This window comes from Vibrio hangzhouensis, from assembly GCF_900107935.1.
Lineage (GTDB): Bacteria > Pseudomonadota > Gammaproteobacteria > Enterobacterales > Vibrionaceae > Vibrio > Vibrio hangzhouensis.
This window is the reverse complement of the sequence record NZ_FNVG01000009.1, coordinates 113,969-171,639: the sequence shown is the minus strand read 5'-3', so window position 1 is coordinate 171,639 and position 57,671 is coordinate 113,969. Positions and strand designations below refer to the sequence as shown.

54 protein-coding genes (2 of these 54 running past the window's edge) are annotated in these 57,671 nt (G+C 44.4%); 29 read left to right on the top strand and 25 right to left on the bottom strand.

Translation table 11 applies throughout. The features are described from left to right. On the top strand, positions 1 to 11 hold the 3' end of the coding sequence (locus tag C4S60_RS11350; RefSeq protein WP_103880460.1) for a cysteine desulfurase-like protein. 1,213 nt of this gene lie to the left of the window's left edge; only the last 11 of its 1,224 coding nucleotides appear in the window; its start codon lies off the left edge, out of view; it ends in the stop codon at positions 9 to 11. 64 nt (positions 12 to 75) lie between these two features. On the opposite strand, the gene C4S60_RS11345 is transcribed toward C4S60_RS11350, so the two are convergent. The 6 genes from C4S60_RS11345 to C4S60_RS11320 all read right to left on the bottom strand — a co-directional run bounded on the left by C4S60_RS11345 (position 76) and on the right by C4S60_RS11320 (position 6,897). Then, on the bottom strand, positions 76 to 900 hold the full coding sequence (locus C4S60_RS11345) for a DUF2797 domain-containing protein (protein WP_103880459.1): 825 nt from the start codon (positions 898 to 900) through the stop codon (positions 76 to 78). A 64-nt stretch (positions 901 to 964) separates the two neighbouring features. Continuing rightward, complete coding sequence (locus C4S60_RS11340) at positions 965 to 2,656, bottom strand: GGDEF domain-containing protein (protein ID WP_103880458.1); 1,692 nt, start codon at positions 2,654 to 2,656, stop codon at positions 965 to 967. 2 nt (positions 2,657 to 2,658) lie between these two features. Further along, positions 2,659 to 3,594: an extracellular solute-binding protein gene (locus C4S60_RS11335; protein ID WP_160111357.1), complete on the bottom strand. Its 936-nt coding sequence runs from the start codon at positions 3,592 to 3,594 to the stop codon at positions 2,659 to 2,661. 459 nt (positions 3,595 to 4,053) lie between these two features. Continuing rightward, entirely contained in the window at positions 4,054 to 4,761 is a 708-nt protein-coding gene (locus tag C4S60_RS11330) for a SanA/YdcF family protein (protein ID WP_425275124.1), read from the bottom strand. Positions 4,762 to 4,787: 26 nt separating this feature from the next. Further along, complete coding sequence (locus C4S60_RS11325; RefSeq protein WP_103880456.1) at positions 4,788 to 5,111, bottom strand: DUF3392 domain-containing protein; 324 nt, start codon at positions 5,109 to 5,111, stop codon at positions 4,788 to 4,790. Positions 5,112 to 5,208: 97 nt separating this feature from the next. Continuing rightward, the gene (locus tag C4S60_RS11320) at positions 5,209 to 6,897 is read right to left on the bottom strand and encodes an NAD-dependent malic enzyme (RefSeq protein ID WP_103880455.1); all 1,689 of its coding nucleotides are present in this window, start codon (positions 6,895 to 6,897) and stop codon (positions 5,209 to 5,211) included. A 202-nt stretch (positions 6,898 to 7,099) separates the two neighbouring features. Here C4S60_RS11320 and C4S60_RS11315 point away from each other — a divergent pair, with 202 nt between their 5' ends. Next, positions 7,100 to 9,454: a helicase-related protein gene (locus C4S60_RS11315; protein ID WP_103880454.1), complete on the top strand. Its 2,355-nt coding sequence runs from the start codon at positions 7,100 to 7,102 to the stop codon at positions 9,452 to 9,454. A gap of 224 nt (positions 9,455 to 9,678) precedes the next feature. Continuing rightward, on the top strand, positions 9,679 to 10,062 hold the full coding sequence (locus C4S60_RS11310) for a transporter (RefSeq protein WP_103880453.1): 384 nt from the start codon (positions 9,679 to 9,681) through the stop codon (positions 10,060 to 10,062). 63 nt (positions 10,063 to 10,125) lie between these two features. Here the strand turns inward: C4S60_RS11310 and C4S60_RS11305 are convergent, their stop codons facing one another. The 6 genes from C4S60_RS11305 to C4S60_RS11280 all read right to left on the bottom strand — a co-directional run bounded on the left by C4S60_RS11305 (position 10,126) and on the right by C4S60_RS11280 (position 15,062). Beyond that, positions 10,126 to 11,232 (bottom strand): phosphoribosylaminoimidazolesuccinocarboxamide synthase, encoded by a 1,107-nt coding sequence (locus tag C4S60_RS11305; protein WP_103880452.1) that lies wholly within the window; start codon positions 11,230 to 11,232, stop codon positions 10,126 to 10,128. A gap of 239 nt (positions 11,233 to 11,471) precedes the next feature. Continuing rightward, entirely contained in the window at positions 11,472 to 11,882 is a 411-nt protein-coding gene (locus tag C4S60_RS11300) for a hypothetical protein (RefSeq protein ID WP_103880451.1), read from the bottom strand. 275 nt (positions 11,883 to 12,157) lie between these two features. After that, positions 12,158 to 12,346 (bottom strand): hypothetical protein, encoded by a 189-nt coding sequence (locus C4S60_RS23665; protein ID WP_103880450.1) that lies wholly within the window; start codon positions 12,344 to 12,346, stop codon positions 12,158 to 12,160. A gap of 141 nt (positions 12,347 to 12,487) precedes the next feature. Next, positions 12,488 to 13,516 (bottom strand): tetratricopeptide repeat protein, encoded by a 1,029-nt coding sequence (locus C4S60_RS11290; protein ID WP_103880449.1) that lies wholly within the window; start codon positions 13,514 to 13,516, stop codon positions 12,488 to 12,490. Between the two features lie 36 nt (positions 13,517 to 13,552). Continuing rightward, a complete protein-coding gene (locus C4S60_RS11285) occupies positions 13,553 to 14,236 on the bottom strand; it encodes a DUF2786 domain-containing protein (RefSeq protein WP_103880448.1) in 684 nt (227 codons plus the stop codon). A gap of 145 nt (positions 14,237 to 14,381) precedes the next feature. Next, complete coding sequence (locus C4S60_RS11280; RefSeq protein WP_103880447.1) at positions 14,382 to 15,062, bottom strand: DUF3334 family protein; 681 nt, start codon at positions 15,060 to 15,062, stop codon at positions 14,382 to 14,384. A 318-nt stretch (positions 15,063 to 15,380) separates the two neighbouring features. On the opposite strand from C4S60_RS11280, the gene ydiJ reads away from it, so the two are divergent. Next, entirely contained in the window at positions 15,381 to 18,419 is a 3,039-nt protein-coding gene (gene ydiJ, locus C4S60_RS11275; RefSeq protein ID WP_103880446.1) for a D-2-hydroxyglutarate dehydrogenase YdiJ, read from the top strand. Between the two features lie 65 nt (positions 18,420 to 18,484). Then, entirely contained in the window at positions 18,485 to 18,949 is a 465-nt protein-coding gene (locus tag C4S60_RS11270) for a methyltransferase family protein (RefSeq protein ID WP_103880445.1), read from the top strand. A 54-nt stretch (positions 18,950 to 19,003) separates the two neighbouring features. On the opposite strand, the gene C4S60_RS11265 is transcribed toward C4S60_RS11270, so the two are convergent. Next, entirely contained in the window at positions 19,004 to 19,729 is a 726-nt protein-coding gene (locus tag C4S60_RS11265) for a DUF3581 domain-containing protein (protein ID WP_103880444.1), read from the bottom strand. A gap of 219 nt (positions 19,730 to 19,948) precedes the next feature. After that, complete coding sequence (locus tag C4S60_RS11260) at positions 19,949 to 21,157, bottom strand: MFS transporter (RefSeq protein WP_103880443.1); 1,209 nt, start codon at positions 21,155 to 21,157, stop codon at positions 19,949 to 19,951. A gap of 240 nt (positions 21,158 to 21,397) precedes the next feature. Between C4S60_RS11260 and C4S60_RS23445 the strand changes: the two genes are divergently transcribed. The 6 genes from C4S60_RS23445 to C4S60_RS11230 all read left to right on the top strand — a co-directional run bounded on the left by C4S60_RS23445 (position 21,398) and on the right by C4S60_RS11230 (position 26,769). Further along, on the top strand, positions 21,398 to 21,766 hold the full coding sequence (locus C4S60_RS23445) for a putative hemolysin (protein ID WP_160111356.1): 369 nt from the start codon (positions 21,398 to 21,400) through the stop codon (positions 21,764 to 21,766). A 9-nt stretch (positions 21,767 to 21,775) separates the two neighbouring features. Next, positions 21,776 to 22,969 carry an alpha/beta fold hydrolase gene (locus tag C4S60_RS11250; protein WP_103880442.1) on the top strand — a complete coding sequence of 398 codons (1,194 nt, stop codon included), beginning with the start codon at positions 21,776 to 21,778 and terminating at the stop codon, positions 22,967 to 22,969. 238 nt (positions 22,970 to 23,207) lie between these two features. After that, positions 23,208 to 23,282, top strand: a complete 75-nt coding sequence (gene tnaC, locus C4S60_RS23955; RefSeq protein ID WP_222301464.1) for a tryptophanase leader peptide — start codon at positions 23,208 to 23,210, stop codon at positions 23,280 to 23,282. 224 nt (positions 23,283 to 23,506) lie between these two features. Further along, positions 23,507 to 24,967 (top strand): tryptophanase, encoded by a 1,461-nt coding sequence (tnaA, locus tag C4S60_RS11240; RefSeq protein WP_103880440.1) that lies wholly within the window; start codon positions 23,507 to 23,509, stop codon positions 24,965 to 24,967. 121 nt (positions 24,968 to 25,088) lie between these two features. Continuing rightward, entirely contained in the window at positions 25,089 to 26,303 is a 1,215-nt protein-coding gene (locus C4S60_RS11235) for an aromatic amino acid transporter (RefSeq protein ID WP_103880475.1), read from the top strand. Between the two features lie 79 nt (positions 26,304 to 26,382). Then, positions 26,383 to 26,769: a RidA family protein gene (locus C4S60_RS11230; protein WP_103880439.1), complete on the top strand. Its 387-nt coding sequence runs from the start codon at positions 26,383 to 26,385 to the stop codon at positions 26,767 to 26,769. A gap of 105 nt (positions 26,770 to 26,874) precedes the next feature. Here the strand turns inward: C4S60_RS11230 and C4S60_RS11225 are convergent, their stop codons facing one another. Further along, a complete protein-coding gene (locus tag C4S60_RS11225; protein WP_103880438.1) occupies positions 26,875 to 27,096 on the bottom strand; it encodes a hypothetical protein in 222 nt (73 codons plus the stop codon). A 214-nt stretch (positions 27,097 to 27,310) separates the two neighbouring features. On the opposite strand from C4S60_RS11225, the gene C4S60_RS11220 reads away from it, so the two are divergent. The 3 genes from C4S60_RS11220 to C4S60_RS11210 all read left to right on the top strand — a co-directional run bounded on the left by C4S60_RS11220 (position 27,311) and on the right by C4S60_RS11210 (position 31,658). Next, on the top strand, positions 27,311 to 28,084 hold the full coding sequence (locus C4S60_RS11220) for a siderophore-interacting protein (RefSeq protein ID WP_103880437.1): 774 nt from the start codon (positions 27,311 to 27,313) through the stop codon (positions 28,082 to 28,084). Between the two features lie 314 nt (positions 28,085 to 28,398). After that, a complete protein-coding gene (locus C4S60_RS11215) occupies positions 28,399 to 29,856 on the top strand; it encodes a glyceraldehyde-3-phosphate dehydrogenase (protein WP_103880436.1) in 1,458 nt (485 codons plus the stop codon). A gap of 251 nt (positions 29,857 to 30,107) precedes the next feature. Beyond that, the gene (locus tag C4S60_RS11210; RefSeq protein WP_103880435.1) at positions 30,108 to 31,658 is read left to right on the top strand and encodes a hypothetical protein; all 1,551 of its coding nucleotides are present in this window, start codon (positions 30,108 to 30,110) and stop codon (positions 31,656 to 31,658) included. A gap of 42 nt (positions 31,659 to 31,700) precedes the next feature. On the opposite strand, the gene C4S60_RS11205 is transcribed toward C4S60_RS11210, so the two are convergent. After that, positions 31,701 to 33,719, bottom strand: coding sequence for an alpha-amylase family glycosyl hydrolase (locus tag C4S60_RS11205; protein ID WP_103880434.1), 2,019 nt, complete (start codon positions 33,717 to 33,719; stop codon positions 31,701 to 31,703). Positions 33,720 to 33,918: 199 nt separating this feature from the next. Next, positions 33,919 to 34,692, bottom strand: a complete 774-nt coding sequence (locus C4S60_RS11200) for a helix-turn-helix domain-containing protein (RefSeq protein ID WP_103880433.1) — start codon at positions 34,690 to 34,692, stop codon at positions 33,919 to 33,921. Between the two features lie 442 nt (positions 34,693 to 35,134). On the opposite strand from C4S60_RS11200, the gene C4S60_RS11195 reads away from it, so the two are divergent. The 13 genes from C4S60_RS11195 to C4S60_RS11130 all read left to right on the top strand — a co-directional run bounded on the left by C4S60_RS11195 (position 35,135) and on the right by C4S60_RS11130 (position 47,687). After that, entirely contained in the window at positions 35,135 to 35,323 is a 189-nt protein-coding gene (locus tag C4S60_RS11195; protein WP_103880432.1) for a Flp family type IVb pilin, read from the top strand. 76 nt (positions 35,324 to 35,399) lie between these two features. After that, positions 35,400 to 35,897 (top strand): prepilin peptidase, encoded by a 498-nt coding sequence (locus C4S60_RS11190; RefSeq protein ID WP_103880431.1) that lies wholly within the window; start codon positions 35,400 to 35,402, stop codon positions 35,895 to 35,897. Positions 35,898 to 35,915: 18 nt separating this feature from the next. Next, positions 35,916 to 37,262 carry an AAA family ATPase gene (locus C4S60_RS11185; protein ID WP_103880430.1) on the top strand — a complete coding sequence of 449 codons (1,347 nt, stop codon included), beginning with the start codon at positions 35,916 to 35,918 and terminating at the stop codon, positions 37,260 to 37,262. A 4-nt stretch (positions 37,263 to 37,266) separates the two neighbouring features. Further along, the gene (cpaB, locus tag C4S60_RS11180; RefSeq protein ID WP_103880474.1) at positions 37,267 to 38,022 is read left to right on the top strand and encodes a Flp pilus assembly protein CpaB; all 756 of its coding nucleotides are present in this window, start codon (positions 37,267 to 37,269) and stop codon (positions 38,020 to 38,022) included. A 15-nt stretch (positions 38,023 to 38,037) separates the two neighbouring features. Next, the gene (locus C4S60_RS11175) at positions 38,038 to 39,498 is read left to right on the top strand and encodes a type II and III secretion system protein family protein (protein ID WP_103880473.1); all 1,461 of its coding nucleotides are present in this window, start codon (positions 38,038 to 38,040) and stop codon (positions 39,496 to 39,498) included. 360 nt (positions 39,499 to 39,858) lie between these two features. Further along, the gene (locus C4S60_RS11165; RefSeq protein ID WP_244183087.1) at positions 39,859 to 41,046 is read left to right on the top strand and encodes a pilus assembly protein TadG-related protein; all 1,188 of its coding nucleotides are present in this window, start codon (positions 39,859 to 39,861) and stop codon (positions 41,044 to 41,046) included. A gap of 1 nt (position 41,047) precedes the next feature. Next, positions 41,048 to 41,488 carry a TadE/TadG family type IV pilus assembly protein gene (locus tag C4S60_RS11160; protein WP_103880428.1) on the top strand — a complete coding sequence of 147 codons (441 nt, stop codon included), beginning with the start codon at positions 41,048 to 41,050 and terminating at the stop codon, positions 41,486 to 41,488. Then, positions 41,485 to 42,021 carry a TadE/TadG family type IV pilus assembly protein gene (locus tag C4S60_RS11155; protein ID WP_103880427.1) on the top strand — a complete coding sequence of 179 codons (537 nt, stop codon included), beginning with the start codon at positions 41,485 to 41,487 and terminating at the stop codon, positions 42,019 to 42,021. Before C4S60_RS11160 ends, C4S60_RS11155 begins: the two co-directional genes overlap by 4 nt. Before the next feature lie 11 nt (positions 42,022 to 42,032). Further along, positions 42,033 to 43,253, top strand: coding sequence for a CpaE/TadZ family protein (locus C4S60_RS11150; RefSeq protein ID WP_103880426.1), 1,221 nt, complete (start codon positions 42,033 to 42,035; stop codon positions 43,251 to 43,253). A 23-nt stretch (positions 43,254 to 43,276) separates the two neighbouring features. Further along, the gene (locus C4S60_RS11145) at positions 43,277 to 44,740 is read left to right on the top strand and encodes a TadA family conjugal transfer-associated ATPase (protein ID WP_103880425.1); all 1,464 of its coding nucleotides are present in this window, start codon (positions 43,277 to 43,279) and stop codon (positions 44,738 to 44,740) included. A 20-nt stretch (positions 44,741 to 44,760) separates the two neighbouring features. Further along, the gene (locus tag C4S60_RS11140; protein ID WP_103880424.1) at positions 44,761 to 45,729 is read left to right on the top strand and encodes a type II secretion system F family protein; all 969 of its coding nucleotides are present in this window, start codon (positions 44,761 to 44,763) and stop codon (positions 45,727 to 45,729) included. 1 nt (position 45,730) lies between these two features. Beyond that, positions 45,731 to 46,663, top strand: coding sequence for a type II secretion system F family protein (locus tag C4S60_RS11135; protein ID WP_103880423.1), 933 nt, complete (start codon positions 45,731 to 45,733; stop codon positions 46,661 to 46,663). A 10-nt stretch (positions 46,664 to 46,673) separates the two neighbouring features. Next, positions 46,674 to 47,687 (top strand): tetratricopeptide repeat protein, encoded by a 1,014-nt coding sequence (locus C4S60_RS11130; protein WP_103880422.1) that lies wholly within the window; start codon positions 46,674 to 46,676, stop codon positions 47,685 to 47,687. A 64-nt stretch (positions 47,688 to 47,751) separates the two neighbouring features. On the opposite strand, the gene C4S60_RS11125 is transcribed toward C4S60_RS11130, so the two are convergent. From C4S60_RS11125 to C4S60_RS11095, 7 genes are all read right to left on the bottom strand, one after another. After that, positions 47,752 to 48,792: a DUF4382 domain-containing protein gene (locus tag C4S60_RS11125; RefSeq protein WP_103880421.1), complete on the bottom strand. Its 1,041-nt coding sequence runs from the start codon at positions 48,790 to 48,792 to the stop codon at positions 47,752 to 47,754. A 38-nt stretch (positions 48,793 to 48,830) separates the two neighbouring features. Further along, positions 48,831 to 49,097, bottom strand: coding sequence for a CG2 omega domain protein (locus tag C4S60_RS11120; protein WP_103880420.1), 267 nt, complete (start codon positions 49,095 to 49,097; stop codon positions 48,831 to 48,833). A 211-nt stretch (positions 49,098 to 49,308) separates the two neighbouring features. Then, on the bottom strand, positions 49,309 to 50,061 hold the full coding sequence (gene cobA / locus C4S60_RS11115) for a uroporphyrinogen-III C-methyltransferase (protein ID WP_103880419.1): 753 nt from the start codon (positions 50,059 to 50,061) through the stop codon (positions 49,309 to 49,311). A gap of 112 nt (positions 50,062 to 50,173) precedes the next feature. After that, positions 50,174 to 51,034: a formate/nitrite transporter family protein gene (locus tag C4S60_RS11110; protein WP_103880418.1), complete on the bottom strand. Its 861-nt coding sequence runs from the start codon at positions 51,032 to 51,034 to the stop codon at positions 50,174 to 50,176. 143 nt (positions 51,035 to 51,177) lie between these two features. Further along, positions 51,178 to 51,501, bottom strand: coding sequence for a nitrite reductase small subunit NirD (gene nirD, locus C4S60_RS11105; RefSeq protein WP_103880417.1), 324 nt, complete (start codon positions 51,499 to 51,501; stop codon positions 51,178 to 51,180). A gap of 2 nt (positions 51,502 to 51,503) precedes the next feature. Next, positions 51,504 to 54,077 (bottom strand): nitrite reductase large subunit NirB, encoded by a 2,574-nt coding sequence (gene nirB, locus C4S60_RS11100; protein WP_103880416.1) that lies wholly within the window; start codon positions 54,075 to 54,077, stop codon positions 51,504 to 51,506. A 475-nt stretch (positions 54,078 to 54,552) separates the two neighbouring features. Then, positions 54,553 to 55,173 carry a LysE family translocator gene (locus C4S60_RS11095; RefSeq protein WP_103880415.1) on the bottom strand — a complete coding sequence of 207 codons (621 nt, stop codon included), beginning with the start codon at positions 55,171 to 55,173 and terminating at the stop codon, positions 54,553 to 54,555. Positions 55,174 to 55,455: 282 nt separating this feature from the next. Here C4S60_RS11095 and C4S60_RS11090 point away from each other — a divergent pair, with 282 nt between their 5' ends. Further along, entirely contained in the window at positions 55,456 to 56,538 is a 1,083-nt protein-coding gene (locus C4S60_RS11090; RefSeq protein ID WP_103880414.1) for a TRAP transporter substrate-binding protein, read from the top strand. Positions 56,539 to 56,604: 66 nt separating this feature from the next. Here C4S60_RS11090 and C4S60_RS11085 read toward each other — a convergent pair whose 3' ends face one another. Beyond that, positions 56,605 to 57,147 carry a DUF3124 domain-containing protein gene (locus C4S60_RS11085; RefSeq protein WP_103880413.1) on the bottom strand — a complete coding sequence of 181 codons (543 nt, stop codon included), beginning with the start codon at positions 57,145 to 57,147 and terminating at the stop codon, positions 56,605 to 56,607. 312 nt (positions 57,148 to 57,459) lie between these two features. Here C4S60_RS11085 and C4S60_RS11080 point away from each other — a divergent pair, with 312 nt between their 5' ends. Continuing rightward, positions 57,460 to 57,671, top strand: partial view of a methyl-accepting chemotaxis protein gene (locus C4S60_RS11080; protein ID WP_103880412.1) — the start only. It continues 1,897 nt past the right edge of the window; 212 of the gene's 2,109 nt are visible here — the first part of the coding sequence; the start codon lies at positions 57,460 to 57,462; the stop codon falls past the right edge of the window.

Here is a 57,671-nt window from a genome sequence, read left to right as displayed (position 1 = left end):
GAAAAATCTAGAGCCTAATTATACTTGAGTATATTCAGCCCGCAGTATGCGGGCTGAATGGTGTTGGTCATCGCGTTAAGCGGACACTTCGACTTCGTAAGAGGTGAACTTGCGTATGTTAATCACGCCAGAGTCGAAGATTAAATACTGGCCTTTAATACCCTGCAAAATGCCACTCACTACAGGCTCTTTATCGAAGTTATGGGACTTGATTTTGGTTGGGTAGACTTGTACCGGATAGCTCAGAGGGGTAATTGCTTCACAAAGTAGTTCGATGGCGTCCTCACCATACTGCGCTTTGATTTCTTCGATTTTATCGGCAACCAACGGCAATAACTCTTTTGCACTTTCCGCCAAATCCATTGGCTCACCGTCTTGTTTAAGTAAGGTGCGCCAGTTGGTTTTGTCTGCGATATGCTTAGCAAGTTCTACTTCGATGAGTCCAGAGATCTGTCGTGTTTTCACTTTGAGGATAGGTAAGCCTTGAGTGGCTCCTTGATCTATCCAACGCGTGGGGATTTGAGTGTGACGGGTAATGCCTACCTTCAAGCTGGACGTGTTAGAAAGATATACGAAGTGGTCTACCATACAGTTTGCCTCTCCCCATTCTGGCTCACGACATGTCCCCTGATCGTAGTGACAAGTCTCAGGTTTCATAATACACATGTCGCAACTGGCGAGTTTTTTCATACAGACAAAGCAATGTCCTTGAGAGTAGCTTTTTTTGGTTTTTTTTCCGCACGAGCAACAGTAGATGTTACCGGTATGAGTAAGGGTGAGTGTTTTTCCTAGATAGGAAGAAAGCTCGACTTCTTGGTCGCCAACAGGAAGACGATATTGAACGGTTGAGTCGAGGGAGGCGCGCATTTTTGAAAGCGTACCTGAGGCTAATAGTGACATGACATTTCTCATTTTTCGTTGTTTTGCTTAGTGTAACAAATACGGGAGAGAGGTGTGCTAAATTCTAATGGTCAGACGGACTCCAACACGTTTGAGGCCCACCTTTTTTCTTTGCTGAATACATGGCTTTGTCGGCCTGTCGCATCAGTTTTTCAGCGTTGACTGCGGTGGATGGGTAAATTGCGACACCAATGCTCAGTGAAGCCATAAAGTTTGGTAAATCCAAATCATCGTTCAGTTGGGCAACGGAATTATGCAATTTGTCACATATGGAATGCACGGTATCCAGGCTCGCCAGATTGGTAATTAACACGACAAATTCATCTCCACCGTAACGGCAGACGACGTCACTGCTTCTCAAACTGCCAGCCAGAGTGTTGGCGATGCTTTTAAGCAATAAATCGCCATTGTGATGACCTAAATGGTCGTTAACCTGCTTAAAGTTATTCACATCGATGAACATCAAAGCCATATGCATTTGATGTATTTGATGCTGTTCAATTTCTTGCTGAAGTGTTTCAGTAAAGCTATGCCGATTGCTCAACCCTGTCAGGTGGTCGGTGCGGGCTAAGTGCTGAAATTTCTCTTCTGACTGCTTTAGTTGGGTATATTTTAAGTTGAGCTTTTGCTGCAGGTAGTTCAATGCATTGGCTAAATCACCGATCTCGTCTCGATGTTCATACTTATAACACGCTGTTTTTTCGCCTAATGTTATGCGATTAGCAAACTGTGCTATTTGCGACAAAGGTTGCGTAATAAGCTTGAATAATGAGTAGGAGAGAACCAGAGCAGTGGTCACCAACATAAGTACTGTAATCGCGTAACCTTCGAGAGCGTTGGACATCCATAGATGAGCGATTGATTCATTGCGATACTGGCCAAAAATATAATGCTTCACGGTATTATGGAGCGCAAATTCGGCAGAAAGAAAATAAGCATAAACGTTTGATTCGGAACTGGTATCGGATGTGGTTTTGAAAAATGAAGGAATTTTTTCGCTTACCGTACGTGCGGCTTGTGGGTGGTCTATCTGTACTCTTTCGACTTTTCCCCGAGTGAAACCAAACTGCTTATCTTCGTTTGGGTGTAATAAATAGTCACCTTGAGTATTGGCGATGATATACATAGATGGTTCATCCATGATTGATGTAGCATCCAGCATAAGTTTTTTTATATCGATCGTAACGACAAGAGAGCAGTCATTTTTTGATGAGATGCTAATCGGATAAATAATGAAAACATAGGGCGACAATGTGGGGTGGCTTAGCCGGTCATAATGACTTGTTACCGGCGATACGAATATTTTATCGTCGCTACCTTTGTTAGCGATCGCGAATATCTGAACGTGACCAAGGCTCGTATTAGAATTAATTGTTGTCCGTAATCTCTGCGTTTGATTGTGGCGCTCAACTTTAAACAGCTCAGTTTGTGCCCTGGTGTTGTCCACAACTGAAATACTTTGATAGCTCGGGTTATTTTCAATCACGGAACTGATGACACTGGTGATTTGATATAACTCGGTCCCCGCTGCAATTTTCTCTGTTATGACCTTTGCAAGCATGTCATTAGTTCTTTCAATATCAAATAGTCTTTGTTGCAATGCATTCGCAGCAATTTCTGACGTTTGCTTGGCTTTTAATTCACTGTCTTGCACTAGCAAAGCTATTGACCTGTCATAGGTATACCAAGCGATGCAAGTAAATGTCGCCAATATTGACAGCGTAAAGATCAGGGAAATTTTTCGAGACAGTGTCATTGTCAGAATGACTCCAGATGCTTGATAACACCGGGAAGTGATCTACCACTGTATATCGCGTTCCACATCGCCTCGCGTTTTTCAGGATTTTCTACTGGAGCCAGCCAGATCAGACCTTGATGCACTGTCTTAGGTGAAAACTGTAGTAGTGGACTTTGTAAACCATGCCGGTCGACCATCAACTTCTGAACCCATGGCTCGAGAGAGAAATTGAGCCATTTGTATGCAAGCTCAGACTGTTGCGATGAAACAGGAATAGCCCAACAGTCTAACCATGCGAGTGCACCTTCTTCAGGTATAACATATTCGACATCGGCCCCAGTATTCTGCAAAGAGTTAAGTTGCTGATAGCCGAAGTTAGCAAACATCATTGACAACTCATAGTCGTTAAATAGCCTAGTTGCTTCTTCTATCGAGCTGTAAAAGGTAAAGGCATTTTCTCTAAATTTAATAAGTTGGTTTGCTACGACCTGCTCTTTGTCAGAAGGAATTGAAAACGGGTTTGGCATCTGAAGATACAATGCTGCAAGGCTGACATTATGCGTACCTCCGTCGTAACCGAGAATTTTGTGTTTATTTTCTGAGCTCCAGAATTCAGCCCATGAAGTGGGCGGGCTATTGACCCTTTCTTTGTGATAGATGATGCCCATTGAGGAGTAGGTGAAAGGGATCCCATAGGTTAATTTGTTTACGGCGATTTCAGGATAGTCTTCTATAGGGGTAAACCTATTGGCCAACCATTTAATATTGGTTATCTTTTTGATGTCTAGCGGTCTGATGGCTTTTAGAGAGATGTATCTTTGAAGTTCTGACGTATTTAAAGCGACTAAATCAAACTCAGAATCAGAGCTCTCAATATATTGCCTGAGTTGTTGATCATTGTTCACGTATGTAATGTTGACATCGATAAGGTGTTTTTGTTCGAATATCTTTACCACATCCCGATCTGTATACCCACTCCAAGACAAGATGTTTAATTGTTCTTTTGAACTTGATTCGTGTGGCCAGAAAAACGCCATCAAAGAAAATATGGCTGTTGTGTAAAATCTCATTGCTATAACCAAAACTAAAAGTGCTTTGTTATTATAGAGTGATGGTAGTGTTAATGTGCACTTTATTTCTTAACAATGCCGCATGCTATTGACACAAGTATCAAACTGAGATTGTGGTCACAACTTGTATATCATAATAATCATGACGCTTCGGTTCGTGTTGCGATCTTTATGGTGTCAGTTTTAATGTTAACCTTACAGAATATGTGGACTAATAATACGATAGCGATTAATGGGGACAATTATCCAAGCCTATTATCTTTACCTTGGTCTCTTTAAATCGCCAACGCGCCTGTAAATCAATCATGCTCACTGGCCCAAGCTTCTCGAAATTACTTGGGTATTCTATGGGTTGTCGAAATCGAATGGTGTGGACGAAGGCTCAACAACCGGTTCGATAATGGGCTCTTTAGGGCCTAAAAATTTCGGTTGAGTATTCATAATATAAAGATCTAAGAACGCTTTAGAACGAGCAAAAACTTCTCTTAGTCGTATCGAAAATCCAGACTTAGATACTGGCCCGGAAACCGCGAGACAAGTCGCGTTGATATCATAGGAATGGGCGATAAACAGTGCTCTTTCACAGTGAAATTTCTGAGTAATGATCAGAAAATCATCGGTGTCGAATATCTTTTTCGCTCTAACAATTGAATCTAAGGTTCTAAAGCCTGCATAGTCTAGATGTATGGCCGGTTCGGGAACTTCTGCTCGCAGTAGATCCCGTTTCATGGTCCATGGTTCGTTGTACGATCTATGGGCATTATCACCGCTGAGCAAGAAGTAAGATACTTTACCTTCGTTGTAGAGGTCGATGGCCGCTTCAATACGGTGAGAGTAATATTCGTTGAGTGTTCGTCCAAGATACTTACTGGTACCGAGAACGACAGCGACCTGAACGTTATCGACTTCCTTGATGGAAGTGACAATACGATCCTTTGCTTGCCAAGTAACCCACTGGTCGATAGAAAAGACAATGGCAGTAAGTGCCATCGCTGTATAAAAGACGATACGAACTGCTCTCTTTGCAAAAGAGAGTAGGGACTTTGACAGCAGTGTTTCTCTGTTAAATCTGAAGGTCACTAAATCTGACGATTCCTCTGAGCCCAAATGCCTATACTCACAAAGCTTAGAACCACGATGGCGAACATCAAGCCTGGTTCGGTACTGTTTAACAAATCTTTCAGGTAAGGTGTTGCTTTAATAATGATTAATCCATACCCAAATGCATTGAGTAGTATAAAGCAGACTGTACGAATCACGAAATTTGTGTCTCTGAGTGCATTTCGCAACAAACGATTTATGTCTGCGCCTAATACGACAAGCGAGCAGGCAATTAGTGCCGTTGCAACTTCAAAAAGATAAGGTGAAATCAATCGGCCACCTGGCGCGAAAATGTCCAGCATATGGTGTGTCCTTGCGTGGTTATAGCGAATGAGGGTCGTTCATTAAACAAAAAAAAGGCCCTTGTAAACAAGAGCCTTTATGTGACTTCGATTCAGATTAAAACGCTGAGCGTTTATATTTGCGATACACAGGTTGCCAGAAGTTATCTTCGATGGCTTTGCGCAGAGTATCGTCTGAACATTCTTTAGCTACGCCTTGCTCAATCGCTTTCTTCGCTACTGCAAAGGCTATACGCTTAGAGACCAGATGAATTTCTTCTAAAGGTGGCAGTAGCTGACCGGTTCCTTTCTGGGCTAGTGGAGAACATTCTGCCAGTGCTCGGCTTGACTCCATTAACATTTCGTCGGTGACGCGCGATGCTTGCGCAGCGAGTACGCCTAATCCGATGCCCGGAAATATATAACTGTTATTGCATTGAGCGATTGGATAGGTTTTTCCCTCTACGACCACAGGATCGAACGGACTGCCTGTAGCCACCAGAGCTTGACCATTGGTCCAGCGCAAGATGTCGTTAGGCGTTGCTTCTACACGGCTGGTTGGATTTGATAGAGGGAACACAATTGGACGTTCGCAATGTTGATGCATTTCCTGAATGATCTCTTTACTGAACAAACCCGGCGCACCAGAAACCCCGATAAGAACCGTTGGTTTACCATTGCGAATAACATCGTGCAGGGAAAATCCGGACTGTTCTGAAGTCCAGTCTTGAGTATTCGCGTGTTTTTGTACCAGCCTTTGCTGAAAGTCGAGCAGATTGGGCATGCCCTCTTGCAGCAGACCCCAGCGATCAACCATGAATACCTGAGAACGTGCTTGTTCGTCACTAATACCTTCAGACACCATTTGAGCAATGATTGCCTCGGCGATACCACAACCTGCAGACCCCGCTCCCAGGAACGTGACTCGCTGCTCAGAGAGTTTACTGCCTGCAGCTTTACACGCTGCCAGTAATGAGCCGACAGTGACGGCTGCTGTGCCCTGAATGTCATCATTGAAGCAGCAGATGCGATCTTTGTAACGCTCTAACAGGGGCATCGCGTTTTTCTGGGCAAAGTCTTCAAACTGCACCAGAGCGTCTGGCCAGCGACGTTGTACCGCTTGGATAAAGTCTTCTACGAACGCGCGATATTCGTCACCGGTGATGCGTGGATGACGCCAACCCATATACATTGGATCCGCCAGGCGCTGAGGATTGTTTGTACCTACGTCGAGAACAATTGGTAGCGTATATGCCGGACTGATACCTCCACAGGCGGTATACAGCGCCAATTTACCAATAGGAATACCCATACCACCAATCCCTTGGTCGCCTAAACCTAGAATGCGTTCACCATCGGTAACAACGATCACTTTCACGTTGTGGTTACGTGCGTTATTTAGCAAGTCATCAATGCGATCCCGGTTCGGGTAAGAGATGAACAGACCACGACCACGACGATAAATATTTGAAAAGTTCTCACAAGCTGCGCCCACAGTCGGGGTATAAATGATGGGCATCATTTCTGAGATGTGATTCTGGACAAGGCGGTAAAACAGAGTTTCGTTTGTATCCTGGATGTTACGCAGGTAAATGTGCTTATCCATATCATTTTCAAAGCTTGTGTATTGCTTGTAGGCACGATCCACTTGCTCTTGAATTGTTTCGGTTGTTTCTGGAAGAAGTCCTTCAAGGTTAAAAGACATTCTTTCTTCAGCAGTAAAGGCACTGCCTTTGTTGAGTAGGGGCGTGCTAAGTAATGCAGGACCCGCATAGGGGATGTAGAGCGGTCGTTTGTTGTTGTTCATTAGGTTACCTGTAAGGGAACAGTCATTGGGGATTGGGAACAATTTGGGCTGCTAATTTAACACAATTGTTCTCATTTCGCGATGATGAAATGTTAACTAGTTGTATTCGAAATTGATGGTTGTCATTGGGAATTGATAGTCTGAGCAAAGCGCGTCGAATCTTAGTATACTCAGAGCAAGTTTGCATAATTCACTGTTCAACATGACCACCTTACCAATCGAATCCATCAAGACAGATTTTCAACATCAATTAAAAATCAAGCACCTTATCGTAGAAGCTGAGACAGGCTCGGGAAAATCAACGCAGCTCCCTATATGGGCGATGACTCAAGGGCGCGTAATGGTTGTGGAGCCAAGACGTATTGCCTGTACTTCGCTGGCAGGGTTTGTTGCGGAATCGCTGGGTGAGTCAATTGGAAAAACGGTGGGGTATGCTATCAAGCTTGAAAACCGTTATCAGGAAAGCTCTCAAATCGTTTTTGTAACGCCAGGCGTCGCACTGAACTGGTTTGCGGAAGATGGATTGCGTACTTTTGATATCGTGATGGTTGATGAATTTCATGAGCGGCGTTGGGATACTGATTTACTCGTCGCCATGTTAAAGCAAACTCAGACGCACAAAACCGTTATTACTTCTGCAACCCTTGAAGGAGAAAAACTCGCTCGTTACTTTGATGCGAATCGCCTGGTAGCAACGGGTCGTAACTTCGACGTTAAGATTGAGCACAGGAGAACAGACAGCAGGCAACTTCCTGACTCGAGACACCTCGAACAACGAATAAAAGAGGAGGTTGAGGCGCAGCTAGAGACTTTGTCGGGGGATATTCTGGTATTTCTGCCGGGACGAAAGGAAATACAGCAAGTATCGAGTGTACTGAAAGGATTGCAAGGCGAGTATGATCTATTGATAGCGCCGCTGCATGCTTCGGTCACAGAGCAAGAGAGGCAAATCGCAATGACCATTCAGCCTCACCGGAAAGTCGTGCTGGCGACCAATGTCGCGGAAACATCACTTACCATTCCCAATGTGGAACTGGTGATTGACTCGGGTTTGGAGCGCCGTAACGTGCAACGAAACGGACAAACTACATTGATGTTGACACACATATCAAAGGCCAGCGCCGCTCAGCGGGCAGGTCGAGCAGGGCGTGTCATGAATGGGACCTGTATACGTTTGTATGGAGAACATGCGGCATTAGAGTCTGTTACCCCTCCAGAGCTTCAAAGAGAATCTATCGTCGAGCCAATGCTGGCGTCTGCACTGTGCGGATTTAGTATCGGCGAACTGGCGTTTATTGATTCGATTCCCGAGAAATCGCTGCGGAGTGCAAGTGAACAATTGAGCGCGTTGGGGGCCTTGGATGACAGTGGTATTACCGAACATGGTAAGCGCTTAGCTCCTTTGCCTATTGACGCCGTGTATGCAGACTTGGTTTCCAAGATGCCAACCAAACCGTTAAAAGAGGTCATGATTGACCTGACTGCGGCTATTTGCGCTACCGGAAAACTGTACCAGCTCACAAGCAATGAAGAGTTACTCGAAAAACTTGAACGCGAGGAGCCGATAGGCTGTGATGCAGAAATCATGGTGGGTCTGGTGCGAAGCAAGCAGTTTTCTGGGGTGACAGTAGAACCCGACTGTCTGCGCGAAGCTAAGGGGCTATCTAATCAAATGAGAGCGGCGTTTGAGTTGCCTTCGCTGGAAGTGGCGTCTCGTTATGACCGACGAGAGTGGCTCAGACAGATGGTGATTGCCAATGCGTCGTTACTGTTTATTCGCAGAGAGCGTCGTAAAGAGGCGATGAGTAACGGTCATTTGGAGGTCATCTTAGGAAGGCAAACCCGCCTTAAGTCAAAATATGAGGCTGGCTTAGTGTTGTCCACACACAGTTTGCCAGGGCGTGGTATCAAACAGACGATGACGCTGGCTACACTTGTGATGCCAGTCGACCTGTCGTTGGTGATAGAGGCAGAAGTCGGGCATTGGGTTAGCGGAGATACAGTGGACACTGAGCAGGGTATTCAAACCCGTCAAACACTAAATTATGCTGGTCGTGTCATCACTGAGCGCTTGACAGAACCTAAAGGGGATATCGCCGTCCCAGTGATGGCAAAGGCGATTGTTGAACAGCAACTCTTTGAGGGACTGGCGCCGCGTATACGACAACAGTTGGAACATTGGAAGTTGTATGTAGACCTCGGCTTATCTGCTAATGGCACTTGCGGGGAAGCAGTATCGCTCGTTGACTGGTTTACAACGAAATTAATTGAACTTGGTGTAGAGAGTTTTGATGATCTTGAGCTGATTGATGAAGGTGACTTTATTTTTGAAGGCATCCCCGATTGGGAGTATTCAGATTTTGCTGCCAAGTATCCGTTGGAAGTGCAATTGAGTGGCATGAAGTTGACGATAGAATATCTGGGTAAAGGGAAACTAGTTCAGGTGCACCATCATTCAGGCTCTCGTAAGGAAGACCCAAAGCGCAAAGAGTTACCCGCATGGTCAGGTTGGCGCGTGCGCTATAAAAAGGCCAGCCGTGTTATCGATTTGAAGTAGTTATGACTCTCTTATTTATAAAACCGAAGGAAAGTGAGTGAATGCGAGTTAAACGTCGGGCAAGCTATTGATATCAATTTGTTCTTAGGATGTTGCTGACTAGGTTTTTATATCACCTTTTCATGTCCTTTTGGGGTATAAAAGATGATTTTCATATATCCTATTGCTATATAAGGAAGTTTGCATAATAGTAGTTGCATAGCATTCTGTTATCGGGAGTGGTCATGAGTGACAAGAAATTACCGCAAGTAGAATTTGATTATACGAGCTTTCTTGGTGCGTCCTGTAAGAAGAAATGGACCTTTCTAGAAGCACTTTCATCTGTTGCACCGATATTTGGTGAGGCGTGGAAGGAGAGTGCCAAACAGGTATCAGAGCCTGCAGATCGTTTATGGGATAAAGCATTGAATGCCATGTCGTCTCGTCGAAGTGATGAGTCTAATCTTGTGGCTCTTATCAAGATTGCCAGGACAGAAAATATTGCCTCGCTAAAAGTAGTGATGCCATACTCGCTTGAGCTTGAACAGATAGAACAGATTCAGGATAAAGGAAACGTAACAATAGTTGCCGTCCCTAATGAGGATGTGTTGATAGCTAAGTTCAACTGATAGTGACAGATTAAAAAAGGGAGCATTGCGCTCCCTTTTTCTATTTATCCGTTTTATAGATGACTAGTCACCAATTAGGTCATAATCCTGGCGCAGAATATCAATGATCTCCTGCTTAGGGTTATCGCTTAATGTAATCTTACGGCCCGTTATTTTCTCTGCAATACCGATATAGGTATTGGAGACAGCCATTAAGGCTTCTTCTGGCAACTCGTTATCTGAGGCAAGCGCTTCTCTTTCAGGCATACGGTCTTTATTCAGCAAAATGTCAGGATCTGGGAAGTAGTTCAACAGAAACTGGCGGAAACCTTCCTTAGAATTCTCAACGATTTTACCTTGCTGGTAGGCCTTAGTATCCCAGATACGTGACGAGTCAGGCGTGCCCACTTCGTCCATGTAAATCAGCTTTTCGTTGCCTTTTGAGTCGGTGACATAACCAAATTCGAACTTAGTATCGACGAAGGTTTGGTCAATGCTTTCCAGCGCATCACTGATAACAGTAAAACCTTGCTTCAGTAGTTTCTCATAACCTTCAATGTCAGCCACGCTGCTAAAATTGAACGCTGCAAAGTTATCGGCAATGTTTTGACGCGTGATGTTGACATCATCCGCTTCTGGGACGCCAGGAATGCCACGCAAAATACCCTTCGTTGAAGGGGTGATCAGAATCTCATCCAACTTCGAGTCTTTTTCCAGACCTTCTGGCAAAGTAATACCGCAGAACTCACGTTCACCTTTTTCATAAGCTCGCCACATTGAGCCGGTAATGAACTGGCGGCAAATCGCTTCGATCATGACAGGTTTTGCCTTCTGTACAATCCATACAAACGGGTGAGGAATGTCCAGAATGTGGCTGTCAGCTAAACCGTTGTCTTTGAAGAGTTGAAACCAGTGATTGGAAATCGCGTTCAATGCCGCCCCTTTGCCCGGCACGCCACGCAGGCCGCTTTCACCGCGCCAGATGCAGTCAAATGCAGAGATGCGGTCACTGATAACCATGATGGCCAGCGGCGCGTCTTCGGCTACATCGTAGCCTTTCTCTTTAATAAGGCGTCGGCTATCTTCTTCGGTCAACCAATAAACAGAGCGTACTTTGCCGCTGTGAACAGGCTTATCGGTACGAATTGGTAGATCATCGTTTACGGCTAGAACTTGATCAGCGAGACTCATGGAGACATTCCTATCTGGTTTTGGTCGCATTGCTCCGCGACAACTAATGGACGAGTGATAACACTCAGTTTTGCCTCGCATCATACCAGAACTATTTGAAGCTTCCAGAGAAAAAGCAAACGTTTGCTTTCTTTCGTTAAAGATGGGTTCTAATTGATGAAAAAAAATACGGTAAGCGCTATTTGCTAGTGCTTACCGTATGTCAAAAGGCAGAGAGCGTTAAATTAAAAAGGGGTAAGTTAGTGAAGGTAACTTTCCAGAGACAAAAAGATCACTTCGCAATGATAGTGAGTAGCGAGTGAAGAAAGTCGGCGTTGTTCATCTTGTGAGAAACTACCATTAGCGATAACGGCACAAGCATTTCCTGAGCGAATCGCTTTCTCCACAACTTGGTATTGCGACAGGTTTACCGATGGTTTCATTTGAACCATGTGGTTGCCTAATTTGTGAAAGTGCATGATTTGACTAACGGAAGGGCGAGGGCATTCAGCAGTTAGCAAAATCCACTGTGGTTTTGATGTTAACTGAGACACCTTCTCTAGGATCTCATCTTCAATTCGACCTATGTGTTGAGTGTTAACACGGCCATCAAAAACACCATACTGGCCAGAGACATTGTATTGTGAGCGCATTGAATTGTTGTGTAACATAACCCTGTTCCTTTATACATGCTGTATGTGTATACAGTAGTTATTTGGCGGGGAAAGATCAAGCATTTTTTGAGCAAATATAATACAGATTATTTTAAGTGATTGATTTTAAAGGATGTGTTTCTTTTGCAATTACAGGGGAATGGGTCGTAAAAGAAAGGACGACAGTAGAATAAGCGAAAGTACTGTATAAGAGACAAGAGGAACGAGAGTTAAAAAAGGGAGGTGGTGTGAAGGTAAAACTAAAACGCCTCTCAGGGAGAGGCGCGGTTCTATTACGATTGTGCTAATGATTTTGCTCGAAACTCTATTTCTGCCAGATTAAACTGCCTAACGTCCATAACAGCAAAGCTTAGGCATTTTTCACACGAGTGGTGGCATTTACCGTCTATGTACTCATGTTTTGTAACAAAGCTTGGCGTTTGGCACCAATCACAAAAACCTTCGATAGTGAATGTATGCATTTTTACTCCTCACCCTTATTGGTACGGGTGCTATTGTCGCGCGCTATTATGACATAAAATTGCATGCAATGTTAAATAAATGTTTCTATAATGGCCGGAAAATTGTTTCGTTATATGAATTTGGCTATAAAAAACTCAGTTTTAATGGATTTTCTGTGTTTTTTTGAGGTGTTCAACGATCACGTTGAAAGCCAGATTGAGTTGTTTCATTTCTTCCTCACTCCCTTGAGCATCGGGGTGATAAATTCGGCAAAGTTGTTTGTAGCGCATCTTAACCAGTTTAGGAGTCAGGTTTTGCGTTTGAGCCACGGAGAAACCAAACCTTAGGTAGGCGTCTGACAATGTCGTGTTGTCAGTCTTGAACGTTGGTGCTGAACGCATCGATTCACGTTTGCTGCTTAGTTGCTTGTGCATTTTCCTGATTAACTGTTGCTGCTGAGTAAGCTTTTGTTGCAACTCAATATGTTGTCGTTCAGTTTCAGTCAACTTAATTCGTTGTTTTCTAAACAGTATGATGCCCGTAGTCAGCGTGGTCAGCAGTGCGAGCAGGTAGCTCAGATGCAAGGTCCAATTGCGGCTGTCAGGCGTTTTATGTACGCCCTCTTTTAGTAAGGGCTGAGTCGAACCTGAGGCGGCTTGTTCTTGTTGTTCGAGCGCTTTTATCTGCCTTAACTGCTGGGCATCGAATTGTTTTTGTAGTGCCTGAGCATAGGCCGAATCGTACTCGGGCGAGAGGTCTTTTGCCAGGGAGTACCATAGAACCTCTTGATCCTCATTGGCGATCTGAATGTCGTGGCTTTGATAAAGTCTGGCGATCTTGCTGTAAGTTGACTGGTCACCCAATGCGGCTAGCCGAGTGTACAGTAACACGGCCTTTGAGGGATTGGCTTGAACGCCTCGCCCATATTCCAGAGCCTGGGCGTAATTGTAGGTAGCGGCCGGATGACCATTGTCAGTCGCTTGTTTATACCAATGGGCGGCAAGGGTAAGGTCTCTTTGAGTCCCTTCTCCTGTTTCGTAAGCGAGGCCTAGTTTGTATTGTGCTTCAGCATTGTTCAGCTGAGCTTCGTGCTGGAGTTGCTCAACAGATGCATGGGACTGAAACGGAAGCAAGAGAAAGATAGCCAATATAGGTAAGCTGAGATGTCCTAGCTCCAAGCCTTTTTTCATTTTGCCTCGCTCCTGAGTGATTGTTGTTAAAGTAGGTTATTTAAGAAACTTGGGAGCCTGTGCGCCATCAATAGGGCGGTTAACCGAGACTTTTCGTCCTTTTTTCAATCCCACTTCGTAATCTGCAGTGATGTTTTTCATGGCTTCCTTCAACTGCTGTTTGAACGTTTCGCGGTCGATATTTTTAAACTCTTTATCAATGTAGCTGTTGATTTTGTTGGCAGATTCATCGTCAGGCGTGATGACCGGAAGTTTTTCCAGTGCGCCCTCTATCCAGCCCGAGACAAACGAATTAACGCGACGTGTTACTTCTGTCGTTGATGTGCCTGAGCCAGCAAAACTGTTGCGGAACTGGCCCGTTTGCTCATTCATTTCACGATATATGATGTCAAAAGCAAATGCGGCAAAAATAGCTCGGTCTGCCTCGCCGATAAACTCGACCCGTTTGAGCCCCTTGTGATTTAGCAGTACCGCTTCGACACCAAACTTGGTGTTGATTCCGCGTATGACGCGAAGTAGTGTTGAGCTGATATTCGCTGGCAATAGGTGAGTCGATTGTGTTTTGCCCATCTTAATGAACTCGATGTCGTCTTTATCGAGACCATATTTAAGCATCAGACGGTGAGCCATTTTGATGGCATTTGCCGCTTCATTGACGTTTGCAGAGTTGCCTAACTCAAGGCACTTAGCGATCTTTTTGAGGGCTTTTTGTTTATCCATCGACAATCTGAATTCTCTCTACCGCACAAGAAAAAGGGCACTATTTTAACGATTTTCGGGAGAAAGGGGAAGGGTTGGTATGGTGTAGGAGGACTCATACAATGTTGTTGAGTCCTCTTCTCTCATTTGCTGTACAGCTTCTGGGTTAGATTCCGAGCTCGTCGAGCAGATCCTGATTACCGTTTTGAGCGCGTTGCTTATCTGCGCTGTGGTCAGTTTCAGAGGTTCTGGCTTTCTCGATGATAGTGTCCGGACATTCGTCTGGTTGGACTTCGAACTCTTCCATCTGGATAAACTCAGTCTTGTCCATGGCAAATTCTAGGTAGAAAATATTGTTGTTTTCAGTAGAAAAGGTCACGCGACGAGCTTGGGGACGTTCTAAGTTGGTATCCACTGATAGCACTACCTGCTTGTTGATTGACAACATTTTGGGCTGGTTTTGGGTGATGTTCGTCTGCAGCTCTTTTTTGACCTTATTGGTAAAGTCACCAACCAGTTGGTTCATTAATTCTCCCAATACGTCGCCGACTTCGTCCGCATTATGATGAATTGCTAACTCTTCCTCGGGCATGCCCATATGACGCATGTAATTGCCGTACACCTCTAGGGCGGCTTGAGAAGTGAAATTGATGACAACCAGACCGGAGAATCCGCCATCGAAAAGAACAAAACAACCAAAATCGGGTTTTAACGTCGTTTTTGTTATTTTCTGAACCATCGCAGAATAAGTAACGCTGGACTGTGTTGCAGAAGTGAGCACAGTAGAGACTGACTGGCAAAGCTTTAACAGGATATCTTCTGTCGTAATGACTTTCGTTTTTTTCATTGGAGACCGCTTATCTAGTAACTTCTTCCTTGCAATTGCTTCAGCTACTATTAATCGAAGTAACTCAGCGCTACGAGTGTGTCATGAAGCTTTGAGCTTGAAAAGGTATAAACCATAGTTATTCGCTATGACTTTCTGATTTGATCACATTTTTAATTGTTGTAAAGTGGCGAGATGAGTAAAATCGATGTGGTTTCAGCTACGTAGAATAACTAAAAGCACATATAAACAGTGTGTACAGCCAGTAGCTAGGCCGTTTTTAATTTTGAATATACTCCTTTGCTGAGCGGATCGGCAGAATTAGGGGGCAGGAAGCTAATGTTACCAAGACTAAACTCTCAAACCGACATCAATCCCACCGTACAGGTGTTTCTTCAGCTATTAGCATCAGAGGGATTTACCGGGGATATAGAAACACAGTATTCAAGCAGACTGGCGGTTGCTACGGACAACAGTGTCTATCAAAAATTGCCGCAAGCGGTTGTTCACCCGAGGACAACCGAAGACGTTCAGTTGATTGGTCGACTAGCAAATCAGGATAAGTTCAGCGCGGTGGTGTTTTCCCCGCGTGGTGGTGGAACCGGAACCAATGGTCAGTCACTGACCTCCGGTATCGTTGTTGATCTTTCCCGCCATATGAACAGAGTGCTTGAGATTAATGAACAAGAAGGGTGGGTGAGAGTTCAGACCGGTATCGTAAAAGATGCTCTTAACGATGCTGTACGTCCGTTTGGTTACTTTTTTTCTCCAGATCTTTCGACCAGTAATCGCGCTACTCTAGGTGGGATGATCAATACGGATGCGTCCGGCCAGGGCTCGCTGAAATACGGCAAGACGTCTGACCATGTCCTTTCTCTGCAGGCCGTATTTGCTGATGGCTCAGTGATTGAGAGTGGTAGTAGTGAGCATGGTTCTGAATCAGAGAGTTTTGCCTCGACCGCACTCAATGTGGCCAGAAGTGTATGTACTGACAATCGCGCTCTGATTGATGAGAAGTTTCCACCGCTAAATCGGTTTCTTACGGGATATGACCTCAAAAATGCCTATCTACCGCACACAGACGAATTCAATTTCACTCGCATTTTATGTGGGGCAGAAGGCTCGCTAGCGTTTATTACCGAAGCTAAGCTGAACTTGACGCCGATACCCAAAGCAAGAACACTGATCAACGTAAAATATAACAGTTTTGACTCTGCACTCCGCAATGCCCCTTTTATGGTAGAAGCAGATGCGCTGTCGGTGGAAACGGTCGACTCTCGCGTACTGAACCTTGCGAAACAAGATATTGTCTGGCACACGGTAAGTGACTTAATCAGTGATGTACCGGGCAAAGAAATGCAAGGGATCAACATGGTTGAGTATGCTGGTCAGGACGAGGCAGAGGTTGCCGAGGCCGTGAAGGCATTGACAGCGAGTCTGGATGAAAAGCTTGAAACGGAACAAGATGGCATCATTGGATATCAGGTCACTAGCGATGTAGCTAGCATTGGTCGAATCTATAATATGCGTAAGAAGGCTGTGGGTTTGTTAGGGGCTGTGAAAGGCAGCGCTAAGCCTATTGCTTTTGCCGAAGACACCTGTGTCCCACCAGAAAATCTGGCTGATTTTATTGAAGAGTTTCGGACACTTCTGGATGGGCATGGCCTTAACTACGGTATGTTCGGTCACGTCGATGCTGGAGTATTGCACGTAAGGCCTGCTTTGGATATGTGCGATCCACAACAGGAAGCATTGATGCATCAGGTCTCTGACGAAGTCGTAAAGCTTGTGGCAAAGTACGGTGGCTTGATGTGGGGGGAACATGGTAAAGGTTTCCGCTCAGAATACGGACCGGAATTCTTTGGAGAGAAATTGTTCTCTGAGCTCAGACGTATCAAGTCTGCCTGTGATCCTCACAACAAAATGAATCCTGGCAAGATTTGTACCCCACTGGACAGTACAGAAGAACTGGTAAAAGTGTCTGACGTAAAACGCGGAACATTTGATCGCCAGATCCCAGTAGAAGTCCGTGACAGTTTTGCTCAGGCGATGGAGTGTAATGGCAACGGCTTATGCTTCAATTACGATACGGCCTCTCCGATGTGCCCTTCAATGAAAGTGACGGCCGATCGTCGTCATTCACCTAAAGGCAGGGCGGGGCTGGTCAGAGAGTGGCTGCGCCAGTTGTCAGAGCAAGGTTTCGATGTCATTGAACTGGAAAATGAAGCGAGAACGGCGAGCAGTGCTAAAGGACTGATTGAGAAGTGGCGTAATACATTCAATAAACGCCACGAATATGATTTTTCTCATGAAGTCTATGAAGCCATGAATGGGTGTCTGGCCTGTAAGGCTTGTGCAAGTCAGTGTCCAATTAAAGTTGATGTACCCAGTTTCCGAGCGCGTTTCTTGAATCTGTATTACACGCGTTACCAGCGCCCGGCCAAAGATTATTTGGTTGCGAACATCGAAACCCTGCTGCCTTATATGGCAAAGATTCCGAAGACCGTCAATTTTGTTCTGAAGCAACGTATCGTTCAGAGCTTAACAGAGATGAGTGTCGGGTATATTGATGCACCATTGCTGTCAGTACCAACATTAAAGTCGCGCCTGAAAACACAACCGGTGATTGAGTTTAACCTGCAGCAGATGCAAGCCATCCCAACTGAGCAGCGTCAAGATTACGTGTGTATTGTGCAGGATCCGTTTACCAGTTTTTACGATGCCGACGTTGTAGAGGATTTTGCTAAACTGGCTCTCAAACTAGGTAAGAAACCGGTTATGCTGCCTTTTAAACCTAACGGTAAAGCTGCGCACATCAAGGGTTTCCTGGGACAGTTTGCCAAGGGTGCAAAGAGTACCGCCGACTTTTTGGCGCAGACAGCAGAGTTAAATATCCCTCTGGTTGGTGTCGATCCTGCGTTAGTGCTGTGTTACCGGGACGAGTATCAGGAAATCCTCGGTGATGATCGTGGCGATTTTGATGTTCTCACTGTACATGAATGGCTAATGCCTCTTTTGTCATCCTCTTCAGCGAAAAGCGCCGTGGATAACAGTGATTGGTACTTGTTTGCCCACTGCACAGAGAAAACTAAGTTGCCGAATGCCGAAAAGGAGTGGGGAACCATTTTCAGCCACTTTGGAGGTCGATTAACCACCGTCCCTGTGGGGTGTTGTGGAATGGCGGGGACGTTCGGGCATGAATCGGATAAGTTGCAGATGTCTAAAGATATTTATGGACTGAGCTGGAAGCCAAACTTAGATAAACTACCTAAGGAGCGCTGTCTGGTCACTGGGTATTCGTGTCGCAGTCAAGTAAAACGTTTTGAAGGAGATAAGGTCAGGCATCCTTTGCAAGCCTTGTTACAATTACTAAATTAATTAGTTTTATTTACTATCTTAAGCGTCCGTAAGGGCGCTTTTGCTTTCTGACAAAGGAGCAAATGATGAAAGCGCTAGAGCTTAAAATACCACCCGTTCTGGTATTTATCTTGTTTGCAGCTGCAATGATTGGATTGGAAAAATTTAATAATGGTTGGCTGTACGTGTACATCCCATTGAAAATTATTTGGGTATCCGGGCTTGTTATTTTGAGCGGTTATTTTGGTATTGCCGGGGTGTTAGAGTTTAGAAAAGCACAAACAACAGTCGACCCTACGAAACCGGAAAAGGCGAGTTGTATCGTCGATACTGGGGTCTTCTCAATCACTCGAAATCCTATGTATGTAGCGTTATTTGCTCTGCTTGTCGCCTGGGGGATCTGGCTTGAAGATGGATTGAGTTTGTTCCTCTGTTTGCTGTTTGTCCCCTATATGACCCGCTTTCAGATCAAACCAGAAGAGAAAGTGTTGGAGAGCTTATTTGGAGATGACTACCTTGCTTATAAAAACAAAGTAAGGCGATGGCTTTAAAAAAAGCAGCCTCAGGGCTGCTTTTTTTGTCTTTATTGTTTGCGAAACGTCGTATTATGCGGCATCGCTAAACTTGCTCAGGAAATCTGCTTTACACTCGTTGAAACGCGTTACCAGATCGTTCACTGCACTGTCTTCATATGGCTTAAGGCCACTTGCCACCATGCGTTTGATGCCCTTACCAACGACAACACCGTCTTCTTTGAAGGCAAAGTTCAATGTGACAACACCACGTTTACCTTCAACATCAAATGTTGCGCCTGTAAACGACACTTCAGGGTGAGTCAGATCCAGGTGTTCAAATTCCACTTCCATGCTTTCATAGATGACCAGTGGACGCTGACAGTTGATCATCATCTGCTGCTCTTGCATCAGAGGTACCATGATGTGGGGGAAGTTCATGCCAGAAAACTGTACGTAGTTAGTCACGACGTGTTCGATGAACTCCTGGTTATAGCTTTTCTCACCGTGATGAGTCATTTGCAAATATTCTTTGCCTGACTGGTCGACAACGGCGCTCTCACTATCACCTTTGTTACTAACGTTCAGTGCTACACCGTCACTCACCATGCCAGAGAAATCGAAACGCATTTTCTGGCTGATGCCTTCTTTCTGCAGCAGCACGGCAAATAGCAGGTCGCCAGGTACACAGAAGCGTTTGTTGTCTTCGTCGTGGATAGGATTGAAGTCACCAGCGACTTTTTTTGCAAAGTGGCTTGCTTGTTGACGAGTAAACTCGAACTGTTCGTTGTTGGTTGATACGTAAGGAGCTAAAAACATAATTCTCTTAGACTAAACTCTATTGGCTGCGATTATATATGATGAATTGATTTGAATGGTCCATCCAGTGGGCTATTTGAGCACTACTGACTTTATCTAGTATAGCGCTCAATGGGCCATGGGGCGATACCTAAGATAAAGCTAACTTATTGGAAAGTCATATTATTGCCTCAGTATAGTCAGTGTATATCATGCTCAATGCGTCCCGGCCGAAGGTGCTTATGCTGCGGTTGCTACGTGGTTGTTGCGTTTGGCATAGACAGTTAAACCAGCAATACATGCCAGGGCGACGATGATACCACCCAAAGATAGGGTAAAGACCGAAACGTAACCGAACTTATCGATGGATAAACCTGCCAACATAGCGCCAACCCCAAATCCGCCGGCCATGCAAAGCATTAGAAGACCTTGAGTAAGGGCAGGGGAACTCGGGCTCAGTCTGCCAGCGATCGATGGAATGATCATGTCATTCCATGACATCGCTTGCATCAGAATAACCAGAAGCGCAATGGGCAACACTGCGGGAACGTCGTGTCCTGCAGTGATCCAGAACAGACCGCCAACGATTAGATAGACTCCTTGTGCAGTGTACCAGACCATGAAGGGACCTCTTCGTTGCATCCATCTTCCGGCAGATTCCAGCATAAAGATGCTAATGACGGCAGAAATGGCCATACCAAGTGCTGAGTTACCGATGTCGACGGAATAGACTTCTTTGATCAATAACGGGCCGAGTTCCATCAGGTTTGACGATAGGAACATAGAGAAAAACACGGCAAGCAAGAATAAAAACCACGGTGCAGTGCTTTTGATTATGTCTGATTTTTGATTCAGGTAGTGCTCAGCTTCGATGTGTTCCGAATTATCGATGTCAATTTTCGGTGGTGGTGCCACAGAAACCAGGCAGAGTACCGTCACTACCAGGGCCATTAAGATCAGCAATTGATCGTCACTGTGTACCTGAAGCCTGTCGGCAAGAGCGATCAATAGGCCGGTAACAACGACACCGAAAAATTGGCATTGATAGAGACTGGCAAGTCCTCGTCCTTCATCATTCTGGTTTTTGCTCGCAGCGATGACAAAAGTGGGATTAAGTACCAACAGGGCGACACTGCCAAGGCCAATCAGTGCACCAACCAACCAGTAAATCGCGGGCGTGGTTGCGGCGAAGTAAAGGATAAGCAAAGCGATAAAATGAGTGAACAGCGCCATTCGCTGCAGAACTCGGTGGCAGGAATACTTGTCTGCCAAACCACCTATCAGTGGCGCCAGCAAACCAGCACCGCCAATCAGAGCCATAACTTGTCCCAATAGTGCGCCACTGCTGGTTCGTTCTATGATGATAGGGTTAAGTAAAATTGCAATGCCTACCCATTGAACAATACCAAGGGAGGCCTGAGCAAAATGCCATAATCGGATGCCATTCATAAGTGGGATTCTCTATTAATAATATACTCACAAATTGTCGAATATTTCACTGAAGAAACAAGTAACATACCTTGGGTTACCCTCTCACAATCACAGTTTTTTCAGTCAGAGATATGATGTTACCCGGATCGAAAATCATCCGTTGCAGGCGTTCACAATCCGCGCTAGTTGATGTAGTTGTACGTTGAAATTTGTTGGCTTTCATCTAGCTTTATTAGAAGGGGCGTAGAGGAAAATAATATGAAAAATAGCCAGTTATTTATGTGCTTCGGTGTTGGTCTTGTGTTAGTGGTTTCTTTTGCCGGGTGTTCAAATACACAGGTGCCTGCAGAGAAAAGTGTAGGTATGGCTAACCCTGCTGCCGTGTACTGTGAGCAACATGGCAGTTATGAGTTGGATACTGGGCAGTGTAACTTGAAATTGGGTGGAAGTGTCGATGCGTGGGAATTCTATCGCCTACACCATGAAGAAATGCCTAACGAAGCGGCCCGATATTGTGAGAGCACGAATGGGGTGTACAAAAACGACAGTGATGAATGCGAGCTTCCAGATGGAAAAGTAATGGATGCTTCGGAGTATTTCAACGCTCATAAAATGAGTGGTGGTTAACAGAGCAGAATGAGTGAAATGGTGAAGTATTACTTCCTGACCCGTTGGGTTATCGGGTCACTGCTAGTGCTTGTTGCGGGGTGTTCGAATACGATCATTGACCAAGAGCCTGACATGTATACCAGTTCGGGTTCAATAGCTCCGTATCTTCAGCCTAGCTTCGATCAATATGTGGACGAGACGCGCCAGTGGCTGGATGATACCCGTGTGTTCCATGGGGCAGGGTATCGGGTCGAGATGGATGTGGTCAGCCCCTATCGATTAAGACCTCAAAACCCAAATGGTCAAGGAATACTGTTGGTACATGGCCTTGGGGACTCGCCCTATTCGTTTGTCGATATTGCCCCCTATTTGGCCAGACACGGCTACCTGGTTCAGGTGATGTTATTGCCCGGTCATGGCTCACGTCCGGCAGACTTGATGAATCCTACCAATGAGGACTGGAGGCAAGCTGTTGAACATCAAATTTATCTGCTTCAAAAGGAAGTAGACACAGTTTGGTTAGGTGGTTTCTCAACGGGTACAAATCTGGTGACCAGTTATGTTGTTCAGTCGACCGAAAAGGTAAAGGGGTTGATCCTATTTTCACCGGCCTTTGTGCCCAAAGATCCCTTTGCATCGATGGCGGGTTTTGCCAGTCATTTCGTTGATTGGGCAAGTTTAGAAAAGGAGCAGAATTATACCCGATATGACTCTCTGGCTATGCGCGGTGCTGCGCTCTATTATCAATCTTCGATCGATGTCAGAGAAGCCATTACCAAAAGCAATATAGACGTGCCCACTATTCTTATGGTTACGGAAACGGATGAGTTGATAAATGCAAAGGCAGTATACGATTTGTTTACTGACCACTTTCGCCACCCATCCAGTTCATTGATTTGGTTTGGAGAACAAGAGTATTCAGATCCAAGGTTTGTGTTGTTTCCGATGAATATCCCGGATTCGAACATCCAAAGTGGTTCCCACATATCAGTGCTTTACCAAGATACCAACCCTCTATACGGGCGAAGGGGGCTAATGCGTCAGTGTGGTGGCCAGCAGGCTGGTGAAGTCTATCGGGTCGATTGTGCCAAGATGCCCACACTGTCTTATTCGGCCTGGGGCCTGTTTGACGAAGATACCATCAGTGCCAGACTGAGCTGGAATCCATATTTTGAACCTATGATGGTCAGGGTATTGGAATTTATGAGCTCGGATTTATAAAATTCTAAATGACCGTGGCCATAAAAATGTTTTTATTAACTAGTACGCTGTATTGATCACGGTCAAAATAAATCTCTGCTCTAAGTGATTAATATCTTTACATTCATCTTTTTTGTTAGCAAGTTCTCAAATTATATTCTATAGTGATGACATGACGAATTAATTATAGATAATTAACTTAGTTAGTTTGGAATATGCCTTGGTCAGCAAGGTATTGAACACTCAAGTAGGTAAACAAATGGATAAGTTCAACATCACAAGTAGCTGGATCACTCTAGACTACAAAATCGCTTTCTTCTTCCCTTCGAGATAACCCTGTCTCTCGCACTATCCGGTGCGCTTGGCCTTACATAGTTATATTCAACTGATCTTATAATCGTCTTGTGGTTGATTATAGCGTTACTGTATCGCTTTACTTTATAAATAAAATTAATCGTATCTGGGTATATATTCTGGATAGGGTTCTCTTCGAATAAAATTAATTGTCTTGTTGGTTGATATATTAAATAAGACAAATGAAATATTAGGTATATAAATATGGAAAACTTCAAACATTTACCAGAACCGTTCCGCATTCGTGTTGTTGAGCCAGTAAAACGTACAACACGTGAATATCGTGAAGAAGCTATTATGAAAGCAGGCATGAACCCATTCCTGCTTGACAGCGAAGATGTATTTATTGATTTGCTAACTGACAGTGGTACAGGTTCGATTACCCAAGAAATGCAGGCGGCTATGCTGCGCGGTGATGAGGCTTACAGTGGTAGCCGTAGTTACTATGCGCTGTCAAACGCGGTGAAAGATATTTTCGGTTATGAGCTTACTATTCCGACTCACCAGGGCCGTGGTGCAGAGCAGATTTATATTCCTGTCCTTATTAAGAAGCGTGAGAAAGAAAAAGGTCTTGATCGCTCTAAGATGGTGGCATTGTCAAACTACTTCTTTGATACCACGCAAGGTCACACGCAAGTTAACTGCTGCGTAGCGAAAAACGTTTATACCAAAGATGCGTTTGATACTGCGGTTAATGCAGACTTTAAAGGTAACTTTGATCTGGAAAAACTGGAAGAAGCAATTATTGAAGCAGGCCCGGCTAACGTTCCTTATATCGTCAGTACGATTACGTGTAACTCAGCTGGTGGTCAGCCAGTATCCATCGCAAACCTGAAAGCCGTGTATGAAATTGCTCAAAAATATGACATTCCAGTCATCATGGACTCGGCGCGCTACGCAGAAAATGCTTACTTTGTACAGCAGCGTGAGCCTGGTTATCAAGATTGGACTATCGAAGAGATCACACGTGAGTCTTATAAGTATGCTGATGGCCTTGCGATGTCTGCGAAGAAAGACGCGATGGTTCAAATGGGCGGCCTATTGTGCTTTAAAGACGAATCCATGATGGATGTTTACACTGAATGTCGTACTTTGTGTGTGGTTCAGGAAGGCTTCCCAACTTATGGTGGTCTGGAAGGCGGTGCAATGGAGCGCTTGGCTGTAGGTCTATACGATGGCATGCGCCAGGATTGGTTGGAGTACCGCATTAATCAGGTGCAATACCTGGTTGATGGCCTGGAAGCAATCGGCGTGGTTTGTCAGCAAGCAGGTGGTCATGCGGCATTCGTTGATGCTGGTAAGCTTTTGCCACACATTCCGGCTGAGCAATTCCCTGCACACGCTCTGGCTTGTGAGCTATATAAAGTTGCCGGTATTCGAGCGGTTGAAATCGGTTCACTTCTTCTGGGCCGAGACCCTGCAACAGGTAAACAGCATCCATGTCCGGCTGAATTGTTGCGTTTGACTATTCCTCGAGCCACTTACACTCAAACCCATATGGACTATGTCATTGAGGCGTTTGGGAAAGTGAAAGAGAATGCCCATAAAGTGAAAGGTCTTGACTTCACATACGAACCAGAAGTGCTGCGTCACTTCACCGCTCGTCTAAAAGAAGTGGAGCCCGTAACAACTCAAGCTGAAGCTAAAGTGCTCGAAGAAGCATAACCCGTTAAGAGCGTAGCCATTCCGGCTGCGCTCTCTTTCTCAAGCAACACAAATAATTAAAGCTGAGAAATATAGGGTGAATCACTCTAATCCAATAACGTGAATTTAAGAGAACAGAATGATGAAAAAAAATCCGTCTCTGATAGGTGGTGCCTGCATTATAGCGAGTGTCTGTGTAGGCGCTGGAATGTTAGGTTTACCGAGCGCGGGCGCTGGTGCCTGGACCGTCTGGTCCATGCTGGCAATTGCAATAACAATGGTCGTCATGACAATTTCCGGATGGATGTTGTTAGAAGCATTTAAAAACTACGATTTGAAAGTGTCGTTCGACACCGTCACCAAGGATCTTCTAGGTGATAAGGTTAACCTTATCAATAATATTACCGTTTACTTTGTTGGTGGTATTTTGCTCTACGCATATATCACGTCATCAGGGCTCATTTTACAGAATGTTTTAGGTCTCAATGCCAAAGTGGCTTCCGCACTTTTTGTTCTTGTATTCTCAGCGTTCGTTTGGCATTCAACCAGAGCTGTAGACCGTATATCTGTAGTACTTATTGCCTTTATGATCCTGAGCTTTGTGTTTGGGGTATCGGGTCTGGCGGTAAAAGTCGATATGGCGGTGTTGTTTGACACTATTAGTGAAGAGCACGCCTATGCACCGTATGCTATGGCCATGTTGCCTGTAGCCCTGACATCCTTTGGCTATCATCACTCAGTATCATCCATGCGTGCCTACTATGGTGAGGAAAACAAAGCGAAGTATGCGATTCTAGGCGGAACCGTAATTGCGCTGAGCCTTTACTTCCTATGGCTATTTAGCATCTTTGGTAATCTTCCAAGAGCCAACTTTGGTCCCGTGATTGAGCAGGGCGGCAACGTAGATGCATTACTTCAAGCCTTGGGTTCTGTGATTGAGTCAGACAAAGTTGCCAGTGCCATCAACACATTCTCTATGGCAGCCATTCTGTCTTCGTTCATTGGTGTGGGCCTGGGTGTTTTTGACTTCTTGGCTGACTTCTTCAAATTTGAGGATACCAAGCAGGGTCGTACTAAGACCTGGCTGGTGACATTCCTGCCACCGTTGATTCTTTCGTTGCTGTTTCCGTTTGGTTTCGTCATTGCGATTGGTTATGCAGGTGCGGCAGCGACAGTTTGGGCTTGTATTATTCCTGCATTGCTGGCGAAGAAAACCCGAGAGGTACACGCTGAAGTGGAAGGATTCAGAGCGCCAGGCGGGCAAGTGATGGTGAATTTGGTTATCACCTTTGGTGTGCTGACCGCAATCTTCCATGTGCTATCAATGGTAGGGATGCTACCAACATTTACAGGCTAGACGAATACCTACGTTAATACCGAACGGCCAGTTTGTGCGGAGCAGACTGGCCGATATATTTAAATTTAAGGAGCTTTCTATGAGTGCAATTACGACGAATAATGCACCCGCGGCCATCGGTCCTTATGTTCAGGGTGTTACCTTCGGAAACATGGTGATTACATCCGGCCAATTGCCTATTAATCCTAGTACTAAGTTGATGCCAGAAGATGTGGCGGCGCAGGCAACACAATCTCTGGAAAATGCGCTTGCGATCATCAAGGAAGCTGGTTTACAGGCAAGTCACATTGTAAAGACAACTGTGTTCGTTAAAGATCTTAATGATTTTACTCGTGTTAATGCAGCGTATGAACGTTTTTTTCAACAGCATGAAGCACCATTTCCGGCTCGCTCTTGTGTCGAAGTCGCCAGGCTTCCGATGGATGCGAAAGTGGAGATAGAAGTGATAGCTGTAAGAGGTGAGTAACTTTTGTGCGGGGGCGCCTACGATAGCGGCGCCTCATTTCGAGTCTTGCGCTCTGTCCCAAAAGATTTCAATATGTCTGTCTGATGGCTGCATAGTTTAAAGTGTCTATTTGCTTCGCCATGTTTTGCTAATCCACCCTCCAATTTCTTCATCAAAGTAATTTCCACTAAATTCTTGTTTGTATTCAACGACATTATCTGATTGTGGTCGTTCATCAAGTAAATGGTTGATATAGACCGCCATTGGATCATCAAATTGATCCCGGCGCTTGCGTTCAGCGACTTCCTTGATGATTTTCATCCGATATGCCTTGCTCATTTTTTTCATGTTTTACCTCCCATGTTGTGATCGGTCTATCAACAATAGAAGTAAAGAAGGGGGTGGTCAAATAATGAACAATATTTTATAGCTATTTATGTATGAACGTGGTAGCGCATTATGTACGTGTTACAGAGTGATAATGTAAATTAGTGAAAAGCTACAGCCAGATCTTTGTCAATGTGATAACCTTAAATGAAAACAATAATCATTATGGTAAGATATGAAAAAGCCAACACCCAAAACCATTACTGTCATTGACATTCATGCGTTGTCACCCAACATACTGCGAATTTCCTTCCAGTCAGAGGCTCTTAAGCACTTCCCTGAAGACAGTGAAGGTGGCTACTTCAAGTTTCTATTCGATGAAGAGGGCCAAGTGCTAGTAGGTCCCCTCAAGGATAATGCCAAGCCAAAAATGCGCACCTATACAATTCGTAATCTTGAGCTTTTGTCCGGCAAAATGGATGTGGATTTTGTCACTCATGTTACTGATGACAAAATGTGTGGCTTCGGGGCGCGATGGGCAATGTCTGCTGAGGTTGGTGACACTATATCTATAGTCGGTCCAGGTAAGGTTCAGGAGGTTAATCTCGACAAGGACTGGTTCTTTTTTAGTGCCGATATGACGTCTTTGCCTACTCTGGCGGCAAAACTGGAAAAGTTGCCCAGCCACGTAAAGGGTTACGCTGTGATTCAGGCAACGGATAGCAGAGACCAACAGTCTGTTCGCGCGCCTGATGGAATAAAAGTGATTTGGACCACCGAATCATTGTCTACAGTGTCAATGCAGCAACCCTGGTTAGACGGTGAGCCTTTTGTCTGGTGCGCTTGTGAATTTGATGAAATGAGGGCGCTTCGTCAATATTTCAGAAATGAAAAAGAGGTCAACAGGCAGGACATTTACATCAGCAGCTATTGGAAGCGTGGCGTCGCAGAAGATGGTCATAAAGTCATCAAAAAACGTGACCACGATGAATTTGAGAATACCAAGTGAGCATATTCATTGGGTGTGTGGATGTGTTCTGTGGTCTGCTTCCGCACTCTTGATTGATTAGGGAAAATAAGGTCGGCTTTGGTTATAATTTTTTACGACTAAGGTCGAAGTTTTTGCCATAATAAATTCTACATAAATCACACTTTTCCCTATTTTTGGTATCGATTATTTTTACTAGCAGATTAAGTCCCTGTTTGTTACACTCCTGCGCATAAAAAATAACAACACTATTACACCCCCAATCCGCTCATTATCTCTTGTACCCTACAGCCAAGAGTAACGAGCCTTTAACTTTTAGAGGTCCTCCAGTTACTATGAGTAATAGCAACATCTCGCAAACTGAAATCCACCAGAACCAGTGGCAACGTAACCAAACTCTCGCCGAATCCATCATGCCGTTACTAGGGCGGTTGTACCGAGAGAAGGGTGTTGAAATTCTATTGTTCGGTAAAACACTCGTAAATGCCACAACAATAGACATTATCAAAACTCACCGTGTTTCCCGCCATTACTCTTCTCATCCTGTCGACATCGCTCAAACTGCTCCTATCATCGAAAGACTGACCGAACTCAACCTGTCTCCATGTTGTATTGATGTTGGTCAACTGGCTCAGCAATATTGGTCCTCTCATGATAGTGAAAACAATATCGACGACTTTTTGATGACGGCTTTGGTGGAGAGCATTGAAAGCAATGGCGCTATCGAGTCTCGCGATGTTGTCCTTTATGGTTTTGGTCGTATTGGTCGTCTTCTGACACGTATCCTGGTCGAAAAAAGTGGTCCGGGTTATCCGTTGCGTTTGAAAGCCATAGTGGTTCGAGGTGGTCGTGACGGCGATTTGCAAAAGCGTGCGAGTTTATTGCGTCGTGATTCTGTGCACGGACAATTCAATGGCAGCATTGTTGTTGATGAAGAAAATAAAGCACTGATTGTTAATGGTAATTACATCCAGATTATTTATGCGAACAGCCCGGCAGACGTTGATTATACCCAGTACGGTATTCAAAACGCATTGGTTGTTGATAATACGGGTGTATGGCGCGATGCTGAAGGTTTGGGACATCACGTCGCTTGCAACGGTGCAGATAAGGTACTTCTGACGGCACCTGGCAAAGGTGCGATTAAGAACATCGTATTTGGCGTGAATCATGAGTCGATTCTGGATTCTGACACGATTGTGTCGGCAGCTAGCTGTACAACGAATGCGATTACGCCGACACTAAAAGCGGTGAATGATAAGTACGGTATCGTTTCTGGTCATATTGAAACAGTGCATTCATACACGAATGACCAGAACCTGATCGATAACTACCACAGTGGTGACCGTCGCGGCCGTTCTGCATCGCTGAACATGGTTTTGACGTCAACGGGAGCAGCGAGTGCAGTCGCCAAAGCACTACCTGAGCTTGCGGGTAAACTGAGTGGTAACGCTATCCGCGTACCAACACCAAATGTCTCAATGGCTGTGGCTAACCTTAATCTGGAAAGCAATACGACAAAAGATGAGTTGAATGCATATTTGCGTGAAATCTCTCTGACGTCAGCGCTGTCGGCTCAAATTGATTACACAGATTCGACAGAAATTGTCTCGACCGATCTGGTTGGCGCACGCCACCCAGGTATTGTTGACGGTCAGGCAACCATTGCTCAGGACAACCGCTGTGTACTTTATATCTGGTATGACAACGAGTTTGGATACAGCTGTCAGGTTGTTCACTGTATGGAACAGATGATGGGTGTGAAGTATAAGACGTATCCTGCTATTGGTTAATCGAAGATACCAAGATTAAGATGTTTCCGCGACGCCATCAGTGTAATGCTGGTGGCGTTTTTCGTTTTGAATCAACCAACTTTCATATCAGTTTTACTGCTCAGGTGCTCAATGGATGAGTTATTAGGTCAGTAGTTCAACGTATATGTGACCAATAGAACGAAAGCTACACGCTCTGTGGTGGTAGTGGTTAATCTGGGCTATATAGATATAAAGGGAAGAGTGACCAGCGCAATCTGGCCAGAGGGAAAATGGAAGCAAACCGCAGATACTTAGTTAAAGTGATGTACGTATGCTTAATAGTGTTCGTTTCTATTTTTACTACACTTTATGTCACATTATTTGAGATAAATAGCGATGTGGCATTTCTCGTATACATGGCTAAAAATACTGGATGGAAGGAGTTGTATGCTGATTTTTATGAAGTAAATCCACCTCTCATTGTTTACTTATATAAGCTATTTTTGACTCCGAGTGATATGGGGTTGTTAAGTGATATATCGGCTATTCGTATTGGCACGACAATATACTTCCTTATTTGCTTGTTTTTGGTGTATCAGCTGTTGCGTCTTGTGTCAAAAAACGCATTACTGATTACTTTTTGTGCTTCGTTAGCTCTGTTTACTATTTATCCGTTGGCATACTCTCAAAGAGAACATTTTGTTGCTGCTGGACTCGTTGTTTATATCTGCAATGTCTGGTCATCAGGACCTGCTACCCGGTATGGTCTTGTTAGACTGATGTCGACCTTGGTAGCTGCTATTGGTTTCTGCCTCAAACCACAGTACCTTGTTGTCATGTTCCTCATAGAGTTTATGATGATATGGAAAGGCCGAATAACCATAAGGTATAAAGATGTGCTTCTTATATCCATGTGGGGCATCTTTTATATATTCTCGGTTTACTATTTTAATAGTGGCTATATTTACACCATCATTCCCATTTCTTTTGATTATTATACGCAATATAAGACCAGTAAATCAGAGCTTGTGTCGGTCGCTTCTGGTTTGGCTATTACTGTCCTACCTTGTTATATCTTTATGCGCGGGATTAAGTGGGAGTCAGAGTATGTAGTTTTATTAGCTATAGGAATATTAGCGACATTGGTTGCTTATGCTTCTGCTGGAACAGGGTTTGGCTATCATTTAATACCAGCCATCACTCTTTCATCCACGATGTTATACAGCGCAGGTATCATCGCAATAAAGGGGCTTGTTGCTGGTAAAAGAACAATCAACATGATTTTACTAATCATCTCGCTAGTGCCGCTGTCTTTTTTACATGCCCCATACTTCAGAAGCATAGACCTCTTCATGTTCAAACCGTCTGTCGATCGACTCTTTGCGATAAATCAGGAGTTGAGTGATGACATGATAGTCGATGAAGAGTTACTTCTGTTATCAGAGGAATTAAGCCAGATGACCGAAGAGGGCGATGGGATCCTTGTTCTCGCAACAACAGCTATGTACCCGCACCATGCTATTGTTATGCATTCCAAACTAACATGGGCAAGCAGCTTCCCCAATTTTTGGTTGCTTCCTGCAGAAGTTAATTATGACGCTTCAAGTGCTAGTCAACAGGCGCACATTGAAAATATTAGGTCTTTGGTTTTTCGTGACTTATTAGACTATAAGCCTAAGATCATTATTTTCGCCCATCAAAAGGACAACTCTACGCACAGTCTAACGCTACTCATGGAAGATACCAACATTGCCCAGAAACTATCAACTTATGAGTTCCACATCAAAATGCCGGCAGATGACCTAGATTATTTCATATATAGTAACCACGGTAACAAGTAGCCCAAAGGCTATTTGTTACTGTGGCTAGTAGTATTTTTGCCCTTAATCGCCACATTTTGCAGCTAACAGGGTTAGCGGCTCTCCTGATGCATCAAACTTCAGACTCCAGACATAATTCCCAGGTTCCATGAGCGTAATGGTGGTATCTTTTCCATAGCCACCATATTCTAATGTGTTCTCTTGTCCCAGTTTTAGACTCAGACCTTCAGCAGTAAACTGAGGATCCCAGGTTGCGGAAGAATATTGCATACGGTAGCTGCCGGGACTTTCTGACGCCACCACTTGATAAACACCGTTTCCCTTGTACTCAAAGGCGCGGCTTGGTTGGTGAGTCCAACCAGAATCACTGAAATCTCCGACGACATATAGCGTTTCAGAGATAGGACCTGATTCTAATACGGTAGGGTTGTCACAGGCACTCATGAATGGATCTGAGTCCCCGGAACTTCCTTCGGCTATTACGGGCACAGGTAGCTCGCCACTTGGCTCATCGATTCGTAAGAATCGGCCCTGATAGGGAGATAGCGGAATACTGTAGTTACCTGACTCCAATGCGATTGATTGCTGATCCTGTAGATCGGTGAGGCTACCTAAAGAGGCTAGCTGGGTATCAGACAATGATATAGTGCGCGTATCTGCAGAAATGTTGACGATATAGAGAACCGATTCATCTTGATGTTGCTTTACATCAGCATAAGTCATGTTGTCGGCTACAACGTTGGTTCGGGTACCTTTAGAAAGAGCGGGGTGGTTTACACGCAGGTTCATCAACTCAGCCACATATTGTCTGAGCTCACTTTGCTTAGTGTTGAGTGTGGTATTGACACCTTCTACTTGACCGCTTGTGCGCGCAACGTGATCGTCACATTGGCCGATAATGGCGCAATCTGATTCGACGCGATCAGCAAACCCTGCCAACTCATCGCCGATTTCATCGCCATAATAAGTTGTGATGGGGCCAGTGTATGCCGCCTGAAATGAGAACGCTGCTTTATAGCGCTGCCAGTACTCATCTTCTGCCGGGGTGGTGATGTTGCCACGCTCGAGGAGATCTCCGAAACGAACCAGATCATGATTTCCTATCATTAAGTTTGGTTTAGCATGTGACGGATACAAGGCGTGTAAGTTCATTCCTTCCGCTAGCCATTCACCACCGCGTCCACCTATACCAGACTCATTAACCGCGAATGTCTCTACCAGGCGATAGCGAACCGGGAAGTCAAAAGCAGAGCACAGTGCTGGCGCAGCTTCTGAGCCATACCCTGTTTCGATGATTCGGTTTTCGCCGGCCCAGATCTCAGCCACCATGTAGCCCAGAGGATTTACTGTTTGGCCTTCGCTATTAACATACGTTACAGATTGAGATGCTTGATCGACAGCCTGCCTGATTTCGGTCCAGGCCTGTGGTGGGACTTGGTAAGCCTGGTCGAGGCGCCAACCATCAATTTTTAGTTCTTTAATCCAATACTGTGCCACTTCTTTAAAGAAGGGGAGGCTTTCTGGGTAACTTACCGGGTTATCCTCACCAACCGGTGTTAAGCCGGTTGGCGAAGGGACCACATTACTTTTATGATGACCAAAGACGCCATCGAAGAAGACGTAAAGGCCTCGCTTGTGGGCTTCCTCCACCAGCGTTTTAGCATCGTCTAAGGTGCCAAAACGCGGGTCGATACTAAAGTAGTCTGTTGCGAAATAGCCTGTGGCGTCCAGACGATCTGCCCAGTGGTCCTGATTTTCAATAGGGATAGAGTGGAAAATGGGAGTGAGCCAAATACCGTTCATCCCAAGAGATTGAATATAGTCCAGTGAGTCAATGATACCTTGAATATCGCCCATATGATGGCTGGTACCATAACCGGTTCCGTGACCAATACTTGGGTTTCCATTAACAAAGCTCTCGACCATGACCTGATAAATACGCAGGTCGTCTGCGGTATCAATATTTGACTGTTCGCAACTATAAACGAGAGGTGAATTTTGTTCCGAAGGCGCTGTCGATTCACTAGCGCAGCCCAACATTAAGGCACTGGCCACTGATATTGAAACTAACGTTTTAACCATTTTCACACGATGTCCTTATTGTAATTATTCAGTAGGGTATTCGCGATTATTGACTGAAGTTGTAGGGAATAGATCATCCCAAAATGAATGAGTAGAGGATGAGATGTTAGGGGTGAGAGATCGGCGTCACGCTTGGTGCAGAAGAAATCTGACCTACTTGAATGGAGGTGTTTACAGACGCTGGTTGAATCGCTCGTTTTTAAGAGTCTGTGTTCTTGCTTACATCTAACTCTAGAGCGCCTTTGAACTGTCTGAAGGTACTGGGACTCATGCCAGTTTTCTTTTTAAACATTCTCGAAAAATAAGATAAATCATTAAAACCAGATTGAAAGGCAATTGACGAGATCTGTTGACTTGATTTTTCTCTCAATAGTTTTTTCGCCAGTTCAATTCTTTTGTTACAAACGTAATCTCTGAAATTCTGCCCAACTTTTTTATGGAAAACCCTAGAGAAATAGGAAACAGATAGGTGGCAGTGCCTCGCAACGTCTTGCTCTCTAATTTGAGAGGTAAAGTGACTGTCAATGTAGCTAAGCATTGTATTCACGATCTCATCATTCATATTGTGTGAAAATGGCGACTGCTCTTCGTGTGGCTGCAACATATCAGTATCACGGTTAGCTGTGAGGTTTAAGGAATTCAACTTGGCGTCGATTAAAGTAAGTGACTTCATTGGATTGTGATCACATAGGCAGACGCTACCAAAAATCAGCTCCTCGTCCAAGTAGTGCTTGGGAATCGATGAATAATGAAATAGTATCAGTTTCTTATTGAGGTTCTTGCAGATACGAAGCGTCATCATTAATAGGCGTTCATCTACATTCTGATCGGCAAGAAAAAAGCAATATTCAACAGAATGTTCTGTTATTACAGAGACATCGGCCAAAGCATCCACAACTGAATAGTGAGCGACTAAAAAGTTTCTCAAAGAACTAGGAAGAAAAATACTCGACTTTCCAAGCCAATAAGCCATAGAACCCTCTCAAATTTGCGACAAGCACCCTAAACTATGTACTTAGTCTAGCCACTTGTAATTAATTTGCCACTCAATAGGCAAGAAAATGCTAAAGAAATCGATCTTTGTCTCACAAGTAATACATCCTTCAAAATTACAGGTTTAGATAACAATAGCAAGAGTTCCTATAGTAGGGCAATTGATGGATAAATAAATCACAGCGTCTTGAAATTAAGTCTCTTGGTTTAGAAGTTAACTAGAGAAGATATGCTTAATAGGCATGATAATCTAAACTAAAGTTTATTTCATATGTGATCTTTTAGTTCATTTTATAAATTAGTTGCTGTTTGTGTTGCGCAAAAAGGTGCTAAAAACAAACACAAAACTTATAACATGTTTTATTGTTTTTTGACTAATTTGAATATGCGTACATCGAGATGAAGATAAAAGGAGATTGCTCATGTCATCTATTAAAACGCTGATTGTTGATTTTATGAAAGAGGAAGAAGGTCTTTCGGTTGTTGAATATGTATTGGGCGGAGCACTAGTCGTGTCGGCACTAATTGCGACCGACCCTTGGGCTGAGCTTGGTGCAGCTGTAGAAAATGTTATCTCAGATGCTGAAAATGCCTCTTCAAGTGCGACGTAATTCAGTTCGGACTTTAGGCCACCCTAAATAATACTCTCAGGGGGCTTCGGCTCCCTTTGCTCTTTGAGGTATCCCTATGTCAGTAGCAATATGGACGTTGCTTATAATATTAGCTGTATATGATCTCCGAGAGAACAGAATTCCCAATAATATTCTGGTGCTACTTTTACTCGTCGTTTTTCTTAATTTAGTTACAGTGAATGGTGGAATTACATCTATACCATTGAGTCACGTATGGGGATTACTCACAGGTTTTAGTATCGGATTTATTCTTTATCTCATTGGTGCTATGTCTGCCGGAGACGTCAAATTGATTGCGGTTCTCAGTTTTCTGGTTGCAGTGGATAACGTAGGACAGTTGTACATCAATATTGTGTTAGTAGGTGCGATAGTAAGTAGTTTTTATGTGCTTTTAGCTGTTGCTCGCTCCAGTCAGGGATTCCACTCGTTAACAAGGAACTACATAGCTTCAAATGTCTATGGGCGCTTACAACGCTCCGCTGTGATTAAGCCTATGATTTTTCAGGTACCTTTTGCCCCATCTATTGTCCTAGCTTACTTGGTTCTAAACTAACTCGGTGGAGAGAAAACTATGAATGCTATCACTTCATCTTTAAATCGCCCACAACTCAAACCGCAGATCGAAGCGCCTGGCGTGCCGACGTCTATGGAGTCTCTAAATGTTCCAGTCGTTGTATTAGAGAACTTATTATTGAAACATTTGGCGCACGAGGTCAAAGCTGATTATTTAGAGCTGTCCCGTTTGTTAGGCTTGAGCACTCATTTGATCGAAGAGCTAATGCAGTCGCTAAGAAAGCGTTCTCTTATCGAGGTATATCAGAAAAATCATAACGACCTGCAGTTGCATCAATCTTCCAGCAAAAATCATGTTTTATTTGGGCTCTCTTCTGCGGGTATGCAGGAAGCCGAAATTGCTTTTCTTAAAGACGCTTACATTGGTCCAGCGCCAGTATCACTGGCTGATTATAGTCACATTGTTAAGCTACAAGATATTAAAAAGAACAATATTAACAGAGAACACATTGAAAACGCTCTCAGAGGTATATACGGATCCGAATATATGGTGCCCATATTGGGACCTGCACTGAACTCTGGAAGGGCACTCTTACTATATGGTCACGCAGGTACTGGGAAGAGTTTTGTCGCCGCGCAATTACTTAATGCTTTTGATACCTCTGTATATATACCTTATGCAGTCTACACTTCGGGGAATATTGTCAAAGTGTTTTCTGAACTTCATCATAAGAGAGTTGATAATAACGAAACGGCACAAACTATCCATTTCAATCAGCAATACGACAGGCGTTGGACCTTGTGCGAAAGACCAAACATACAGGTTGGTGGTGAACTGACTTTAGAAATGTTGGAAGTGAATCACTCTGAGCATAATCGAGTATGGTTGGCTCCTCTCCAGATGTTAGCAAATAACGGATTGCTTATTATTGATGATTTGGGAAGACAAGCGATTTCTGTAGATGCGCTTCTGAATAGATGGATTGTCCCTATGGAATATTCTATTGACCATTTGGTGTTACCTAGTGGTCAGCAAGCTTCGATTCCTTTTGTGTTAACACTCGCTTTTTCAACAAACTTGAACCCACTCGAAATTGGAGACCCAGCGTTTTTGAGGCGTCTTGGTTATAAGGTGGAATTTTTTCCTTTGCTTGAAAAAGACTATTTTGACCTGATAGAAAATGTATGTAGATCAAATAATATTGAGTCTTCTCCCGCAGCACTGAGATTTCTACTATCCTTACACGAAAGCCATGGTGTGCCATTTTACCCATGTATACCAAAAGACGTTGTAGGGATATGTCGTGACATCATTAGCTTTGAAGAAAGGGAAAGCGTAATAACCAACACGGTGTTAGAGGCTGCATGGCGCCTCTACTTTACTTCCGATGGAATGGGAGGTTGATATCATGAGTCGTTCACAAGTCTTTTTACTTTTATTGTTCTCCGTGGCTTTAGGGCTGGCGGCAGTATTCTTTGCAAAAAAATGGATGGATCAGCAAGTTCAACCGGAAGTGGTGCAGGAGGTAGTGGAACGTGTACCGGTAGTGGTGGTTGAGCAGCAAATATTAATTGGAACAGTTATAGAGCCAAAACACTTGTCAGTCAGGCTACTCGAAACGGACTGGAAAAATGATAATGATCACTTTGCAAGTGTTGACGAACTAATTGGCAAAGTTGCCAAAGCAACTTTGTTCAAAGGCGAAATTGTACACAGGTCTCGCACTGCTTTACCTGGAGAAGGTTCTACACTTGCAGCCGTAATAGGTGAAAATAAAAGAGCGGTCACAATTCGAGTTAATGATGTTATTGGTGTCGCAGGATTTCTATTACCTGGAAATAAGGTGGATATTATCCACACCAAAAAGGTTTCCAAAACTCGGTCGTCATCAAAAACGGTGTTAAGGAATATAAAAGTGCTTGCCGTTGACCAGACCGCTCGTACCAATGACAACAAGCCAGTAATTGTTAGAGCTGTTACCCTTGAGGTTACACCTAAAGAAGCCGAAAAATTGATGACAGCGCAAAGCGAAGGAGAGGTTCAACTGGCGTTGAGAAATCCGCAGCAAAAAGATATGCCTGTCGCAAAAACAAGATACGTAGCTCCACCTAGCGTAACTATTATTAAAGGAACACAGTCTTCAAATATTCGAGTTAGAGATTAAGGAATCAGTATGAATATGAAAAGGATTTTTCTATTTTTGGTGCTGTTTACTTGTTTTGGCTCTTTTGCTGCGACTCAAAGTGGCAAGGTAGTTAAAGTTCCTCACCACAAGTCACAAAACGTCATTCTAGCGGGAAAAGCTAAACGTGTTTCTCTCGGTGACCCAGAAGTACTAGATATTGTAATGCTTCGCTCAAATGAAGTGTTCTTAATTGGTAAGAAGCTAGGGTCGACAAATATGATGGCCTGGGACAGCCGAGGAAGGTTAATCGAGTCCGTCAATATCGAAGTCACTCATGACCTTAATGGTGTCAAGTCAAAACTCTATGAGTTTTTACCAAATGAAACAATTGAAGTTCATAGTTCTCAGGATAAATTGATATTAAGTGGTCAAGTTAGTAACCAGTCAGCGATGAATATGGCTGTTAAGGTGGCTGAGACTTTTACTGCTGGACAAACAGTGGACGATGAAACTGAGTCTGCAGATAAAGTCATCGATAATACTGGTGTGATTAATTTGATGACAATAGGTGGAGCTCAGCAAGTGATGTTAGAGGTGACGGTCGCTGAGGTTCAAAGAAGTTTAGTTCGACGCTTTGATTCAGATTTTCATTTCTTCAATCAGAACGGGAATTTTGGCTGGGGGGCAACCAGTGGTGGCGCAACCATCGATGATATCGGAGGAGGAATTGGGCCAATATTTGGTACACCCGCCATCGATGAGACCGGGTTACTTGCCACGTTTTTAGATGGTAATACTTTGTTTACGCTCGCCCTTGATATAGCAAAGGAAAATGGTGTTGCCAAAGTACTGGCAGAGCCGAATCTTACAGCCCTAAGTGGCTCGAAGGCTGAGTTTTTGGCCGGGGGCGAATTTCCGATTCCGGTACCAGACCGTGATGGCATAACCATTGCGTATAAAGAATACGGTGTTGGGTTAAAATTTGTTCCAACGATATTGTCTGATCAGAAAATTAACCTGGTGCTTTCTGTAGATGTGAGTGAGATAGCGAACTCGGGTTCATTAACTCTCGATCCAATAGAAACGAATGCGACCTATGTTATTCCTCCGATTACTAAACGAACGGCGGCGTCAACACTAGAACTGGCAGATGGGCAGACAATTGGTATTGCAGGTTTGCTTAGTGAAAATGTTCGTGATGTGTCAAGCAAAATGCCGGGAGTGGGTGACATTCCTGTTTTGGGTCAACTTTTCAATAGTCAGGAATTCATTTCGGGAGAGACAGAACTGGTTATTCTGGTAACTCCAAGACTCGCTCGGCCAGTTGATAGGGATACGATTCTGTTGCCGACGGACGCGTTTGTTAAACCAAATGATTTGGAATACTACCTATTGGGTCAAAACTCTTACATTGCTGAAATGGATGACACGAGCAAAGCCTATACGCAGTCTAAACAAAACGATGTACCAGTAACCTCTGGAGGCTCAGAGGGTACATTTGGGCATGAACTGTGAGGGATAAGTCATGATTAAATGTCTAATAATAGTACCAGTATCGATTCTCCTCGTTGCAGGCTGCGCCAATAACGAGCCTTTGGGGACTTCAGTTGCTAAGCTGCGTTACGAACAAACCTACGATCATAATGCTACGTTAAACAATAGAGACGTAATACCCAACGGGACTGGAAGTCGTTTGCAGGTTTCTTATGATGCTTATACTGGCCAGTCTGCATATGACGGTAGAGCAGAAACTTTGATGGGCAGGGAACTGGCAACTTCGCGTACCAGTGGCTCTAGTTCGAGAAAATAGCATGAAGTAGCCATTTCTAGCTAGGGAGGTGAATGATGAAAGTGAACGAATATAAGAGGGTACTCTTGGTCCGGAAGCAAGGTGGTATAACGACCATTCTGATTACTTTGCTTTTACTTGTCTTCTTGTTCTTTACCGCTTTGGCTGTTGATGTAAATCATGCATTAGTTAATAAGTCGAGGCTTCAAAACGGTGTAGATGCCGCTGCTCTTGCCGCGGCAGTTAAAGTTAGCGGTGGTGAAAGCGATGCGGTGGCAGAAGCAACGGCGCTTTCAACTCTGACCTCTATGTTCACCGCTGATGGTAATTCGGAGATTTCCTTACCAGCGGAGTCCATCAGCATAACATTCTCCAATGATCCTCAAAACTTTTCTGGTACTTATGATTCCTCTGCTGACACCTATGTCCGTGTAGCGCTAACGGATGTGCCCCTCACATCCTATTTCCTTCACTATTTTGATATTGATAAGGAAAGTGGAGCGAGTGCTGTTGCCGGTCCAAGTTCTACTTTGGTTTACGCGTGTAACATAGTCCCTATCGCAGTTTGTGCGGACACTGTGAGCGGCCCAAATGACTTTCTTGGTTTTGAGTATGAAACGATACATGAGTTGAAAGTTGCAGACCAGAATTCGTCGGAGATGGGACCGGGTAACTACCAGCTTCTAGACTTTGGTTCAGGTGCGGCTACGGTGCGTACAGCGCTTGCTGGCGGGTATGAAGGTTGTGTGGATATATCCAATAATGTAGATACCAAACCTGGTAATACCGTAGGTCCTGTAGGGCAAGGTTTGAATACTCGATTTGGTGTTTACGCGGGAGGAGGAGTTAGTGCAGCCGACTATCCTCCAGATATTTATGTTGAAGAACCTGGCAGTCTTGCTTCTACGGATGCGGATGGGAATGTCGTGTACAACGATACATGGATGTATGCGGACTACCTTACAGAATCCGCCAGTTGTGATGGCAGCGCAAGTGGCAACTGTACAGCTGGAGAAGCAGGACGTCGTATTCTGCCTATTCCTATGGTTGATTGTACAGGAGCAGGCGGTGGTGCTACATCGCTTCCAGTTACTGCAGTCGGGTGCTTTTTCCTCATTCAGAAAGCACCCGCAAATAACGGTGCGCAAGATGGTGTTTATGGAGAGTTTATCGAGGACTGTACAGTAAAAAATGGTTCAACAGGTATGACTCCAAACGCCGAAGGCATATATAAAATTCAGCTTTATAGAGACCCATTAAGTGGGGAGTCTTGATATGAGTTCATCATTAACGAAACACCGAGGTCTTGCTGCCATAGAGTTTGTTCTGATATCACCTTTGATTATCGTGTTTATTGCAATTTGTGCGGATATCGGAAACTTGTTAGTTGAGTATCAGAGTTTAAATAAAGCGGTGCGCAATGGTGCACGTTTTGCGGTAACTGAGATTTATGGAACAGCAACAGCAGTTGACATAGCCCCTATTTCTGAGATTCAAAACGTCGTGGTATACGGAACTAGCAGTGGCGGTACAGAACCAATTCTTGAGGGGTTAACGCCAGAGGCGGTGACGGTGACAGCTCCTACCTCAATAGACACAACTTTGGTGGTAACTGCGGTCTATACTTATTCACCTACTTTTTTGACCATTCCATTCCTTGATATTCCGATGACCATAGATTTCACAGCGTCAGCGGTAATGGAGACTGGCATATGAGAACAACAGCAAAACGTCAGAAAGGGATTACCATCATTGAATTCACCTTAATAGCTCTGGGCCTTTTTGTATTGATGTTTCTGGCATTTGAGATAGGAAGGTACATGTTTTCAATGCAAATGCTCAATGAAATGACAAGAAAGTCTGCGCGACTGGCAGTGGTGTGTTCAATATTAGATCAACAAGACATAGCAAGTCTTCCTGAGGTTGTCGAAAACAGGCCTTTAGGTTTTGACACAGAGGATCTAGTGATCTCCTATTTAGACAGAACAGGCAGTGTCGTGGAGACTACAGGATTTGGATCGATGTCGATAGACGAGCAAAACTTTGTGCTTTCACAAGTGCGATTCGTTAAATCAGAAGTGATGTCAGGAGAGACTGGGTATCGATTTCGGTTCTTTCCATTATTAGCGTTTGTTGGTGATGGTGGTGCGGTGAGCGTTCCTCCATTTACTACCACATTACCAGTAGAGAGTTTGGGTATTGTCAGGCCGAATACAGGTTCACTCAACGGCACAATAGAAGATTGTTAAGGAATTAAGTGATGGTGGAACCAGTACCAATTAAAAAGCAGCGTCATGAAAGCCTGTCTTACACGCTGAGAACCAATCTGAACATTTGGATTTTTTACGCGACTGAAGCATTTAGAACTCATATTAATCAGGAACTTGAGCATTGTAAGAATGTAGCGTTTGAGGTTGTCCCTCTAAAACTGATAAGCAGAGATCACTTGCGTACATTGACTGCCCCAGATGTTATCCTGGTAGAAGGCAAAGATGGTTGGGCAAGCAAAGTTTCAGAACTCAGTCAGTACGATTTGCCTTTTGAAGATTTAGAAGCTTCATTGATTGTTTTTGGAGACGAAAGTCATACCGCTTCGCTGAAGTTAGCGCTACGAGTTGGGGCTTCTGACTTTTTATCTGAGCATTCTTCAATAGAAGAAATGATGCCTTTGTTTCGATCTATTGCCGAGCAAAAAGTCGTTAGTCGTTCGATGGGGGAGTTGTTGGTCTTCATTAATACTAAAGGAGGTAATGGAGCCACAACAACAGCCTTAAACATGGCGATTCAGTTGGCTGACCGTTTCCCGAACGAAGTACTACTGATTGATATTGATACCCAGTTTGGTTTAGTCGAAGAATATTTGGATCTGAGACCTAAATATACAATGTTGGATGCGCTTGATAAGTTAGATGAGCTCGATGAATCTTCGGTGAGTAGCATGGTGTCGAGGTATGAAGGCAAGCTGCACACCATAGGTTTTGGTAGAGGACAAGGTGCGCTTGCGTTTGATAAGTCGAAGGAAATTCAGCGGATTTTACCTTTGCTAAGACAATTCTACAAATACGTCATTATTGATTATTCACGAGGAATTGAACCTGCATTTTCACAGCTTATTTCGCCAGCGGAACGAGTATTCTTGGTGCTTCAACAAAACTACATGTCGCTGAAAAATGCGAGCCGGATGGTTAATACATTAAGGCTTGAGTATGGGCTTCCTCAAGACTCTCTGGAGTTGGTTATCAATCGTTTTGATAAGAAGCAGTCAATTTCACTTAAAGACATTGATAATACTTTACCTAATATGGTGACACATTTGATACCCAATGACTACAAAGGGGCAAGCGAGAGTGCAAATCTTGGGAAACCGATTGTAATTTTCAAGAAAAAGAGTGCTATCAGCAAGGCAATTAATAAGCTGACTCAGTCTCTATTACCTGAAGATGGCAAACAGAGAGGGTGGTTCTCCAAACTATTTAGCTAACTCTCATACCAAGGAAGGTCGGTATGTTTTTTAAACGAAAAAATATAAATCCAGATTTTGAACAGAAAGCAGGGTCAAATAGAGAACCTGAGGGCGTCGAAGACCTGATTCAACAAAAAGTTGGAGACGAGTCTTTTGAAGGCACTGATGATGACTTTGTTGCCCATGAACAGCAAATAGCGAAAGACAAGGCTATTGATGAAGAAAGAAAGCAGTTAGAAAGGGATTTAGAAGTTAAGCATTATTTTCATAAAAAGCTGCTAGAGACGTTAGATCTTGGTCTCTTGTCCAGTCTAGATGAAGATGTTGCTAGAAAAGAACTTCACCATGCTGTTCAAACACTGATGGCTGATGACAATGAGCACCCTTTAAGTCATGAAGGGCGCAAGAGAGTGTTGGCACAAATTGAGGACGAAGTCTTCGGCCTGGGGCCATTAGAACCGCTACTTAAAGATTCAAGTGTCTCAGATATCTTAGTAAATGGTGCAAAAAACGTTTATGTCGAGCGAAGAGGGAAGCTTGACAGAACGCCGTACACCTTTCTCGATGATAGGCATCTACGCAATATTATAGATCGTATTGTTAGCCTAGTTGGGCGTCGTATCGACGAAGCTTCTCCAATGGTGGACGCACGTTTGAAAGATGGTTCGCGTGTAAATGCGATTATCCCGCCTTTGGCTATTGATGGTCCCTCAGTTTCTATACGACGTTTCGCGGTTGACCGTTTGACCATGGATAATTTGCTTGAGCTGAACTCTCTTTCCCCCCAAATGGCAAAATTCATTAACGGTGCCGTGAAGGGAGAGCTAAATATATTAATTTCAGGTGGTACTGGTTCTGGTAAGACAACTACCTTGAATATATTTTCAGGTTTTATCCCAGCGGATCAGAGAATCATAACGATAGAAGACTCGGCTGAACTTCAGTTACAACAACCCCACGTCATTCGTTTAGAAACCCGTCCGGCTAACCTTGAGGGCAAGGGGGAGATTACCCAGCGAGAATTAGTTAAAAACTCACTACGTATGAGACCCGACCGAATCGTGGTCGGTGAGGTTAGGGGAAGTGAGGCTGTCGATATGCTGTCTGCGATGAATACAGGTCACGATGGTTCCTTAGCGACTATACACGCTAATACACCCAGAGACGCGCTTAGTCGTGTGGAAAACATGTTTGCTATGGCTGGGTGGAATATATCCGCCAAAAATTTACGTTCACAAATAGCATCGGCGATTCACTTGGTTGTACAAATGGAACGTCAGGAAGATGGTAAGCGTCGTATGGTTAGTATCCAAGAGATCAATGGTATGGAGGGCGAAGTGATTACCATGTCTGAGATCTTTAAGTTTGAAAGGGATGGAATTGACAAACAAGGCAACGTAATTGGTCGCTATTGTGCAACAGGTATTGTACCACAATGCCATGCTTCTCTTGTTAAGCGGGGTATTGATATGCCGTTTGAGTTATTTAACGAAGTGAATGAGTAAATTAGATAAGTGAGGCTAATATGACATTTGATACCACAATGTTCCTCATACTCTTGTTTGTGTCTGTTGTTATGATCTCTCAGGCACTAATCCTTCCTGCGGCGGGTCAGAAAGCAAAACACAAAGAGCTGACGAAAAGACTTCAAGAGACAAGAAGTGAACTCGACTCCGAAAGTATCAACTTACTGAAAGAACACTACAATAAGTCTTTGTCTCCATTTGATAGGAAGCTTATTGAAATCCCATATTTCTCAAGTCTGAAAAAAATGACAGAGCTAGCTGGCATAAAAATGAGCCTAGGCGACATCATTTTAAGAACAGCAATGGTTTGTAGTATTGTGGTGTTGGCTTTTTTAGTGCTGCGTTACCCGTGGTATTTTGGGGTACTTATCTGTTTATTCATCATAGCCGCCGTGTATTTGTTTATTAACTGGAAAATCAGTCACAGGCTTATGAAGTTTGAGGAACAATTACCGGAAGCCTTAGATATCATGAGGAGAATGCTTCAGACCGGGCAACCACTGGTTCAGACTTTTAAGGAAGTTGGGGACGAGCTGCCTTCTCCAGCAGGTGAAGAGTTCAAAAACACCTTTAATCTTTTAAACTTTGGTTATGATATGAGAATAGCCATCCTGAATATGGCTGACAGAGTACCGACAATATCCATGCTTGCTTTTTCCTCAGCGGTATTATTACAAAAGGATACTGGTGGTAACCTGGCTGAAAATTTACAGAAGGTTTCTGAGGTTCTAAGAGCTCGTTTTAAGTTAACGCGAAAAATCAAAACACTTTCTGCAGAGAGTAGGATGTCAGCATGGATCTTGGTACTGACCCCGTTTGCTCTTTTTGCTCTATTGTCAACGTTAAATCCCGGTTTTATGGAGCCGTTATATACAGATCCTAGGGGAATGAAGATTATCGCTTTTGGAATGTTTAGCCTAATGTTAGGTGCCTTCTGGATACGGAAAATTATCAATATCGAGGTTTAGTATGGATACTGTACTTTTACAACTTCAGAGCTTTGACATATCTCGAGACTTATTGATTCTTGCTGGGTTATTGATTGCAGTATCTATGTCGGTTTTTATTCTAGGTTATCTTGCCGTAGGCATGAAATCTGATATTAACCGAAGAGTTGGAGAACTGAGCAGTCTGGATAAAAGCCCTCAAAGTAGTAAATTCAAAGATACGCTTGAATCACTATCACCTTTGTACGTCCCTGGTGATGAAAAGGAAAGAGAGAGTATTCGACATCAACTAATGCATGCGGGATACCATAACAAAAGCGCTGTCGCTAACTTCTACACATTAAAGCTGTTGTCCTTTGCTTTGGGTTTGATTGTTGCTGGTGTTTTATATCTTACTCTAACAGGTTACTCGCAACTACATACTCTTATGCTTGCTTCTGCATTTGTTGGATTATTTTTACCAAACTTTATTCTCCGGAAAATGGTGAAAACCAGACAAAGTAGAATACGTGGAGGCGTTCCTGACGCGCTAGATCTTTTGGTGGTTTGTACTGAGTCTGGTTTGGGTTTCATGGCTGCGCTAAAACGAGTGGCCAGTGAAACGTACATTTCTCACCCAGAACTAGCGGATGAGCTGGAAACTATATGTATAAAGGTAAAGGCTGGGGTCGAACTTCCTCAGGCTTTCTCCGAGATGGTGGTTAGGACAGGTTTAGAGGAACTGAATGGGTTGGTTAGTATGCTGTCTCACGCGTCGCGAATTGGTGGTAGTCTTGCGGCAACGTTAAGGGACTACAATGAAGATTATCGCGATAAGCGCAATCAGGCAGCAGAAGAAATAGCGGCCAAAATACCCACCAAGATGATGTTTCCAATGATATTGTTTATTTGGCCTTGCTTCTTTATTGTCGCCCTTGGGCCTGCGATTTTGACTATTATGAAAGCATTTGAATAAGGGGTGTAATATGAAAGGATTCAGAATTTTTACATTAGTGCTTTGCTTTATTGGTATTCAGGCGTGTTCCAGTTCGAATAATCAACCGCAGTACGATACCTCACTGTATTCGGGGCGTCCCATTGATACCCTCACTCAAGACCCTCCTCCAGTATCAGAGGTAGAAGCGTTACAAAGAGGTGATGCCGCATTAGCAGCAAAGAATATTGACTTGGCTCTCTATGAGTATATTCGTTCGCTCTCTTTTGAGCCGACAGTTTATGCTGATAAAACATTTTACACTATTGGTCAAATTCACTTGTCTAGAGGTAACAATGAACTCGCGGAGAGTGCTTTCTTAAAGTCAGTGGATGAAAACCCTAATAACCCTATGGCGTTGCAGCAGCTTGGAAATTTATACACACAACTAGGACGAGTGGATGAAGGGCAAACTTATTTTTTGCGTTCAGTGAACGCAGATCAAGTACGCATGGGTTCACAAGCAACGATCGATTTCAATGACATGAGTATTGATAGTGTTCAGGAACTTAAAGTCGATTCAGATTCTCCGGCAATCGCATACATGGGATTAGGCATACTTGCTGATATAGACCATAACTATGAGACCGCAAGACTATTTTATGATAAGTCTTATACTGCTGAACCAAGGTCTACAAAAGTTTTGATCAATCAGGGGTACTCGTATTACATGTCTGGTGACTATATCAATGCTTCAAATTATACTCAGAAAGCGCTTAAACGAGAGCCTAACAATGAAAGGGCGCAAAATAATATGGCTTTAATCTATCTTGCTCAAGGAAAAGAGAACAAAGCGCTTAACATGTTTGACAGACATTTGGAGAAGCCTGAAGCGTTGAATAATGTCGGTTATTTTTTAATGTTACAGGGAATGCCTGAAAAAGCGATACCATACTTCCAGCAGGCCATAGACGCCAAAGCTTCTTATTATAAACTGGCTAATGATAACCTGGAAAGGGCTTTGGCAGAGGTACGCGCTAAAGAGGTCATCGTCTCTAGTAATTAGTCTTACTCGCGACGATACAAGCGGCACAAGAAAGGAATCTTGGCCGCTTTTTTCATAGGGTTAGTTAAAACGCAACCTGACTATTCTGACCTACATCAACAGTCACGCCTTCAACCTTATAAACACTAAACCCATCAGCTACAGGATTAGAGCCTTCTTCGCCGTCGTCGTGTTGTGCGGTACAGGTGTAGCCCAGATTATAACTTCCAGGTTCCAAGAAGCCGAACGAGAACTCGTAGCCAGTCTGCTCTTGGTTCATATTTACCGCCGCTGATGTCAGAGGTTTGACGTCATCAGGGCCACCAATCGGTGCCATGTTTTCTTGAGCAACGCTGCCATCATATAGATAAACAGCCTGGACATAGGTCTCCTTACCATCCACCTGAGTAGTTGATGCATCGAAACAGCTATCAAAGGTCGTAGTTGCAACCGTACCTTCAATGTTGCCGGTGGTCACTGTGTTGATAATGCTCACGGACGTTCTCTGGATGACATAGTCTCCTGCCGCTTGCGGGTCGTCTCTTAGACCACGTCTTAGGTCGAACTCCACAACAAAATCATTGTTGTCTGCATTGACGGCGAAGGCATTGTTAAAGTAGAGAACACCTGCAAAGTCCTCTTTGCCTACGCCTTGCGGACAGGCACCGTCCCCCTTCACGGTTAGTCCCGGATGAGCGGAAATGTCAGTTTCATTCTCATCTTCAACGACGTAAGAGCGATATGAAGGATGATCTCCGTCATTAGCAAATACGCATAGCTTATAATCGCCTACAGGCACGACTTCGTCTTTGATCAGAGGTAGAGAAAGGCTTCCTTGAACACTTAGTAGGTTAATACTTAGTGGAATGCGCTCACCATTATTGTCCAAGATTGGTTCGCCGTTCTCATCGGTTTCATAAACGTCGTACACGATAGGAGAGTTACCATTTTGAGGTAGAAGGGCCACCTTACCAAAGGTCACCACAACTTCTTTGGCACCATCAACTGGCGCGTCAGACACACTCAGAGTAAGTGGAGTTGTTGATACTGAATCAGAATCGCCACCACAACCCACTAACGCTAGTGAAGTGAGTGCTGCAAGAGTGGTCAATTTTGCATATTTCATTGGTAATATCCTCTTAAATAAATGCTCGAAAGAGCGTTTTATTCATCGTCCTTTTTGCCTTTCTTGCTCTTGTCGTGTCCTTTCCCGGGGTTGTTATCGCCATGCACGCTCCGGTTTTCACCGTTGCCCTTATCTTTGCCTTTATCGCTGGATTCACAATCTTCGGAACGTAGCGTCATTTTGTCGCCTTCTATCTGACGACAGTCTTCGCTGATCTCCATGCGGTCGCTTTTAATCGTCAGATCAGCGTAAGCTGTGGAAAGTGGTAATAAACAACAAATGGGTACTAGAACGAGTTTTCTCATAACGAACCTGCCTTTTTGAAGCACACGAAAGTCGTGTATAGGTTAGTTAAGTTTAGTCAGGATATGTCAGAGCTATTTAATAAAGCGAGGGAAATATATTGGCCGTTAGCAGAAGTGAGACACTTAGCCAAAAGGCTCGCCAGACCTTATGAATAAAGATTTATAACACAGTCAGCATATGAGCTGGCTGTGTTAAGCAGTGATATGAGGATTAAAACCAGCTAAGTTTGTGGTGCAGTTGGGTTACGCTGCCCACAACGATCAACGCTGGACTTTCCGCTTCGCGAGCCATTTGTGGCAAGGTATTAAGGGGCCCCTGAAAAACTCGTTGTTCTTTGCGAGTTCCGTTTTCAATCACGGCACATGGTGTATCTTCACTCAGACCATGTGTGATGAGTTTATCGGTAATGCGACCGCTTTGTTTCAAACCCATATAGAACACAAGTGTGTTGTTGGATTGAGCAAGCGAGCCCCATTCGATTTCACGGCCGTCTTTTTGCACATGCCCTGTAATAAACTGAACGCTTTGTGCATGATCACGGTGGGTGAGGGGAATACCCGCATAAGCCGTTGCCCCCGCCGCCGCGGTAATGCCCGGAACAACTTCAAAGTTGATGCCGTTCTCAGCCAAAGTTTCCAGTTCTTCACCGCCACGACCAAAGATAAACGAATCCCCACCTTTAAGGCGAACCACCTTGTGACCTTCTTTGGCCTTTTCTACTAAAATTTGGTTGATTTGCTCTTGTGGAACGCAGTGATAGTCGAGCTTCTTACCCACGTAGATCATCTCCGCGTCGGGTTTTGCCAGCGAAAGGATATCTCTGGATACCAGTCTGTCGAAAACGACTACATCAGCAGACTGAATCACGCGATATCCTTTCACTGTCAAAAGATCAGGGTCTCCCGGCCCCGCACCGACTAATGATACAAAGCCGGCATTTAAAGATGTGTGATTGGTGGTCATAAGCTACGCCTATCAAATCATAATTTGGGTATAAAGAGTAACACTCGACAGTACTACTTTTTATAGCCAAAGGGGCATAAGACCTCACCGCTTGGGTGAGGTCTTTTCGACATTATTTCGCGCTTAGTGCTGGCTCAGCTTGCACTTGTGCTTCTTCTACGTCTGCAGAGATTGAAGGCGCAGTCTTAGCGTGAGTTAAATAAAGCGGGATACAAGTCATGATTAGACCGCCTACGATGTTACCCAGGATGGTTGGGATAAGGTTGAAGTTCAACCAAGTCGCGATACCAAAATCCGCACCTAGAATCATACCTAGCGGGAATAGGAACATGTTTACTACTGTGTGCTCAAAGACGAGTGCGAAGAAGATGAAGATTGGGAACCACATCATTGCTACACGACCCGCTACAGTGCGTGCAGTCATGTTGCCGATTACGCCCAGGCACACCATTAGGTTACAGAAGATGCCGCGAACGAAACAGGTAATCCATCCGTCCATGCCCATGTTTTCAAAACCAAGGCTACGAGCAGTAGAAACCGCGATGAATTTCTTCGCTACCGCGTTTAGCTCTAGAGAGAAGTTACCTGTTAGAGAAACAGCAACCAGGTAAGCAACAATGAGTGAACCGATAAGGTTACCAAGACCAACCAGACCCCAGCAGCGGAATACTCGGCTCCAAGTAATACCTGGGCGATTTTCAAATTTTGCTAAAGGTGCAAGGCCGAAAACACCGGTAACCAGGTCATAACCCATCACACTTAGAATAACGAAACCAACCGGGAACACCAATGCACCCACAACGCCCATACCTGTTTGAACGATAGTGGTGATCGCTACCACAACCGCTAGAGACAGGATAATGCCCGCCATGGTACCGCGTAGTAGCAGGTCGCGAGTGCTTGTTTTCGTCTTGGCTTCGCCAACATCGATCATAGTTTGCACGAATTGTGCTGGTTTAAAATCAGTAGACATCATGTCTCTCCAACAAAGTTTGTATTTAAAAGTTAAGATTGAATAGTGATAGGGGTTGTAAACATGGTTTCTAGGACCTAGGACCTAGGACCTAGGACCAAACCAACCCCTATGGTTATTCACTCTTTAGCGCACATTAGACGTTAAGCCGATATCTCGACAGCACCTTTAGTGACGCGAGCTTTGTATGCTTTCACGCTAAAGCGCTCATCTTCCATACACTTGCCTGTTGTCAGGTTAAAGCGCTGCTTCTTAAGTGGGCTCGCCACCCAAAGCTCGCTTTGATGCTCAACAATCAAACCACGTGACAGCACGTTAGATTGATAGAACGGATCCATGTTGCTAATGGCCAGTACTTCTTCGGCTGCACTTGGACGGAAAACCGCGACTTGCTGACCGTCAATCAATGCACAAACGCCTGTGCCTGGGACGATATCTTGGATATCACATACTTTTTGAAATGCCATGATTACTTCTCCAGCTCAACGTGTAGGATGTCGCCTTTTCCCTGAGACTGAATGGCTTCAGGGTGCTTCTCAGTGAAGGTCGCTGGACGGTGTTGCTCACGTTCTTGAACGAAAACCACATTGTCGTCACGCAGGTCACTGTTGATGAAGTGAGCAAAGCGTTTAAGCTGTGATTTATCTTCGATCGTGTTCTTCCACTCACAGCTGTAGTCACCAACCAGGCGTTGTACATCGGCTTCAAGCTGGTCGTTAATGCCCAGTTTGTTGTCAACAATGACTTCACGTAGGTAGTCCACACCACCTTCCATGTTTTCCATCCATACTGATGTGCGTTGTAGTGGCGCAGCCGTGCGGATGTAGAACATCATGAAGCGGTCGATGTATTTGATTAGCGTTGCTTCGTCGAGGTCTGAAGCCAGTAGGTCTGCGTGACGTGGCTTCATACCACCGTTACCACACACGTACATGTTCCAGCCAGCATCCGTTGCGATGATGCCTAGGTCTTTACCTTGTGCTTCCGCACACTCACGAGTACAGCCAGATACACCAAACTTCATCTTATGAGGAGTACGGATGCCTTTGTAACGGTTCTCGATACGAGAGCCCAGACCCACAGAGTCTTGAACGCCGTAACGACACCAGGTAGAGCCTACACACGTTTTCGCCATGCGTAGTGCTTTTGCATACGCTTGACCAGTCTCGTAACCCGCTTCAATTAGCTTCTTCCAAATAGCTGGAAGGTCATCTTTCTGCGCGCCGAACAGACCGATGCGCTGTGCACCGGTTACTTTAGTGTACAGGTTGTATTCTGCAGCCACTTCAGCCAGCACTTTCAGCGCTTGAGGTGTTACTTCACCACCTGCCATACGCGGAATCACTGAGTAGGTACCGTCTTTTTGGATGTTACCCAGGAAGTTATCGTTGGTATCGTGCAGCTTCACCAACTCTGGCTTCAGAATGTGGTCGCCCCAGCAAGACGCAAGGATAGAGCCTGCAAGTGGCTTACATACTTCACAGCCGTAGCCAGTGCCGTGCTTCTCAAGTAGCTCTTCGAACGTCTTGATTTCGCCGATGCGAACCAGATGGAACAGCTCTTGACGAGAGTAAGCAAAGTGCTCACACACATCGTTCTTAACTTCAATACCAGACTTGGCAAGTTCAGCATTAAGAACAGAAGTCACAAGTGGGATACAACCACCACAGCCAGTACCAGCGCCTGTTACCGCTTTGATGTCGCCAATCGTATGGTGACCTTCAGCGACTGCCTGAGCAATCTTGCCTTTGGTTACGTCAAAGCAAGAACAGATAACCGCTGACTCAGGAAGCGAGTCTGCACCAAGTGTCGGCTTTTCAGCGCCAGCGTGAGCTGGAAGGATAAGTGCATCAGGGTGCTCTGGCAGGTCGATTTCGTTCAGCATTAACTGAAGTAGGTCGCCGTAGTCAGAAGTGTCACCAACCATGACTGCACCAAGAAGCTTTTTGTTGTCTTCAGAAACGATGAGACGCTTGTAAACTTCTTGCTCTTCGTTTTGGTAAACGTAGCTCTTACAGCCAGGAGTGCGGCCATTAGCATCGCCAATGGAGCCCACTTTCACGCCCAGAAGCTTAAGCTTCGCAGACATGTCAGCACCTTCGAACTTACTGTCGTTACCTACAACGTGGTCAACAGCAACCGTCGCCATCTTGTAGCCTGGAGCCACCAGACCGTAGAACGTTTCGTTCCATGACGCACACTCACCAATTGCGTAGATGTTCTCATCTGACGATTGGCAGAAGTCGTTGATAGCAATACCGCCACGAGGTGCGATATCTAGCTTCATTTCGCGAGCAAGTTTATCTTGCGGGCGGATACCTGCAGAGAACACGATGAAGTCAGTTTCCAGCTCAGTACCGTCAGCAAAGCGCATCACGTTACGTGCTGTTTTGCCTTCAGGAGCGATTTCTAGCGTGTTCTTGCTGGTGTGAACGTTCACGCCCATGCTTTCAATTTTTGAACGAAGCTGGTTACCGCCAGCCTGGTCTAGCTGCTCAGCCATGAGCTTTGGTGCGAACTCGACGACGTGAGTTTCTACACCTAGAGCTTTTAGTGCACCAGCGGCTTCAAGACCTAGTAGACCACCACCGATAACAACGCCGCTCTTACTTTTCTTGGCGGTTGCTTCGATAGCTTTAAGATCTTCGATAGTGCGGTAAACGAAGCAGTCTTTGCTTTCGTTGCCTTTGATAGGCGGTACAAATGGAAATGAGCCAGTGGCGAGGATGAGCTTGTCGTAAGTGATTTCACGACCGGTACTAGAGTAGACGATTCTATTTTCACGGTTGATATTGATAGCACGTTCACCGATCAGAACATTGATACCGTGTTTTTCGTAAAAGCCTTCTTTGACGAGAGAAAGCTCATCGGCAGTATGGTGTGAAAAATAAGAGGAGAGGTGTACACGGTCATACGCTACGCGGGGTTCTTCGCAAAAAACGGTCACTTCATAATGAGTCATGTCCGCCTTCTCGACCAGATCTTCGAGATAGCGATGACCCACCATGCCGTTTCCTACGACGACAAGCTTCATCTTGCTCATATTAATACCTAAGTGTTAGTTCTTCGAATCTTTGCGCATTGTTATTTGTGAAAGAAAATTAATACATGATGTAAATCAATTACGGAATTAAACTACCCTAAAGGGGTAGATGGTGTGGTTAACTAATCGCCTGATTTATATTAGTTGTCATTAACTATCGGCTTTTTGCATGGTGTAGGGATAAATATGGGTAGTGCTTACAACGTGACGCGTTGCTTTAGAATATATTGGTTTTGAATTTACATATCTTGTAAATAAGCTACATAAGCCATATTTAAATTGTGGTTAATTGAGAGATCAAGCTGTCGCAGAATTAAACCTTTATTTAATTGTGGTTAATTGACGGTTGGAGTTAAGAGCAGACAGATTAAATAATGATGCTGACTTTATCGCTTTGGATTTCGCGATGTGAAATGAATATGGTTATCGACCTGACACAGTAATCAAAAAGGGCTCCCTTGTAGGAGCCCTCTATCTAGCCAACAAATAACCACACACCGACACCGCACATCAGCGTGCCAGCAATGCGGTTCATGGTGCGTACATTATTGGCGTTCCCCAAGGTGCGCTTAAGCCCTTTACCGCCTGTTGCGTAAATGGTCATACAGACAAATTCACTGAGCAGGATAATTGCCAACATGATCGATACCTGTGAGAACATAGGTTTTGACTGATCAATGAACGGTGGTAACAAAGAGATCATAAAAGCCCAGCCTTTTGGGTTTGCAATCGCGGTTACAAAGCCCTGCACAACCAGATCCCAGTCATTGTGTTCTGGAGCGTCTTCAACCTCCGAAGAAATCGCCAGTTTGCCTTTTGAACGCCACATCTGTATACCCAAATAAAACAGATAGCTCGCGCCAACAGCCTTAAAGACAATAAAGATTTCTGGATATTTAAGCATGATGGCTGCAATACCCAAGATAGCCGCAAGGGATACAGCGGCCACGCCTAATAGTTCACCAATCATCATCCAAAGGGTACGTCGGTAGCCGATGCTCATGCCCATGGTCAGCGCCAGAGTCATACACATACCAGGGGTGATTGAAACAAAGAAGAAAGTTGGAATAAAGATTGAAAGCGTAGCCCAGTCCATAATGCATCTGATTAATATATTTAACGATTTAGCTATTAATAACAGACATTTCGTGACGAAACTATCAGTTTGTTAAACAGAACGGAATATTTTTCACTTTCTATAGAATGGGGAAATATAGAGCGTTGCGGTAACTACCAGAACAACACACTGCGTCATGGTTAAAAAGTAGTCGATTTGGCTAATTGCTTAGTGAGAGGTTCTAAGATAACACTTTGACATACATATCGTTAACAAGCATTGTGAGGTGGCTATTCAATAACGTACATAGGAAACATAGAAATGGAATTTAAAAGAACCATTCGCCGGGTCAGTACAATCATCCTTGCCTCCCTCACGGCATTAACCGCTGTCAGTGTTCAGGCAGAGGACAAAGTATACCGATTAAAGCTAGCGGAAACCTGGGGTCCGAATACCCCAATACTGGGTGATGCTAGTAAAAACATGGCTAAACTGGCCAAAGAAATGTCGAACGGCAGGTTGATCATTCGAATCGACTCCGCCAATAAACACAAAGCACCGCTCGGTGTGTTTGATATGGTTAAGTCGGGGCAGTACGACTTAGGGCACTCTAGCTCCTATTACTGGAAAGGAAAAGTCCCTAATACACTGTATTTTTCTTCTATGCCGTTTGGTATGACGACGATGGAGCAGTATTCATGGTTTTACCATGGTGGCGGTTTGGAGTTGATGCAACAGGTTTATGCGCCACATAATCTGCTCTCTTTCCCAGGAGGTAACTCTGATATTCAGATGGGGGGGTGGTTCAAAAAAGAGATCAACACGGTTGAAGACTTAAAAGGTTTAAAAATGCGCATACCTGGTTTTGCAGGAGAGGTTCTTGCGCAGGTAGGGGCAAAGCCGACGAATATTGCTCCGGGAGAACTCTATACCTCACTGGAACGGGGAACCATCGATGCACTTGAATGGGTGGGACCGGCTTTTGACCTTCGTATGGGCTTTCAGAAAATAGCCCCTTATTACTATACAGCATGGCATGAGCCAGGATCGGAGACACAATTTCTGGTCAACAAAAAGGTTTGGGAGTCACTGCCAGATGATTTGAAAATCATTCTGGAAACTTCGTTTCGCGTAGCAGCTTTCGACATGTATACCCAGGCGCTACATGAGAACGCCAACAGCTGGTCGAAGATGAGCACTGAGTACCCAGACATTAAAGTTCGCTCCTTCCCACCAGAAGTCATTGCGGCATTGAAACAAGCAAACGGTGAACTGCTGAAACAGCAAGCAGACAGCGATGCACTGGCAAAGGAAATTCTGGATTCTCAAGCCGGTTATCTGGCTAAGATGAGGGAGTGGACCAACATTTCTCTTCAGGCTTATCTCAACGAGCAAAGTAATTAACGATCCCGCGTGTAAAAGAGCCCCGCACTATGCGGGGCTTTGCTTTATTGTTTCAGCGAATCCGCATTAAGGAGCACGACTGGTAAATGAGATGTCTTTGCCATGACCGGCGCCTATCATGACAGCCTCGAAAATGGGTTGTGATGCCTGGTCTGGGTTGGACCATTCGATTAAAAAGTTTGCACCCACACCACCACTGACCTCGCGTTTTTCGACCAGATATTCTGAGCTAGACATTGCAGCAAGTTGGTAGCCTTTTTCAATATACTGAGTAACTAGTTCACCATTAGTGTTGTAGTAATCAACGCGATGGACGTTAATGGCGTTCTGTGGGTCGGTGTTGCGAATCACCAGAGTCGTCTCCAATAACACTGCTTTCCCACCATCACTGTATATATGTGAGTAGACTGGGACGTAGGAGCGTTGAACGCCATCGATAGCCTCATCGTTTAGCAAAGACACCCGCTCAATTTTTTGTGCCTGATGGCTCAGTTTCTCTTCTATAGAGTCTACCGATTTGACCAGAGTGCCCAAATAAATGGCTAATCCAATAACCAGAATTGTAGAAATTATCGACACAAAATGACCTGCGTTCTGTTTGTCTCTCATGGCTTTCCTCTTACATTTAGGGAGCTATGTCCTGATTATAATCCTCAGCGGTCTAATGCGCCTTATCTGTCGGCAAATCATGATGTTAGATGGGGCTATTTTGTGTTAACAAGTGTGAATGCACTCATTTGGTGTGATATGACTAGAATGGTGCCCGGATTGCCTGTTTTTGGTGCGTTGTTTGCACTGATATTGCCACAAAAATGCTCTTCTCAGTCGGAAATTAGATAATAGTGAAGCAAATTTGTTCAATTGTGAGTGGGTATATAAATTGCAGTGCAATCAATGGACTAGAATCAAATGGAGTTGTTGATGGATCTGACGAAAAGTGAAAAGAGCTGGCTGCCGTGGTTTGGGAAAACCGGTAAGCTCGCGATGAAATACGCGTGCTTTAGTAATCGAAGTAGAATCGCTGAACTTGAGCAAACGTTTGAAAGCATTGCAGAGACACGAGTTAAGCTCCTTACCACATGGACTGAAAATCAGTGGCGTTTTTTAGAAGACGCGGCGTTTTATTTATCCTC

Bases quoted from the DNA above. Each gene is read 5' to 3' on its own strand.
- C4S60_RS11345 (WP_103880459.1), bottom strand. From the start codon at position 900: ATGTCACTATTAGCCTCAGGTACGCTTTCAAAAATGCGCGCCTCCCTC.
- C4S60_RS11340 (WP_103880458.1), bottom strand. From the start codon at position 2,656: ATGACACTGTCTCGAAAAATTTCCCTGATCTTTACGCTGTCAATATTG.
- C4S60_RS11325 (WP_103880456.1), bottom strand. From the start codon at position 5,111: ATGCTGGACATTTTCGCGCCAGGTGGCCGATTGATTTCACCTTATCTT.
- C4S60_RS11320 (WP_103880455.1), bottom strand. From the start codon at position 6,897: ATGAACAACAACAAACGACCGCTCTACATCCCCTATGCGGGTCCTGCA.
- C4S60_RS11315 (WP_103880454.1), top strand. From the start codon at position 7,100: ATGACCACCTTACCAATCGAATCCATCAAGACAGATTTTCAACATCAA.
- C4S60_RS11310 (WP_103880453.1), top strand. From the start codon at position 9,679: ATGAGTGACAAGAAATTACCGCAAGTAGAATTTGATTATACGAGCTTT.
- C4S60_RS11305 (WP_103880452.1), bottom strand. From the start codon at position 11,232: ATGAGTCTCGCTGATCAAGTTCTAGCCGTAAACGATGATCTACCAATT.
- C4S60_RS11300 (WP_103880451.1), bottom strand. From the start codon at position 11,882: ATGTTACACAACAATTCAATGCGCTCACAATACAATGTCTCTGGCCAG.
- C4S60_RS23665 (WP_103880450.1), bottom strand. From the start codon at position 12,346: ATGCATACATTCACTATCGAAGGTTTTTGTGATTGGTGCCAAACGCCA.
- C4S60_RS11290 (WP_103880449.1), bottom strand. From the start codon at position 13,516: ATGAAAAAAGGCTTGGAGCTAGGACATCTCAGCTTACCTATATTGGCT.
- C4S60_RS11285 (WP_103880448.1), bottom strand. From the start codon at position 14,236: ATGGATAAACAAAAAGCCCTCAAAAAGATCGCTAAGTGCCTTGAGTTA.
- C4S60_RS11280 (WP_103880447.1), bottom strand. From the start codon at position 15,062: ATGAAAAAAACGAAAGTCATTACGACAGAAGATATCCTGTTAAAGCTT.
- ydiJ (WP_103880446.1), top strand. From the start codon at position 15,381: ATGTTACCAAGACTAAACTCTCAAACCGACATCAATCCCACCGTACAG.
- C4S60_RS11270 (WP_103880445.1), top strand. From the start codon at position 18,485: ATGAAAGCGCTAGAGCTTAAAATACCACCCGTTCTGGTATTTATCTTG.
- C4S60_RS11265 (WP_103880444.1), bottom strand. From the start codon at position 19,729: ATGTTTTTAGCTCCTTACGTATCAACCAACAACGAACAGTTCGAGTTT.
- C4S60_RS11260 (WP_103880443.1), bottom strand. From the start codon at position 21,157: ATGAATGGCATCCGATTATGGCATTTTGCTCAGGCCTCCCTTGGTATT.
- C4S60_RS23445 (WP_160111356.1), top strand. From the start codon at position 21,398: ATGAAAAATAGCCAGTTATTTATGTGCTTCGGTGTTGGTCTTGTGTTA.
- C4S60_RS11250 (WP_103880442.1), top strand. From the start codon at position 21,776: ATGAGTGAAATGGTGAAGTATTACTTCCTGACCCGTTGGGTTATCGGG.
- tnaA (WP_103880440.1), top strand. From the start codon at position 23,507: ATGGAAAACTTCAAACATTTACCAGAACCGTTCCGCATTCGTGTTGTT.
- C4S60_RS11235 (WP_103880475.1), top strand. From the start codon at position 25,089: ATGAAAAAAAATCCGTCTCTGATAGGTGGTGCCTGCATTATAGCGAGT.
- C4S60_RS11230 (WP_103880439.1), top strand. From the start codon at position 26,383: ATGAGTGCAATTACGACGAATAATGCACCCGCGGCCATCGGTCCTTAT.
- C4S60_RS11225 (WP_103880438.1), bottom strand. From the start codon at position 27,096: ATGAAAAAAATGAGCAAGGCATATCGGATGAAAATCATCAAGGAAGTC.
- C4S60_RS11220 (WP_103880437.1), top strand. From the start codon at position 27,311: ATGAAAAAGCCAACACCCAAAACCATTACTGTCATTGACATTCATGCG.
- C4S60_RS11215 (WP_103880436.1), top strand. From the start codon at position 28,399: ATGAGTAATAGCAACATCTCGCAAACTGAAATCCACCAGAACCAGTGG.
- C4S60_RS11210 (WP_103880435.1), top strand. From the start codon at position 30,108: ATGGAAGCAAACCGCAGATACTTAGTTAAAGTGATGTACGTATGCTTA.
- C4S60_RS11205 (WP_103880434.1), bottom strand. From the start codon at position 33,719: ATGGTTAAAACGTTAGTTTCAATATCAGTGGCCAGTGCCTTAATGTTG.
- C4S60_RS11200 (WP_103880433.1), bottom strand. From the start codon at position 34,692: ATGGCTTATTGGCTTGGAAAGTCGAGTATTTTTCTTCCTAGTTCTTTG.
- C4S60_RS11195 (WP_103880432.1), top strand. From the start codon at position 35,135: ATGTCATCTATTAAAACGCTGATTGTTGATTTTATGAAAGAGGAAGAA.
- C4S60_RS11190 (WP_103880431.1), top strand. From the start codon at position 35,400: ATGTCAGTAGCAATATGGACGTTGCTTATAATATTAGCTGTATATGAT.
- C4S60_RS11185 (WP_103880430.1), top strand. From the start codon at position 35,916: ATGAATGCTATCACTTCATCTTTAAATCGCCCACAACTCAAACCGCAG.
- cpaB (WP_103880474.1), top strand. From the start codon at position 37,267: ATGAGTCGTTCACAAGTCTTTTTACTTTTATTGTTCTCCGTGGCTTTA.
- C4S60_RS11175 (WP_103880473.1), top strand. From the start codon at position 38,038: ATGAAAAGGATTTTTCTATTTTTGGTGCTGTTTACTTGTTTTGGCTCT.
- C4S60_RS11160 (WP_103880428.1), top strand. From the start codon at position 41,048: ATGAGTTCATCATTAACGAAACACCGAGGTCTTGCTGCCATAGAGTTT.
- C4S60_RS11155 (WP_103880427.1), top strand. From the start codon at position 41,485: ATGAGAACAACAGCAAAACGTCAGAAAGGGATTACCATCATTGAATTC.
- C4S60_RS11150 (WP_103880426.1), top strand. From the start codon at position 42,033: ATGGTGGAACCAGTACCAATTAAAAAGCAGCGTCATGAAAGCCTGTCT.
- C4S60_RS11145 (WP_103880425.1), top strand. From the start codon at position 43,277: ATGTTTTTTAAACGAAAAAATATAAATCCAGATTTTGAACAGAAAGCA.
- C4S60_RS11140 (WP_103880424.1), top strand. From the start codon at position 44,761: ATGACATTTGATACCACAATGTTCCTCATACTCTTGTTTGTGTCTGTT.
- C4S60_RS11135 (WP_103880423.1), top strand. From the start codon at position 45,731: ATGGATACTGTACTTTTACAACTTCAGAGCTTTGACATATCTCGAGAC.
- C4S60_RS11130 (WP_103880422.1), top strand. From the start codon at position 46,674: ATGAAAGGATTCAGAATTTTTACATTAGTGCTTTGCTTTATTGGTATT.
- C4S60_RS11125 (WP_103880421.1), bottom strand. From the start codon at position 48,792: ATGAAATATGCAAAATTGACCACTCTTGCAGCACTCACTTCACTAGCG.
- C4S60_RS11120 (WP_103880420.1), bottom strand. From the start codon at position 49,097: ATGAGAAAACTCGTTCTAGTACCCATTTGTTGTTTATTACCACTTTCC.
- cobA (WP_103880419.1), bottom strand. From the start codon at position 50,061: ATGACCACCAATCACACATCTTTAAATGCCGGCTTTGTATCATTAGTC.
- C4S60_RS11110 (WP_103880418.1), bottom strand. From the start codon at position 51,034: ATGTCTACTGATTTTAAACCAGCACAATTCGTGCAAACTATGATCGAT.
- nirD (WP_103880417.1), bottom strand. From the start codon at position 51,501: ATGGCATTTCAAAAAGTATGTGATATCCAAGATATCGTCCCAGGCACA.
- nirB (WP_103880416.1), bottom strand. From the start codon at position 54,077: ATGAGCAAGATGAAGCTTGTCGTCGTAGGAAACGGCATGGTGGGTCAT.
- C4S60_RS11095 (WP_103880415.1), bottom strand. From the start codon at position 55,173: ATGGACTGGGCTACGCTTTCAATCTTTATTCCAACTTTCTTCTTTGTT.
- C4S60_RS11090 (WP_103880414.1), top strand. From the start codon at position 55,456: ATGGAATTTAAAAGAACCATTCGCCGGGTCAGTACAATCATCCTTGCC.
- C4S60_RS11085 (WP_103880413.1), bottom strand. From the start codon at position 57,147: ATGAGAGACAAACAGAACGCAGGTCATTTTGTGTCGATAATTTCTACA.